This window comes from Xanthomonas bonasiae, assembly GCF_014836395.1.
GTDB lineage: Bacteria > Pseudomonadota > Gammaproteobacteria > Xanthomonadales > Xanthomonadaceae > Xanthomonas_A > Xanthomonas_A bonasiae.
Window position 1 is genome coordinate 247170 of sequence record NZ_JACSQX010000007.1, and the last position, 56115, is coordinate 303284.

Annotated in this window: 53 protein-coding genes (2 of these 53 running past the window's edge); 26 read left to right on the top strand and 27 right to left on the bottom strand. The window is 68.8% G+C overall.

Annotated features, from left to right (window positions below; translation table 11 throughout):
* Positions 1 to 191, top strand: partial view of a glycoside hydrolase family 127 protein gene (locus H9658_RS13320; protein ID WP_191825687.1) — the end only. The gene continues 1804 nt to the left of window position 1, outside the view; 191 of the gene's 1995 nt are visible here — the last part of the coding sequence; its start codon lies off the left edge, out of view; its stop codon occupies positions 189 to 191.
* Between the two features lie 25 nt (positions 192 to 216).
* Here the strand turns inward: H9658_RS13320 and H9658_RS13325 are convergent, their stop codons facing one another.
* Both H9658_RS13325 and gpmA read right to left on the bottom strand, forming a co-directional pair.
* Complete coding sequence (locus H9658_RS13325) at positions 217 to 477, bottom strand: SHOCT domain-containing protein (protein WP_179566081.1); 261 nt, start codon at positions 475 to 477, stop codon at positions 217 to 219.
* Between the two features lie 36 nt (positions 478 to 513).
* Positions 514 to 1263, bottom strand: a complete 750-nt coding sequence (gene gpmA, locus H9658_RS13330) for a 2,3-diphosphoglycerate-dependent phosphoglycerate mutase (RefSeq protein WP_179566083.1) — start codon at positions 1261 to 1263, stop codon at positions 514 to 516.
* A gap of 317 nt (positions 1264 to 1580) precedes the next feature.
* On the opposite strand from gpmA, the gene nfi reads away from it, so the two are divergent.
* Together nfi and H9658_RS13340 are read left to right on the top strand one after the other, a co-directional pair.
* Positions 1581 to 2291: a deoxyribonuclease V gene (gene nfi, locus H9658_RS13335; protein WP_191825688.1), complete on the top strand. Its 711-nt coding sequence runs from the start codon at positions 1581 to 1583 to the stop codon at positions 2289 to 2291.
* Between the two features lie 127 nt (positions 2292 to 2418).
* Positions 2419 to 3288, top strand: a complete 870-nt coding sequence (locus H9658_RS13340) for a pirin family protein (protein ID WP_191825689.1) — start codon at positions 2419 to 2421, stop codon at positions 3286 to 3288.
* 202 nt (positions 3289 to 3490) lie between these two features.
* Here the strand turns inward: H9658_RS13340 and H9658_RS13345 are convergent, their stop codons facing one another.
* Positions 3491 to 3766 carry a hypothetical protein gene (locus tag H9658_RS13345; RefSeq protein ID WP_179566091.1) on the bottom strand — a complete coding sequence of 92 codons (276 nt, stop codon included), beginning with the start codon at positions 3764 to 3766 and terminating at the stop codon, positions 3491 to 3493.
* A 374-nt stretch (positions 3767 to 4140) separates the two neighbouring features.
* On the opposite strand from H9658_RS13345, the gene H9658_RS13350 reads away from it, so the two are divergent.
* A complete protein-coding gene (locus H9658_RS13350; RefSeq protein WP_179566093.1) occupies positions 4141 to 4611 on the top strand; it encodes a hypothetical protein in 471 nt (156 codons plus the stop codon).
* A 120-nt stretch (positions 4612 to 4731) separates the two neighbouring features.
* Here the strand turns inward: H9658_RS13350 and H9658_RS13355 are convergent, their stop codons facing one another.
* The gene (locus H9658_RS13355; RefSeq protein WP_191825690.1) at positions 4732 to 5592 is read right to left on the bottom strand and encodes a pirin family protein; all 861 of its coding nucleotides are present in this window, start codon (positions 5590 to 5592) and stop codon (positions 4732 to 4734) included.
* A gap of 493 nt (positions 5593 to 6085) precedes the next feature.
* On the opposite strand from H9658_RS13355, the gene H9658_RS13360 reads away from it, so the two are divergent.
* Positions 6086 to 8158 carry a carbon starvation CstA family protein gene (locus tag H9658_RS13360; RefSeq protein WP_191825691.1) on the top strand — a complete coding sequence of 691 codons (2073 nt, stop codon included), beginning with the start codon at positions 6086 to 6088 and terminating at the stop codon, positions 8156 to 8158.
* A complete protein-coding gene (locus H9658_RS13365) occupies positions 8158 to 8382 on the top strand; it encodes a YbdD/YjiX family protein (RefSeq protein WP_064539465.1) in 225 nt (74 codons plus the stop codon). The genes H9658_RS13360 and H9658_RS13365 overlap by 1 nt, the downstream gene beginning before the upstream one ends.
* 347 nt (positions 8383 to 8729) lie before the next feature.
* Here the strand turns inward: H9658_RS13365 and H9658_RS13370 are convergent, their stop codons facing one another.
* Positions 8730 to 9416, bottom strand: coding sequence for an HAD family hydrolase (locus tag H9658_RS13370; protein ID WP_191825692.1), 687 nt, complete (start codon positions 9414 to 9416; stop codon positions 8730 to 8732).
* A 290-nt stretch (positions 9417 to 9706) separates the two neighbouring features.
* Here H9658_RS13370 and H9658_RS13375 point away from each other — a divergent pair, with 290 nt between their 5' ends.
* Together H9658_RS13375 and H9658_RS13380 are read left to right on the top strand one after the other, a co-directional pair.
* Positions 9707 to 10474: an ankyrin repeat domain-containing protein gene (locus H9658_RS13375; protein WP_191825693.1), complete on the top strand. Its 768-nt coding sequence runs from the start codon at positions 9707 to 9709 to the stop codon at positions 10472 to 10474.
* 34 nt (positions 10475 to 10508) lie between these two features.
* The gene (locus tag H9658_RS13380; protein ID WP_191825694.1) at positions 10509 to 11705 is read left to right on the top strand and encodes an XVIPCD domain-containing protein; all 1197 of its coding nucleotides are present in this window, start codon (positions 10509 to 10511) and stop codon (positions 11703 to 11705) included.
* A 100-nt stretch (positions 11706 to 11805) separates the two neighbouring features.
* Here H9658_RS13380 and H9658_RS13385 read toward each other — a convergent pair whose 3' ends face one another.
* The 3 genes from H9658_RS13385 to H9658_RS13395 form a co-directional block, all read right to left on the bottom strand.
* Positions 11806 to 13035, bottom strand: a complete 1230-nt coding sequence (locus tag H9658_RS13385; protein WP_191825695.1) for a DUF819 family protein — start codon at positions 13033 to 13035, stop codon at positions 11806 to 11808.
* Between the two features lie 167 nt (positions 13036 to 13202).
* The gene (locus H9658_RS13390; protein WP_191825696.1) at positions 13203 to 15272 is read right to left on the bottom strand and encodes a S9 family peptidase; all 2070 of its coding nucleotides are present in this window, start codon (positions 15270 to 15272) and stop codon (positions 13203 to 13205) included.
* Between the two features lie 205 nt (positions 15273 to 15477).
* The gene (locus H9658_RS13395) at positions 15478 to 17442 is read right to left on the bottom strand and encodes an OPT family oligopeptide transporter (protein WP_191825697.1); all 1965 of its coding nucleotides are present in this window, start codon (positions 17440 to 17442) and stop codon (positions 15478 to 15480) included.
* Between the two features lie 550 nt (positions 17443 to 17992).
* Here H9658_RS13395 and H9658_RS13400 point away from each other — a divergent pair.
* Together H9658_RS13400 and H9658_RS13405 are read left to right on the top strand one after the other, a co-directional pair.
* Entirely contained in the window at positions 17993 to 19759 is a 1767-nt protein-coding gene (locus tag H9658_RS13400) for a peptide MFS transporter (RefSeq protein ID WP_191825698.1), read from the top strand.
* Positions 19760 to 19904: 145 nt separating this feature from the next.
* Complete coding sequence (locus tag H9658_RS13405) at positions 19905 to 20327, top strand: hypothetical protein (RefSeq protein ID WP_191825699.1); 423 nt, start codon at positions 19905 to 19907, stop codon at positions 20325 to 20327.
* A 109-nt stretch (positions 20328 to 20436) separates the two neighbouring features.
* Here the strand turns inward: H9658_RS13405 and H9658_RS13410 are convergent, their stop codons facing one another.
* The 5 genes from H9658_RS13410 to H9658_RS13430 all read right to left on the bottom strand — a co-directional run bounded on the left by H9658_RS13410 (position 20437) and on the right by H9658_RS13430 (position 26424).
* Positions 20437 to 22371, bottom strand: a complete 1935-nt coding sequence (locus H9658_RS13410; RefSeq protein WP_225209951.1) for an alpha/beta hydrolase family protein — start codon at positions 22369 to 22371, stop codon at positions 20437 to 20439.
* Between the two features lie 170 nt (positions 22372 to 22541).
* Positions 22542 to 23537, bottom strand: coding sequence for an NAD-dependent epimerase/dehydratase family protein (locus H9658_RS13415; protein ID WP_191825701.1), 996 nt, complete (start codon positions 23535 to 23537; stop codon positions 22542 to 22544).
* Between the two features lie 62 nt (positions 23538 to 23599).
* Positions 23600 to 24691, bottom strand: a complete 1092-nt coding sequence (locus H9658_RS13420; protein ID WP_191825702.1) for a lipid A deacylase LpxR family protein — start codon at positions 24689 to 24691, stop codon at positions 23600 to 23602.
* Positions 24681 to 25475, bottom strand: coding sequence for a MipA/OmpV family protein (locus tag H9658_RS13425; RefSeq protein WP_191825703.1), 795 nt, complete (start codon positions 25473 to 25475; stop codon positions 24681 to 24683). The genes H9658_RS13420 and H9658_RS13425 overlap by 11 nt, the downstream gene beginning before the upstream one ends.
* Positions 25476 to 25761: 286 nt before the next feature.
* The gene (locus H9658_RS13430; protein ID WP_191825704.1) at positions 25762 to 26424 is read right to left on the bottom strand and encodes a DUF3313 domain-containing protein; all 663 of its coding nucleotides are present in this window, start codon (positions 26422 to 26424) and stop codon (positions 25762 to 25764) included.
* A 211-nt stretch (positions 26425 to 26635) separates the two neighbouring features.
* On the opposite strand from H9658_RS13430, the gene H9658_RS13435 reads away from it, so the two are divergent.
* Positions 26636 to 27316, top strand: coding sequence for a TetR/AcrR family transcriptional regulator (locus tag H9658_RS13435; protein ID WP_191825705.1), 681 nt, complete (start codon positions 26636 to 26638; stop codon positions 27314 to 27316).
* Between the two features lie 100 nt (positions 27317 to 27416).
* Here the strand turns inward: H9658_RS13435 and H9658_RS13440 are convergent, their stop codons facing one another.
* Positions 27417 to 28421 (bottom strand): LacI family DNA-binding transcriptional regulator, encoded by a 1005-nt coding sequence (locus tag H9658_RS13440; protein WP_191825706.1) that lies wholly within the window; start codon positions 28419 to 28421, stop codon positions 27417 to 27419.
* A gap of 96 nt (positions 28422 to 28517) precedes the next feature.
* Here H9658_RS13440 and H9658_RS13445 point away from each other — a divergent pair, with 96 nt between their 5' ends.
* From H9658_RS13445 to H9658_RS13465, 5 genes are read left to right on the top strand one after another with little or no spacing between them, the layout of a single operon-like run.
* Positions 28518 to 29570 carry a sugar phosphate isomerase/epimerase family protein gene (locus H9658_RS13445; RefSeq protein ID WP_191825707.1) on the top strand — a complete coding sequence of 351 codons (1053 nt, stop codon included), beginning with the start codon at positions 28518 to 28520 and terminating at the stop codon, positions 29568 to 29570.
* A 27-nt stretch (positions 29571 to 29597) separates the two neighbouring features.
* A complete protein-coding gene (locus H9658_RS13450; protein ID WP_191825708.1) occupies positions 29598 to 30815 on the top strand; it encodes a nucleoside permease in 1218 nt (405 codons plus the stop codon).
* A gap of 11 nt (positions 30816 to 30826) precedes the next feature.
* The gene (locus tag H9658_RS13455) at positions 30827 to 31951 is read left to right on the top strand and encodes a Gfo/Idh/MocA family protein (RefSeq protein WP_191825709.1); all 1125 of its coding nucleotides are present in this window, start codon (positions 30827 to 30829) and stop codon (positions 31949 to 31951) included.
* A gap of 19 nt (positions 31952 to 31970) precedes the next feature.
* Positions 31971 to 32825 (top strand): sugar phosphate isomerase/epimerase family protein, encoded by an 855-nt coding sequence (locus H9658_RS13460; protein ID WP_191825710.1) that lies wholly within the window; start codon positions 31971 to 31973, stop codon positions 32823 to 32825.
* An 18-nt stretch (positions 32826 to 32843) separates the two neighbouring features.
* Complete coding sequence (locus tag H9658_RS13465; protein ID WP_179566128.1) at positions 32844 to 33140, top strand: c-type cytochrome; 297 nt, start codon at positions 32844 to 32846, stop codon at positions 33138 to 33140.
* A 27-nt stretch (positions 33141 to 33167) separates the two neighbouring features.
* Here H9658_RS13465 and H9658_RS13470 read toward each other — a convergent pair whose 3' ends face one another.
* From H9658_RS13470 to H9658_RS13485, 4 genes are read right to left on the bottom strand one after another with little or no spacing between them, the layout of a single operon-like run.
* On the bottom strand, positions 33168 to 33911 hold the full coding sequence (locus H9658_RS13470; protein ID WP_179567925.1) for a 3-keto-disaccharide hydrolase: 744 nt from the start codon (positions 33909 to 33911) through the stop codon (positions 33168 to 33170).
* A 44-nt stretch (positions 33912 to 33955) separates the two neighbouring features.
* Positions 33956 to 34531 carry a gluconate 2-dehydrogenase subunit 3 family protein gene (locus H9658_RS13475; protein WP_191825711.1) on the bottom strand — a complete coding sequence of 192 codons (576 nt, stop codon included), beginning with the start codon at positions 34529 to 34531 and terminating at the stop codon, positions 33956 to 33958.
* Positions 34531 to 36216 carry a GMC oxidoreductase gene (locus H9658_RS13480; protein ID WP_191825712.1) on the bottom strand — a complete coding sequence of 562 codons (1686 nt, stop codon included), beginning with the start codon at positions 36214 to 36216 and terminating at the stop codon, positions 34531 to 34533. The genes H9658_RS13475 and H9658_RS13480 overlap by 1 nt, the downstream gene beginning before the upstream one ends.
* A 30-nt stretch (positions 36217 to 36246) precedes the next feature.
* Positions 36247 to 37149, bottom strand: a complete 903-nt coding sequence (locus H9658_RS13485) for a hydroxypyruvate isomerase family protein (RefSeq protein ID WP_191825713.1) — start codon at positions 37147 to 37149, stop codon at positions 36247 to 36249.
* Between the two features lie 751 nt (positions 37150 to 37900).
* Between H9658_RS13485 and H9658_RS23315 the strand changes: the two genes are divergently transcribed.
* Positions 37901 to 38185, top strand: a complete 285-nt coding sequence (locus H9658_RS23315) for a DUF6602 domain-containing protein (RefSeq protein WP_406848128.1) — start codon at positions 37901 to 37903, stop codon at positions 38183 to 38185.
* On the opposite strand, the gene H9658_RS13495 is transcribed toward H9658_RS23315, so the two are convergent.
* The gene (locus H9658_RS13495; RefSeq protein WP_179566137.1) at positions 38182 to 38697 is read right to left on the bottom strand and encodes a single-stranded DNA-binding protein; all 516 of its coding nucleotides are present in this window, start codon (positions 38695 to 38697) and stop codon (positions 38182 to 38184) included. The two genes, H9658_RS23315 and H9658_RS13495, sit on opposite strands and share 4 nt — an antisense overlap.
* A gap of 191 nt (positions 38698 to 38888) precedes the next feature.
* Between H9658_RS13495 and H9658_RS13500 the strand changes: the two genes are divergently transcribed.
* On the top strand, positions 38889 to 39887 hold the full coding sequence (locus H9658_RS13500; RefSeq protein WP_191825715.1) for a polyprenyl synthetase family protein: 999 nt from the start codon (positions 38889 to 38891) through the stop codon (positions 39885 to 39887).
* Between the two features lie 211 nt (positions 39888 to 40098).
* On the opposite strand, the gene H9658_RS13505 is transcribed toward H9658_RS13500, so the two are convergent.
* The 4 genes from H9658_RS13505 to H9658_RS13520 all read right to left on the bottom strand — a co-directional run bounded on the left by H9658_RS13505 (position 40099) and on the right by H9658_RS13520 (position 46443).
* Positions 40099 to 40893 carry a dienelactone hydrolase family protein gene (locus tag H9658_RS13505; RefSeq protein ID WP_191825716.1) on the bottom strand — a complete coding sequence of 265 codons (795 nt, stop codon included), beginning with the start codon at positions 40891 to 40893 and terminating at the stop codon, positions 40099 to 40101.
* Between the two features lie 89 nt (positions 40894 to 40982).
* A complete protein-coding gene (gene murD / locus H9658_RS13510) occupies positions 40983 to 42410 on the bottom strand; it encodes a UDP-N-acetylmuramoyl-L-alanine--D-glutamate ligase (RefSeq protein ID WP_191825717.1) in 1428 nt (475 codons plus the stop codon).
* Positions 42391 to 43746, bottom strand: coding sequence for a UDP-N-acetyl-alpha-D-muramoyl-L-alanyl-L-glutamate epimerase (gene murL / locus H9658_RS13515; protein WP_191825718.1), 1356 nt, complete (start codon positions 43744 to 43746; stop codon positions 42391 to 42393). Before murL ends, murD begins: the two co-directional genes overlap by 20 nt.
* A gap of 87 nt (positions 43747 to 43833) precedes the next feature.
* A complete protein-coding gene (locus tag H9658_RS13520) occupies positions 43834 to 46443 on the bottom strand; it encodes a bifunctional aspartate kinase/diaminopimelate decarboxylase (protein WP_191825719.1) in 2610 nt (869 codons plus the stop codon).
* Between the two features lie 174 nt (positions 46444 to 46617).
* Between H9658_RS13520 and H9658_RS13525 the strand changes: the two genes are divergently transcribed.
* Complete coding sequence (locus tag H9658_RS13525; protein ID WP_191825720.1) at positions 46618 to 47496, top strand: PhzF family phenazine biosynthesis protein; 879 nt, start codon at positions 46618 to 46620, stop codon at positions 47494 to 47496.
* 134 nt (positions 47497 to 47630) lie between these two features.
* Here H9658_RS13525 and H9658_RS13530 read toward each other — a convergent pair whose 3' ends face one another.
* Together H9658_RS13530 and H9658_RS13535 are read right to left on the bottom strand one after the other, a co-directional pair.
* Entirely contained in the window at positions 47631 to 48251 is a 621-nt protein-coding gene (locus tag H9658_RS13530) for a glycine zipper 2TM domain-containing protein (protein ID WP_179566151.1), read from the bottom strand.
* 252 nt (positions 48252 to 48503) lie between these two features.
* Complete coding sequence (locus H9658_RS13535) at positions 48504 to 48935, bottom strand: OsmC family protein (RefSeq protein ID WP_191825721.1); 432 nt, start codon at positions 48933 to 48935, stop codon at positions 48504 to 48506.
* Between the two features lie 661 nt (positions 48936 to 49596).
* On the opposite strand from H9658_RS13535, the gene H9658_RS13540 reads away from it, so the two are divergent.
* The 5 genes from H9658_RS13540 to H9658_RS13560 all read left to right on the top strand — a co-directional run bounded on the left by H9658_RS13540 (position 49597) and on the right by H9658_RS13560 (position 52704).
* Positions 49597 to 49995 (top strand): HU family DNA-binding protein, encoded by a 399-nt coding sequence (locus H9658_RS13540; protein ID WP_145708001.1) that lies wholly within the window; start codon positions 49597 to 49599, stop codon positions 49993 to 49995.
* Positions 49996 to 50146: 151 nt separating this feature from the next.
* A complete protein-coding gene (locus tag H9658_RS13545; RefSeq protein WP_179566155.1) occupies positions 50147 to 50845 on the top strand; it encodes a tellurite resistance TerB family protein in 699 nt (232 codons plus the stop codon).
* Positions 50846 to 50849: 4 nt separating this feature from the next.
* Positions 50850 to 51413: a M23 family metallopeptidase gene (locus tag H9658_RS13550; RefSeq protein WP_191825722.1), complete on the top strand. Its 564-nt coding sequence runs from the start codon at positions 50850 to 50852 to the stop codon at positions 51411 to 51413.
* Positions 51414 to 51691: 278 nt separating this feature from the next.
* A complete protein-coding gene (locus H9658_RS13555; protein ID WP_191825723.1) occupies positions 51692 to 51991 on the top strand; it encodes a DUF3861 family protein in 300 nt (99 codons plus the stop codon).
* 116 nt (positions 51992 to 52107) lie between these two features.
* A complete protein-coding gene (locus tag H9658_RS13560) occupies positions 52108 to 52704 on the top strand; it encodes a DUF1439 domain-containing protein (RefSeq protein WP_179566165.1) in 597 nt (198 codons plus the stop codon).
* A 348-nt stretch (positions 52705 to 53052) separates the two neighbouring features.
* On the opposite strand, the gene H9658_RS13565 is transcribed toward H9658_RS13560, so the two are convergent.
* Positions 53053 to 53598, bottom strand: coding sequence for a type 1 glutamine amidotransferase domain-containing protein (locus H9658_RS13565; RefSeq protein WP_191825724.1), 546 nt, complete (start codon positions 53596 to 53598; stop codon positions 53053 to 53055).
* 91 nt (positions 53599 to 53689) lie between these two features.
* Complete coding sequence (locus H9658_RS13570) at positions 53690 to 54157, bottom strand: SET domain-containing protein (RefSeq protein ID WP_191825725.1); 468 nt, start codon at positions 54155 to 54157, stop codon at positions 53690 to 53692.
* Positions 54158 to 54358: 201 nt separating this feature from the next.
* Here H9658_RS13570 and H9658_RS13575 point away from each other — a divergent pair, with 201 nt between their 5' ends.
* Positions 54359 to 54817, top strand: a complete 459-nt coding sequence (locus tag H9658_RS13575) for an SUF system Fe-S cluster assembly regulator (protein ID WP_179566171.1) — start codon at positions 54359 to 54361, stop codon at positions 54815 to 54817.
* A 15-nt stretch (positions 54818 to 54832) separates the two neighbouring features.
* Positions 54833 to 56115, top strand: the 5' portion of a protein-coding gene (sufB, locus tag H9658_RS13580; RefSeq protein ID WP_191825726.1) for a Fe-S cluster assembly protein SufB. Its footprint extends 160 nt past the window's final position; 1283 of the gene's 1443 nt are visible here — the first part of the coding sequence; it begins with the start codon at positions 54833 to 54835; its stop codon lies beyond the right edge, outside the window.

The window sequence follows — 56115 nt, forward strand, 5'->3', positions numbered from 1 at the left end:
TGCTGCAGGCCGAAGGCGAACGCCTGCACGGCCACGACGATGCGCAGGCCGACACCTCGCCGCTGTACCGCTACGACGCGCCGCCGCCGTCGCGACAGGCGCAGACCCTGACCTTCGTGCCCTACTTCGCCTGGGCCAACCGCGACGAAGGCGAGATGCGGGTGTGGGTGGACGCGAGCGGCGACGACTGAGCCCGCGCACCGCCGCGCGGCGCGCTCACAACTCGGCGAGGATCTGCTGGCGCCGGCGTTCGTACTCCGCCTGGTCGATCAGGCCCTGCGCGCGCAATGCTTCGAGCGCGCGCAGCCGCGCCTCCACCGATGCCGCCGGTGGCAACGGCGGCGGCGAAGCAGCGCGCTGGGATGCTTGCGCACGCTGGTCGCGACGCATGGCCAGCCATACCGCCGCAAAGACCAACACCGGCAGCGCCAGTACGACGAACAGAATCACGAAGTGCCAGATGCTGAATCCACCCATCCCATCCTCCTTGATGCGGCGCGTGCCGCGTGGGTGTTACTTCGCCTTGCCCTGGTTGGCCACCGCTTCGGCCGCCTTCTTCGCCGCTTCCGGATCGCCGAGATAGCGGTAGGACTGCACCTTCAACTCATCGTCCAGCTCGAACAGCAGCGGGATGCCGGTGGGGATGTTGAGTTCCAGGATTTCTTCGCGCGAGACGCCGTTCAAATACTTGTACAGCGCGCGCAACGAGTTGCCGTGCGCGGTGACCAGCACGGTCTGCCCGGCCTTCAGCTGCGGCGCGATCGCGTCGTGCCAGTACGGCAGCACGCGCTCGAGCGTGGTCGCCAGCGACTCGGTGGCCGGCAACGCGTTGCGGTCGAGCGTAGCGTAGCGGCGGTCGTGCAGCGGATGGCCCGGATCGTCGGCCTCCATCGGCGGCGGCGGGATGTCGTAGGAACGGCGCCAGATCTTGACCTGCTCCTCGCCGTGCTTGGCCGCGGTCTCGGCCTTGTCCAGGCCCTGCAGGCCGCCGTAGTGGCGTTCGTTGAGGCGCCAGCTCTTGTGCACCGGCAGCCAGTCCTGGTCCAGTTCCTTCAGCGCGCCCTGCAGGGTGTGGATGGCGCGCTTGAGCACCGAGGTGTGCGCCACGTCGAACTGCAGCCCCTCCTCGCGCAGCAGGCGACCGGCGGCGGCGGCTTCCTGGCGGCCTTGCTCGGTGAGATCCACGTCCACCCAGCCGGTGAAGCGGTTATCCAGGTTCCACTGGCTCTGGCCATGGCGCAACAGTACGAGTTTGCGGGTCACTGCGACGGTCTCCGTTGGGGGATGCGTGGGTCGTGCGGCCCTGGATTGTAGCCGGTGGCTGGGAATGGGGAGTCGGGAATGGGGAATGGAAACGGCTTGGCGTTCCGGCGCGCTTTGCCGTCTGGCGATCTGTCGCGGCTGAAGCCGCTCCTACAAAGGGCACGCCGGGCTGACGCTGCGCTGGAACGCAAGCGGATCGGCGCTGATCACTCGTCGCCAGACATCGATCGGCAACCTGCTTCAACGATTCCCCATTCCCGTTCCCCATTCCCAGCTCCTCCACGCCACAGCCACGAGCGCGGCGCGATCATCGCCACATGGACACTTCTTCGCACAGCGTCTTCGGCGACTGGGACGGCAGCATCGTGCAGGCGCGGGCGCTGCAGGCCACGCTGGCCAAGCAGGTGCGGCTGCACGACGAAGTGCCGGACCCGCCGCGCTGGCTGGCCGGATTCGACGTCGGCTTCGAGGACGAGGGCCGCATCACCCGCGCCGCCGCCGTGCTCATCGACGCCGACACCCTGCAGCCGCAGCAGGCCGAGATCGCCCGCGTACCGACCTCGATGCCCTACGTGCCGGGACTGCTGAGCTTCCGCGAACTGCCGGCGCTGCTGGCCGCGCTGGCCCTGTTGCGGCAGCGTCCGGACCTGGTGTTCGTCGACGGCCAGGGCATCGCCCATCCGCGCCGGCTCGGCATCGCCGCGCACTTCGGCGTGGTCACCGGCCTGCCCAGCATCGGCGTGGCCAAGAAACTGCTGGCCGGGCGCTATGACGAACCCGGGCCGCAGGCCGGCGACCGCAGCCCCATCGTGCACCGCGGCGATACCGTCGGCTGGGCGCTGCGCAGCAAGCCGCGCTGCAATCCGCTGATCGTCTCGCCTGGCCACCGCGTCGCGGTGGACAGTGCGCTGGACTGGACCCAACGCTACCTGCGCGGCTACCGGCTGCCGGAGCCGACCCGCCTGGCCGACCGGCTGGCCTCGCGCCGCGGCGAGGTCGCGATCCCGACACAGCCGGGACTCCTGTAGCCCCAGCGCGAAGCGCGCACGCCGCGGCGGCCCGGCGCACCGCGGAACATTGCGTTTTGCCAGCGCCCGGGCGCCCTGCCGCGGCGGCATGCGAAGCTTGCATCCCCGTTCGCCGCGAGTGCCTGCCATGCCCACCCTGATCGCTCCCCGCGTCCACGACATCGGCGGTTTCGAAGTGCGCCGTTCGGTGCCCAGCCTGCAGGCGCGCAGCGTCGGCCCGTTCGTGTTCATCGACCACATGGGCCCGGCGATCTTCGAACCCGGCCACGGCGTGGACGTGCGCCCGCATCCGCATATCGGCCTGGCCACGGTGACCTTCCTGTGGTCCGGCGAGATCGGCCACCGCGACACGCTCGGCTCGGACCAGGTGATCCGCGCCGGCGACGTCAACTGGATGACCGCCGGCCGCGGCATCGCCCATTCCGAGCGCACGCCTACATCGCTGCGCGCGCAGCCGCATCCGCTGCACGGCATGCAGACCTGGGTAGCGCTGCCGAAATCGGCCGAGGAAACCGCGCCGGCGTTCTACCACCATGCCGCCGCCAGCCTGCCGCAGCAGCGCCGCGACGGGGTGTGGCTGCGGGTGATCGCCGGCCGCGCCTACGGCGAGGAATCGCCGGTCAAGGTGTTCGCCGACACGCTCAACGTGGCGCTGGACCTGGACGCGGACGCGGAGATCGACCTGGACACGGGCCACGTGCAGCGCTCGCTGTACGTGCTGGAAGGCGAGGCGCAGCTGGACGGCGTGGACATCCCCGCGCGCCACCTGGTGCTGCCCGAAGCCGGCGCGCGCGGACGCTTGCGCGCCAAGACCCCGCTGAAGGCGATGCTGATGGGCGGCGAGCCGCTGGACGGGCCGCGCCACCTGTGGTGGAACTTCGTGTCCAGTTCCACCGAGCGCATCGAGCAGGCCAAGCGGGACTGGCGCGAGGGCCGCTTCGGGCTGATCCCCGGCGACGACCAGGAATTCATCCCGCTGCCCGAACCGGGCAAGTAAGGCGGCCGGCGCGACCGGCGTGATTCGGGCGCGGCGCCGCGCATCGCGGCATGTCGACCAGGACGCCGCGACCCGAGGGAGCGACGCCGGGCGGCCTGGTGTCGCCCGTCGCAGCGGGCACCATCGGTCAGGCCCGTCGCGACCGATGAGCGAGGCCACCCGGAGGCGCTTTCCCACTGCGTCAAAAGCGGATCGAGAAACGCTAGCGCGCCGCAGCGGCCGCCACGCGGCCCTTTGCCGGCACCGCGTCGTCGGCCAAGTCCACCGCAAGCTGCTGCAGCTGTTGCGCCAGGGCCTTGTTACTAACGCCGTCGCTGGCCTCAAGCAGGGTGTAGACCGCCTGCAGCTGGCGCAGGCCCTTGGGCGGCACCTTGATCACCTTGCCGCCGACGATGACGAAACCGCCGCCACCGACGGCGACGCCGGGCGACAGGTAGCTGGCGACGATGACGAATCTGCGCGGATCGATGCTGGGCATGGGCTGTACTCCTTTACAGGGATGGAAGGACGACACCGCAATGCGCCTGCTGGCGCGGCGGCATCCCCTGCTTCAACGCGGCGCGGGCGCCGCAGCGGCCACCGCCCACTGACTGCATTCAGGCGAGCGCCGCCCCACGCCGGTGCCGGCGCGCGGGTTTTCGACCCGCATTCCAATTGTCAAGTGCCGCTCGCTGGGCTATGGTTCGGGCAGCGGCGGGGAAATGGCGGCCGCACACCGGGACACGCATTGCGTAGGGGTATGCACTGCACGCGGATCCCGCAAAGGAATGAGGGTGACGTGCCGTGCGCCTGCGTCGGCGTGCGCTGAAGATCGATACCGTCGCAACGCGGCGGTGCATGGGGACATCGCGAATGAGGGTTGCAAACTGGCTCACCGGCCTGTCGGTCCTGCCTGCCGTGCTGGCGGCGGCCACGGCCATGGCGCAACAGGCGCAGAACTGTCCGCAACTGCCGCCGCAGTCCAACCTGCAGTGGAGCGAGCGCAGCGACAAGGGCTTCATCGTGTGCCGCGCGACAGCTGCCGACGGCCGCCAGGTGCTCGGCATGATGCTGACCTCGCGCGACCCGAACATCCCGCTGGCGCGCAACCTGCGCGAAGAGAAAGGCAGCATCGCCGGCGAGAGCGTGCATTGGTACCGGCCGGATCTGGGGGGAGTCGATGCGCCGGGCCTGGCCTCGCGCCGGGTCACCGTGGTCGAACTGGGCAAGGACCACTACGCCCAGGTCTGGATCGATGCCGGCGACGTGCAGGAGCTGCAATCGCTGCAGTCGCTGGTGCAGGGACTGGACATGCGTCCGACCAGCGTGGCGCTGGATCGCTGAGTCTGGCGACGCCCCTGTAGGAGCGGCTTCAGCCGCGACAGAATCCCTCCGGGTAGAACCTGTCGCGGCTGAAGCCGCTCCTACAGGGTTTCATGGCGTGCCGATCGCCATCCCAGGCCGCTAGAACCGCCCTTCCTGGAAATCGACGAAGGCCTGCATCAGTTCTTCGCGCGTGTTCATCACGAACGGCCCGTGCCGCGCCACCGGCTCGCGCAACGGCCGGCCGGCGACCAGGATCAGCCGCGCGCCCGCCGCGCCCGCCCGCAACTGCAGCAGGTCGCCGCCGCCGAGCACGGCCAGGGTCTGCGCCGGCAGCTCACGCGCGGCCTCGCCCTCGCCCAGCAGCGCGGCACCCTCGTAGGCGTAGGCGAACGCGTTGTGCCCGGCCGGCAACAGGTGGTCCCAGCGCGCGTCGGCGTCCAGTGCGACGTCCAGATACAGCGGATCGGTGGCTGGCTGCGCGATCGGCCCGTGCACGTCGCCGACCTGCCCGGCGATCACCTTGACCGTCACTCCCGGCGCCGGCTGCGCCAGCGGGATGCGCTCGGGTGCGAATTCCTGGTAGCGCGGCGCGGTCATTTTGTCGCGTGCCGGCAGGTTCACCCACAGCTGGAAGCCGCGCATGCGCCCGGACTCCTGCTCCGGCATCTCCGAATGCACCAGGCCGCGGCCGGCGGTCATCCACTGCACGCTGCCCGGGGTCAGCAGGCCTTCGTTGCCGTGGTTGTCCTTGTGCCGCATGCGCCCGTCGAGCATGTAGGTGACGGTCTCGAAGCCGCGGTGCGGATGGCTGGGGAAACCGCCGATGTAGTCCTCGGCGCGGTCGGTGCCGAATTCGTCGAGCAGCAGGAACGGGTCCAGCTCGGGCAGTTCGCCGCCGCCGATGACGCGGGTCAGCCTGACCCCGTCGCCGTCGGCGGTGGCGCGGCCACGGATGGTGCGCGCGATGCGCGCGGGCGCGGCGGTGAGGGTGTCGGTCATGGCGGGCGATCTCCTGGTGAAGCACCGTATATGGGCGCGCCGCCGCCGGCGGCCAATCGCGATCGGCGCAACCCATCGTTCCATCGTAGGGGCGCCGGCCGGCCGTGCGCCGGGTGCACCGGCCGCACCGGAAGTGTCGGCGTGGCGCGTTGGGGCGCGATGCGGATGCCGATGCCGATGCCGATGCCGGTGCGCGTGCCGGCCATAACCGCTCTTGTGGGAGGGACTTCAGTCCCGACTGCAGCCAAGCCCGCAGATCCGCAGCCGCGCTCTTGCACCCGATGCTCCGCGCGATGCCTAGCGATCAGGCAAAGTCCGTCTCGACCCACCGCCTTCCCCATCGCCACGGCCAGGCATGCGTCCCCGCGACCCGCGCGATCATCGAATACGGCACCGACTACGACCAAAGTACTAGGGCCATCGCCTGCCCCGGCATTGACCCCCCAGGCCATCGGGGCGACCCTTGCGGGAATCTTGTGGGGGAGCGATCTGCATGAAAGGGTTTTCCAAACTGGCCTGGGCCGCGCTCGCGGTGCTGGCGGCGTTCTGCCTGGGCACCATCGCCCTGCGCCGCGGCGAACACATCAACGCGCTGTGGATCGTGGTCGCCGCGGTCTCGATCTACCTGATCGCGTATCGCTTCTACAGCCTGTTCATCGCCACCAAGGTGATGCAGCTGGACCCCACGCGGGCCACGCCCGCCGTGCTCAACAACGACGGCCTGGACTACGTGCCGACCAACAAGCACGTGCTGTTCGGCCACCACTTCGCCGCCATCGCCGGCGCCGGGCCGCTGGTCGGCCCGGTGCTCGCCGCGCAGATGGGCTACCTGCCCGGCCTGCTGTGGCTGGTGGTCGGGGTGGTGTTCGCCGGCGCGGTGCAGGACTTCGTGGTGCTGTTCCTGTCCAGCCGCCGCAACGGCCGCTCGCTCGGCGACCTGGTGCGCGAGGAGATGGGCCAGGTGCCCGGCACCATCGCCCTGTTCGGCGCGTTCCTGATCATGATCATCATCCTGGCGGTGCTGGCGATGGTGGTGGTCAAGGCGCTGGCGGAGAGTCCCTGGGGCATGTTCACGGTGATCGCGACGATGCCGATCGCGATCATGATGGGCGTGTACATGCGCTACATCCGCCCCGGCAAGATCGGCGAGATCTCGGTGGTGGGGCTGATCCTGCTGCTGGCCGCGATCTGGTTCGGCGGCAAGGTCGCCGCCGATCCGACCTGGGGCCCGGCCTTCACCTTCACCGACGTGCAGATCACCTGGATGCTGATCGGCTACGGCTTCGTCGCCTCGGTGCTGCCGGTGTGGCTGCTGCTGGCGCCGCGCGACTACCTGTCCACCTTCCTCAAGATCGGCACCATCATCGCCCTGGCCATCGGCATTCTGGTGGTCATGCCAGACCTGAAGATGCCGGCGCTGACCCAGTACGCGCACAACGGCATGGGCCCGGTGTGGACCGGCGGCATCTTCCCGTTCCTGTTCATCACCATCGCCTGCGGCGCGGTGTCCGGCTTCCATGCGCTGATCTCCTCCGGCACCACCCCCAAGCTGCTCGCCAACGAAGGCCACATGCGCTACATCGGCTACGGCGGCATGCTGATGGAATCGTTCGTCGCGGTGATGGCGCTGGTCGCCGCCTCGATCATCGAGCCGGGCGTGTATTTCGCGATGAACGCGCCGGCCTCGATGGTCGGCAGCGACGTCGTCGCGGTCGCGGCCAAGGTCAGCGAATGGGGCTTCGCGATCACTCCTGAAGTGCTCGAAGCCACTGCCCGCGACATCGGCGAGACCACCATCCTGGCCCGCGCCGGCGGCGCGCCGACCCTGGCGGTGGGCATCGCGCAGATCCTGCACCAGCTGTTGCCGGGCGAGGACATGATGGCGTTCTGGTACCACTTCGCGATCCTGTTCGAGGCGCTGTTCATCCTCACCGCGGTCGACGCCGGCACCCGCGCCGGGCGCTTCATGCTGCAGGACCTGCTCGGCAACTTCGTGCCGGCGCTGAAGCGGACCGAATCGTGGGGCGCCAACATCGTCGCCACCGGCGGCTGCGTGGCGCTGTGGGGATACCTGCTCTACACCGGGGTCAAGGATCCGTACGGCGGCATCCGCACGCTGTGGCCGCTGTTCGGCATCTCCAACCAGATGCTCGCCGGCATCGCGCTGATGCTGGGCACGGTGGTGCTGTTCAAGATGAAGCGCGACCGCTACGCCTGGGTCACCATCGTGCCGGCGCTGTGGCTGCTGATCTGCACCACCTACGCCGGGCTGATCAAGATCTTCGACCCCAACCCGGCGCAGGGCTTCCTGGCGCAGGCGCACAAGTTCCAGGAGGCGATCGCCAGCGGCACCATCACCGCACCGGCCAAGACGGTGCCGCAGATGCAGCAGATCGTCACCAACGCCTACGTCAACACCGGGCTGACCGCGCTGTTCCTGTTCGTGGTGTTCTCGATCCTGATCTACTCGGTCAAGACCATCCTCGCCGCGCGCCGCAACCCGCAGCGCAGCGACAAGGAAACCGCGTACGTGGCGCTGCAGCCGCACCAGATGGCGGACGTGTGATGAGCAACGACCTGGTTCCGGTCGGGCAATACCAGGCGCACCGCCGGCTGTGGCGGCGCCTGGTGCAGACCGCGCGGCTGTGCTGCGGCATTCCCGACTACGACAACTACGTGCGCCACGTGCTGGAGAAACATCCCGACCGGCAACCGATGGACTACAAGACCTTCTTCCGCGAGCGCCAGGAAGCGCGCTATGGCGGCAAGAGCGGGTTTCGTTGTTGTTGAACAGCCGGGATTCGGGATTGGGGATGACCAGCCATTCGGCTGTGGAAAGCCGGGATTGGCAATGGCGGGAGCGCGGTGCCTGAGAGCATCGCGGCTGCGGGGCATGTCATGCCACTTCGGTGCGCGAGCGTACGCTCAGACCTGCTTTGAACACACGCCACCCCATGTAGGAGCGGCTTCAGCCGCGACAGGCAGCCCGGAGAAGACACACACCACGGATGGCGCGATGCTGTCCGGAGACGCTCTTTCCGTCCGCCACGCTCCGCGGCAAGGCCACAGCGAGCGGACAGCCCCGACTCCGCGTTTGTGCGTCGCCGCCACCCGGCAGCGCGGCCTCTCGATCGACACTACGCCGCCGCCGCGCGCACCAATTCGGCGTAGACCTGCGGCAACTGCCGCATGTGCTGCATCACCGCGGCCACGCCGAGGTGACGCAGGGTGTCGGCGTGGCCTGGCGGGATGTGCGCTGCGCCGGTGAAACCGATCACGGTCATGCCCGCGGCCAGCGCCGCGCTGGCGCCGGTGACGCTGTCCTCGATCACCAGGCACCGCGGCGGCGCCGCGCCCAGCGTTTGCGCTGCCAGCAGGTAGACATCCGGCGCCGGCTTCGGCCGCGCCACCATGTCGGCGCTGAAGACGTGGCCGTTCACCCGCTCGGTCAGCCCGGCACGCGCCACCGACGCCATCACGCTGTGGCGCAGGCTGTTGGAGGCGACCGCCAGCGGCAGCGGCAACGCCAGCAGCGCCTCGCGGACGCCGTCGATCGGTTGCACCTCGGCGGCGATCAACGCTTCCGAACGTTCCCGGATTTCCTCGAACAGGCCCGGCGGCAGGGTCACCGCGAAATGCCGCTGCACCCGCTCCACGATCTCGTGCGCGGTCTGGCCGAAACTGCCGGCGAGGTAGGCCTCCAGCTCGGCCCGCGGCACGTAGGCGCCCAGCGCGTCGAACATGACCCGGTCGGCCAGCACCTCGCTGTCGACGAGCACGCCGTCGCAATCGCTGATCAGCAGGTCGAAGGGGGTCGCGGTCATCGCAAGGGCCTCGGCGGAAAACCCGCATTATGCCAAGTTGCGCATGTACGCCACCTGCGTGCGGCAGCGCCGGCGGGTGCATTGCGCCGCAATCGGGCCATTCTCCGCTCCCGGCGCAAACATTCGTCCGGGTCGATATGCGCTCCACCGCGCATGCCACGCCATGCACAGCGCGCCAGCGCTGTAACAAAACCTTACCGAACCGGCGCCGGACAGCTGCTAGCATCGGTCACGGTGGCAAGGAACGTCGCCACCGGCAACAGGAACGCGAACAGGAAAAGGAGCCCTCCATGCGCAAGCAGTTCCCCGTCCTGATCGCGCTTGCGACCTCGATGTCCATCTCGGTCTCATGCGCCGCCCCGCCCGGCGCCAAGGAGCACTCTGCCATGTCAGCCACGCTGCAGGATCACTCGGTCGCGTTCCGCGATCCCCACCTCGCCGACATCGCCGCCGCCGTCGCGCGCGGCGATGCGGCCCGTATCGCCGCGCTCGCGCCGGGCGTGGACCTGTCCGCGCACGGCGACCAGAACGTCACCCTGCTCGAATACGCGATCTGGAACGAACAGCCGCGCGCGCTCAGTGCCTTGCTGGACGCTGGCGCGAATCCGGCCGAACCGGGCATGGACCAGGAAACCGTGGTGCACATGGCCGCGATGGCCAAGGACCCGCAATACCTGAAGATCCTGCTGCAGCATGGCGCGCCGGTGGATCCGGTCAGCGCGCGCGGCAACTGGACGCCGCTGTTCCGCGCGCTGCAGAGCAAGCGCGACGAACAGATCCAGCTGCTGCTGCAGGCCGGCGCCGATCCGCACCGGGTCGATGCCAGCGGCAACTCGCTGCTGCACCTGGCCGCACAGAGCAGCGCCGGCAACCCGTGGGTGCTGAAACTGCTGCAGGCCGGGGTCGATCCGGGCCTGCGCAACGCGCAGCAGAAGACCTTCCAGGCGTATTTCTTCACCACGCCCGAGCGCCTGCTCAACAGCACCGCGCAGCAGACCCGCGCCGCGGTACGCGACTGGTTGAGCGCCCACGACATCCCCCTGGAAGCGGCCCGCTGAGGCGGCTGTTCGCAGCACACGCAAGGAGCCGCGCATGAGCCAGAACGATCTTTCCAATACCGACGCGTCCGCCCCGTTCGCCGAAGCCGTTCGCGGCCAGCAGCCGCAGGCGGTGGACACGCAACTTCCCACCTTGCTGCAGGATCTCTACGGCACGGCCGCCCAGCGCCGCGCCGGCGGCGCGGAAAGCTTCGCGGCGCTGCCCGACGGCTGGACCCGCCTGGACGATGGCGCCGTGCAGCGCGCCGGCATCGATCCGGGCATGCTGCACGATGCCAAGAGCGGCTTCGATGCCGCGTTCTACCGCAACGAACAGGGCAACGTGGTGCTGGCGTTCTGCGGCACCGACGAAGGCAAGGACTGGAAGCACAACATCGGCCAGGGCCTGGGCTTCGCCGACGCGCAGTACGCCTCGGCGATCCAGCTCGGCAGCCAGGCCAAGCAGGCGTTCGGCCAGGACCTGATGATCTCCGGGCATTCGCTCGGCGGCGGCCTGGCCGCGGCCTCGGCGATGGTCAACGACGTGCCGGCGGTCACCTACAACGCCGCCGGGGTCAACGACCGTACGCTGGAGCGCGAAGGCCTGGACGCGTCCGCCGCCAAGGACTACGCCGCCGATGGATTGATCCGCGGCTACCACGTCAAGAACGAACTGCTGACCCACCTGCAGGAAGACAGCATCCCGCTGAAATGGGCGATGCCCGACGCCGCCGGCCACCAGATCCAGTTGCCGGACCCGGATCCGCTGTCGTTCGGCCAGCGCCTGGTGCCGGGGATGATGCTCAAGCATCGGCTGGACCTGCACGGCATCGATTCGGTGATCAAGGCGCAGGAACTGGAATCGCAGAGCCACGCGCAGACCCAGGAACGCGCGCTGCCCACCGGCAGCCGCCTGTTCAACGACGCGGTGGTGCAACTGGACGGGCAGCGCGAGCGGCTCGGCCTGCGCGACGACGCGCAGTTCCTCAACACCGCCGCCAGCGTCGCCGCGCATGCCGGACAGGACGGCCTCAAACAGATCGACCAGCTGGTGCCCAGCCGCGACGGCGACCGCCTGTTCGCGGTGCAGGGCCGCGCCGACGACCCAGCGCATCTGCGCAGCCAGGTGCAGACCGCGGCGGCGGCCAGCGAACCGGCGCAGGCCAACGTCGGCCAGCTGCAGCAACAGAATCTGCAGGCGAACGTGCCGCAGCAGGAAGAGCAGCAGCGCCGGGTCGCGCTGCAGCAGTAGGCCGCCGCAAATCCCCTGTACGAGCGGCTTCAGCCGCGACAGAACGTATCGGTAAAGCCCGTCGCGGCTGAAGCCGCTCCTACAGGGTCATGCCGGTGCGCTACCCCGCGCCCGCCATCGCGCGCAAGGTGATCCCGACCAGGTATGCCAGGTAGGTGCCGGTGGCATAGCCCATCGTGCCCAGCAGCACGCCGACCGGCGCCAGCGCCGGATGGAACGCGGCCGCCACCACCGGTGCCGAGGCCGGGCCGCCGACGTTGCTCTGCGAGCCGATCGCGAAATAGAAAAACGGCACCCGCAGCAATTTGCCCAGCGCCAGCAACAGCAGGATGTGCACGCACAGCCAGATCAGCCCGAGCAGGAAGATCCACGGGCGGTCGAACAGCGCCAGCAGGTCCATCTGCATGCCGATGCAGGCGATCAGGAAATACAGCAGCAGCGAGCCGATACGCGAGGCGCCGGCGCCTTCCAGGGTGCGTGCGCGGGTGAAGCTGAGCAGCAGGCCGATCGTGGTCGACAGCACCACCACCCACACGAACGGCGCGCCGAGGCTGAACTGCTTGGCCCAGGCGACGTTGGCCGCGAACCACGCCGCGGTCGGCACCGCGATCGCATGCGCCAGGCCGACCGCACCGAACGCGAGGCCGACGATCAGCATCAGGTCGGTCAGGCTGGCGACGCGTTCGTGCTGCGCCTGGAACTGCGCGATACGCTGCTTGAGATCGTCGATGCCGCTGGTGTCGGCACCGCTGCGCGCATCGATCGCCGCCGCGCGCGGGGCGAGGAAGATCAGCAAGGCCATCCACACGTAACCGACGCCGACATCGACCACCGCGAACTGGCCGAAGGTGGTGGCATCGACGTTGAACACTTCGCGCATCGCCAGCATGTTGGCGCCGCCGCCGATCCAGCTGCCGGCCAATGCGGCCATGCCGGCCCAGGTATCGCCGGCCACCGTGGCCGGATGCAGCCACTTCATCAGCTGGAACGCGACCACCGCGCCGAGCATGATGCTGAAGGAGGCGCCCAGGTACATCGCCACCAGCTTCGGCCCCAGGCGCAGGATGCCTTTCAGGTCGACGGTGAGCGTCAGCAGCACCAGCGCCGCCGGCAGCAGCACGTCGCGCGCGACCGGGTCGTACAGGCGGTTGTGCTGCCCGTCGATCAACCCGACGGTGTTGTAGATGCCGGGAATCAGGTAGCACAGCAGCAGCGCCGGCACGACGCTGTAGAAGCGCTTCCAGAATCCATGCGGCCGCGCGGCGGTCCAGAACACCGCCCCGAGCGTGGCGGCGATCAGGCCGAAGATGACGATGTCGTTGTGGATCATTGGGAAGCCGGGAATGGGGACAGGGGAATCGGGACTCGTAAGAGCAAAGCCGGACGGCGCGAACGCGAGCGCCGCACCATCGATCGACGCAGCGGATGGAATAGATCACTCATCCGTGCGACCCGTCCCGAGTCCCGAGTCCAAATCCCGAATCCCGAATCCTGGCCTCACTGCCCGATATGCTGCTTCAACCAGCCATTGACCGTGTCGTGCCACAGGATGCTGTTCTGCGGCTTCAGCACCCAGTGATTTTCGTCCGGGAAGTACAGGAACTTGGAGTCGATGCCCTTGCGCTGCAGCGCGCTGAACGCGGCCAGGCCCTGCTCCACCGGGATGCGGAAATCCTGCTGGCCGTGGATCACCAGCATCGGCACCTTCCACTTGTCCACGTGCAGCACCGGGTTGAACTTCTCGTAGCCGGCCGGGTTCTGCCACGGCGTGCCGCCGTTCTCCCACTCGCTGAACCACAGTTCCTCGGTGGCGTAGCCCATGGTGCGGTTGTCGAACACGCCGTCGTGGTCGACCAGGCACTTCCACGGCTGGTTCCAGTTGCCGGCCATCCAGTACACCATGTAGCCGCCGTAGCTGGCGCCGAGCGCGCAGGCCTTGTCGCCATCGAGGAATTTGTACTGCTGCTGCGCCGCGGCCCAGCCCTTCTGCAGGTCTTCCAGCGGGCGGTCGCCCCAGTGCTGGCTGATCGCATCGGTGAACGCCTGGCCGTAGCCGGTGGAGCCGTGGAAATCGATCATCACCACCGCGTAGCCCTGGCCGGCATAGGTCTGCGGATTCCAGCGGTTGCTCCAGCCGTTGCCGAAGCTGCCCTGCGGGCCGCCGTGGATCAGGAACGCGACCGGATAGGTCTTGCCGGGCTGGTAGTTGTACGGCTTGACCACGTAACCGTGCACGGTCTCGTCGTTCCAGCCCTTGAACTGGAACTGCTCGTAGTCGCCGAAGGCCACGTCCGGCAGCTGTTCGCCGGCGCTGGCGGTGATCGCGCGCGGATGCTGGCCGTCGGCGTCGGCGACGAACACCTGGTCGCCGCTCTTGAGGCTGTTGCGGGTGAACGCGAGCGTGTTGCCGGCCAGCACCGGCGCGCCGACGCTGCCGCCATCGGCCACGGTGCGGACCTTGCCGCTGGCGGTATCCACCGCGAACAGCGGATGCTGGCCGAGGTCGTCGGCGGTGGTGTACACGGTGGCGCCGTCGGCCGAGGGCACGATCTCGCCGGCCGAGCGGTCCCACTGCGGCGCGATCTCGCGGGTCTTGCCGCTGGCCACGTCCATCGCCATCAGGCCGAAGCGGTCGGCTTCGAAACCGGGGCGCTTCATGGCGCGGTAGTACAGGGTCTTGCCGTCGGCGGAGAACACCGGGCCGGCGTCCCAGGCCGGGTTGGCCGCGGTCAGGTTGACCGGCGCGGCCTTGCCCGCCGCATCCAGCCGGTACAGGTCGAAGTTGGTCGACCACGGCTCCTCGCGCCCGGCCACGCGCACGCTGGCCACCAGCGACTGCCCGTCCGGCGCCCAGGTGTAGTCCTCGCTGCCGCCGAACGGCTTGGACGGAATGTCGCCGGCCAGGGTCACGCTGATCGCCGAGGCGCCGACCACCGGCTTGGCCTTGGCGTCGCCGGGCAGCGGCGCCACGAACAGGCTGTTGCGGCGGCCATCGTTCCAGGTGTCCCAGTGGCGCACGAACAACTGGTCGAACACCACGCCGCTGGCCTTGGCGCTCTTCTTCGCGTCCAGGCGCTTCTGCGTGCAACCCAGGTCGGAACCGCAGTCCTGGAACACGCCGGCGCTGAAGGCAGCGCGGTCGCCCTGCGGGGCGACGCGGTAGCTGTCCACGTCCAGCGCGAAGTCGGTGAGCTGGCGCGGCGCGCCGCCGGCCAGCGGCAGCGCGTACAGCTGCTGGCGGCCGGACTTGGCGCTGAGGAAGTACACGGTCTTGCCGTCGGCCGACAGTTCCGGCGAATTGACGTTCCAGCCGTCCGGGGTCAGCCGCTTCGGCGGCGCCGCATCGCGGGTGCGCAGATTGCGCAGCCACAGCCCGGTACTGGCCTTGTCGCTGGCCTTGTCCACCTGCCGCTTGGCGAAGATCACCGTGCCGCCGTCGGGCGTCAGCAGCGGCGAGGACACCCGGTCCAGCGCCACCATGTCGCGGACATCGAAACCGCGGGTCGCCGCCAGCGCAGGCAGCGCGGTCAGCAGGCACAGGGGCAGCAAGGCGTAGCGCAAGGTCATCGGGCGTCTCCGGAACACGGCAAAACGTCGATGGTAGGCGCGCGGGTGGACGTGGTGCAAAGGCATGAAGTCATGGAGGGCCGGGATTCGGGATTGGGGATTGGGGATTCGCGGGAGCGGACTGCGTGTTGCGCTTGTGGGCGATCGCCACAAACACGAAGCCCGGCGCAGGCCGGGCTTCGTGTCTTGCTGAGGGTGCTGATGCTTACACCGACGGCGGCAGCGGTGCGGTCGGCTCGCCCTTCTTGCCGGTGCGGTACAGCAGCCAGCCGACGAAGGCGAGCAGGACCAGGCCGTACCACTGGTTGAGATGGAAGCCGGCAGGCAGCGCCAGCACGTCGGCGTGGCCGGAGACCACGATCGGCACCGCGATGGCGATGCCCATCAGCGCCTCGCCGGTGATCAGGCCGGCGGCGAACAGCGTGCCCGGACGGTGCACGCGGTCGCGGCCTTCCTCGTCGTCGGCGCGGATCTTGTGGAAGCGCTCGACCAGGTAGGTGATCAGCCCGCCGAGGAAGATCGGCACCATCAGTTCCAGCGGCAGGTAGATGCCGATCGCCGCGGCCAACACCGGCACGCGGAAACGCTTGCCGGTGCGCTTGAGCCATTCGTCCAGGGCGATGATCGCCGCGCCGACGCCAGCGCCGATGGCGATCATCGTCCACGGCAGTTCGCCGCCGAACAGCCCCTTGGCCACCGAGGCCATCAGCGTCGCCTGCGGCGCGGCCAACGAGTTCGGATGCTCCGGCGTCGCCGCGCCAATGCCGTAGGCCTGGGCCAACAGGTTCAGCACCGGGGCCATGATCAGCGCGCAGGAGAATGCGCCGATGGCCAGCATCAACTGCTGCTTCCACGGCGTGGCGCCGACCAGGTAACCGGCCTTCAGATCCTGCAGGTTGTCGCCGCCCACCGCTGCAGCGCAGCACACCACTGCGCCGATCATGATCGCGGCGACCGCGCCGATCGGCGAGTCGCGCCCGAGCAGCAGCACCAGTACCGCCGAGGCGAACAGGATGGTGGAGATGGTGATGCCCGACACCGGATTGTTCGACGAGCCGATCAGCCCGGCCAGGTAGCCGGACACCGACACGAACAGGAAGCCGGCGACGATCATGATCAAGGTCATCGGGATGCTGACGTGCCACTGGCCGACGATCGCCTGATACAGGCCCAGCAGCGGCAGCGTGCACAGCAGCAAGGCGACCAGCATCCACTTCATCGGCAGGTCGCGGTCGGTCTCGGCCACCACCGTGCCGGCGGTGCTCTTGCGCGCGGCGGCGAACCCGCTCTTGACCCCGGACAGCAGCGACTTGCGCAGCGAGAACAGCGTCCACACGCCGCCGATCAGCATCGCGCCCACGCCCAGGTAGCGCACCTTGGCCGCCCAGATGGCGAATGCGGCCTCGGCCGCCGGCGCGGTGGCCAGGCTCTGCGCCAGCGCCGGATCGGAGCCCATGAAGAACTGCTGGTACAGCGGAATGGCGATGTGCCAGGACAGGATCGAGCCGGACAGCACCACGATGCCGACGTTGAGCCCGACGATGTAGCCGACCCCGAGCAGCGCCGGCGACAGGTTGGTGCCGACGTAGCCGACCAGCTTGCTGCTGCCCAGGTAGGTGGCCTGCGCCCAGGTGTCGGGAATCACTTTCAGGCCGCTGGCCGCGGCCAGCTTGACCAGTCCGCCGATGGTCGCCGACAGCGCCAGGATCTTCAGTCCCGGCCCGGGATTCTCGCCGGCCTTGAGCACTTCGGCCGCGGCCTTGCCCTCGGGGAACGGCAGCGGATCCTCGACGATCATCGAGCGCCGCAGCGGCACCGAGAACAGCACCCCGAGCAGGCCGCCCATGCCGGCGATGCCGAGCACCCACCAGTACTTGAAGTCCGGCCAGTAGCCCATGATCACCAGCGCCGGGATGGTGAAGATCACCCCCGCCGCGATCGACGAACCGGCCGAGGCGCCGGTCTGCACGATGTTGTTCTCCAGGATGGTGCCGCCGCCGAGCAGGCGCAGCACGCCCATCGACACTACCGCCGCCGGAATCGCGGTGGCGATGGTCAGGCCGGCGAACAGCCCCAGGTAGGCGTTGGCGGCCGACAGCACGACGGCCAGCACGATCGACAGCACGACCGCGCGGAAAGTGAGCTGACGCGGCGCAGCAGCGTTGTTCATGGTTACCCCTGAAACGACAAAAACGTTTTCCACGCTAGCGTCTGGGGCTGGGCAAGTCCAGCATCCCGGCGCCCAGCTTGTGGCACATGCCTGGGAGGCGGGGATTTGGGATTGGGGATTGGGGATTCGCAAATGCAGCGGCGCCCCGGCGGCCGATGGTCAGCCCCTCTCCCACCGGGAGAGGGGTTGGGGTGAGGGTACGGGGCGAAGCCTCGCGCTGTTTCGATCCCATGAGGTTGCGCCCGCACCCTCATCCGCCCCTACGGGGCACCTTCCCCCGAAAAGGGGGCCATGGTCCCGGTGGGAGAAGGAACCGCGATCGCCCCTTTCCCATCGGGAGAGGGGTTGGGGTGAGGGTCCGGGCGAAGCCTCGCACTGCTTCGCCCCCATGAGGCTGCGCCCGCCCCCTCATCCGCCCCGGCGGGGCACCTTCCCCCCCCCAAAAGAGCCATGGTCCCGAAGGAGGAAATATCGCCACGCTGCGGCGACTCAACCAAGCGCCGCCGGCACGCCTATACTCCGCCGCTGCCCTTCCCGCCCAAGGCCAGCCGTGTCCGTCACCGCCCTCCCCGCCCGCGACGCGCGCGACGATTTCCTCGGCCACCCCAAGGGCGTCTACGTCTGTTTCTTCACCGAGATGTGGGAGCGCTTCTCCTTCTACGGGATGAAGGCGCTGTTGCTGCTGTACCTGACCAAGTACCACCTGTTCGGCGACAAGGCCGGGCTCGACCTGCTCGGCGCCTATGGCGGGCTGGTGTACTGCGTGCCGGTGATCGGCGGCCTGCTCGCCGACCGCTGGCTGGGCATGCGCAAGGCGGTGGTGTTCGGCGGCATCCTGCTGGTGCTCGGCCACGTCGGCATGGCCTTCGAAGGCCACGCCGCCACGCGGGTCGGTGGCGAAGTGGTCCGCGATACCGCGTCGCTGGGCGTGACCTACCTGTCGCTGGCGCTGATCATCATGGGCGTGGGCTTCCTCAAGCCCAACATCTCCACCATCGTCGGCAAGCTGTACGCCCAGGACGATCCGCGCCGCGACTCCGGCTTCTCGTTGTTCTATGCCGGCATCAACCTCGGCGCGCTGTTCGCCTCGCTGGTGTGCGGCTTCCTCGGCGAAGCCTACGGCTGGCGCTACGGTTTCGGCGCCGCCGGGATCGGCATGCTGCTCGGCCTGGGCATGTTCCTGTGGGGCCAGAAATACCTGCACGGCCATGCCGAGCCGGCGCAACCGGCGCTGCTGCGCCAGCGCGTGGCCGGACTGCCGCGCGAATGGGCGATCTATCTGGTCGCGGTGCTCGGCGTGCTGCCGGTCGCCTGGCTGATGTGGGCCGCGGCCAATGGCGCCTTCAGCCTGGGCGGCGAGATCTCGCTGGCCTTGCTGCTGATGCTGGTGGTGCTCGGCGGCGTGCTGCTGTGGTTCGCCTGGTTCACCGGCACCCAGTGCACGCCGGTGCAGCGCCAGCAGATGATCGCGCTGATGGTGCTGATCGCGATGGCGCTGGTGTACTTCACCCTGTACGAGCAGACCTACGGTTCCTGGGTCACCTTCACCGACCGGCTGATGACCAAGGACATCGTGCCGTCGCTGGTGATCCGCACTGGCACGCCGCTGCCGTGGTCGATCGCCTCGTTGCTGCTGGCGCCGCTGGGCTTCGTCGCCGCGGCGTCGCTGTCCGACCGCAACCCGACCTCGGCCGCGCCGCGCCTGCTGTTCGTCGCGGTCAGCGTGCTGATGCTGCTGCTCCTGGTCCGCGACTGCCTGGTGCTGCCGCAGACCGCCGGTTCGCTGACCTACCTGGGGGCGCTGTTCCTGGTGCTGCTGGCGCCGCTGTTCGCCGCGCTGTGGGCGTGGCTGGAACGGCGCGGCCTGGAGCCGTCCAAGCCGGCCAAATCGGCGATGGGCCTGCTGCTGGCCGGGGTGTCGTTCGTGCCGCTGGCGCTGGCCGCGCAGCAGGTCGGCGCCAGCGGGCAGATGGCCAGCGTGTGGTGGCTGGTGCTGGCCTACCTGGTGCTGGAAGCCGGCGAGATGTGCCTGTCGCCGGTCGGGCTGTCGGCGGTGACCCAACTCGCAGTGCCGCGCGTGGTCAGCCTGATGATGGGCACCTGGTTCCTGGCCACGGCCTTCTCCGAAGCGCTGGCCGCGCTGTTCGGCAAGCTCGCCGCGATCGACGTGCCCGAAGGCGAAGCGCTGAACATCGCCGACGCCGCCGCCAAGTACGCGCACCTGTTCTGGCTGATGCTGTGGATCGGCGTGGGTTGCGCGGTACTGGCCTTCCTGGCCGCGCCGCTGCTGCGGCGGATGATGCACGGGGTGCGCTGAGCGCATCCCGGCGCGGGCACAGCACGGTGCCGGCGTTTCACAAACGCGGCCGCGCGCACGTCCTGCAGATTGCAGGCACCGCCTGCGCAGGCGCCGGGCACCGAGCCGGGCGCCTGGACCCCATCCGTCGCAAGGGAGCGCTGCAATGAAGAGTACGAAGTGGAAGATTTTCGCCGCACGGGCGATGGCCTGTCTGACCCTGTGCATGGGCACCACGGCGGCGCAGGCCGCCTGCCCGTCTCCGTTCCGCCTGAGCGGCAACATCGATCAGCAATGGAAACAGGTGACCAATTCGGCCTGGAACAAGATGCTGCCGCAGCAGTGGACCGACAACGGCTTCCATTTCTACAGCCGCGTGCGCGATCGCGGCCCTGCCGACGGCATCAACACGCCGTCGGACCTGGAATCGGAAATCCTGAAGAAGGTGCGCGAGGAACCGGAAGGCACGCCCAATCGCTGGCAGATCGTGCTGCCCATCCTCAACTCGAAGGGCGCCAACCTGCGCGTGATCTACGACTACGATGGCGGCAAGACCTCCAAGTGCCAGCTGGTGACGCTGAGCTACTGAGGGCTCGCGCCATCCGCGGCCCGACCATGAGGGTCGGGCCGCGGGTTGGTCTTCGTCGCTTGGGGTGTCCGCGCGCCGAGTGCGTCGACGGCGCGGATACCGGCAGCCGCTAGCGCGCAGGCGCAGGTGCAGCCTGCGCACCGCCAAGCGAGCGGCTCAGGAACGCCAGCAGCCTGGTGTAGAACTCACGGCGGTGTTCTTCGGTGTAGAAGCCGTGGCCCTCGGTCGGGACGTACAGCGTCTCCACCGGCACCCCGGCCTTCTTCAGCGCCGCTTCCATCTTCTTCGAATGCTGGATGGGCGCGCGCTCGTCTTCGCCGCCGGCCGCCAGGAACACCGGCACCTTGATCTTGTCGGCGAGATTGACCGGCGACACCGCGGCCAGTTCGGCGCTCGATCCTACCCATTCGCGAAGAAACGTCTTGCCGGAGTCCCGCTCCTGGGTGTCGCCTCTGACGTACAGCATCGGCAAATCGTAGACGCCGACATAGCCAGCCGCACAGCGGTACAGCGCCGGCTCCTTGGCCACGCCCATCAGCGACGCATAGGCACCGTAGCTGGCACCGTACATGCAGATGCGCGCAGGATCGGCGATGCCCTGGGCGATGGCCCAACGCGTGGCGTCGGTCACGTCGTCCTGCATCGCACCGCCCCATTCCCCGCCACCGGCCTGGTGGAAGGCGCGTCCGTAGTTGCCCGAACCGCGGTAGTTGACCTGCAGCACCGCGTAACCGGCGCTGGCCAGGATCTGCGCATCCTGATCGAACAGGCCATTGTCGAACTCGCCGAACGGGCCGCCATGCGGCATCACCACCATCGGCACCTTGCCGGACGCGGCCGCCGCAGGCAGGGTCACGAAGCCGTGCAACGGCAGGCCATCGCGCGCCTGCAACGCGATCGGCCGCACCTCGGCCAGCTTCGGCGGCTGCAACGCGGCACGGCTGGCGAATGCGAAATCCGCCTTCTTCGCCACGGTGTCGAACAGGTAGAACTCGCCGGGATTGCGCCCGGACTGCACCTGCACCAGGTTGAGCCGGCCATCGCGGGTGCTGGAGGTCACGTAGACCGCCTGCCCCGGGAACGCCGCCTCCAGCGAGCGCTGGGTCTTGGCCTCAGGGGAAGTCGGGTCGAAGAACAGGCTGCGCGGCTTGTCGGCCAACACCTGGATCCCCACCGGGATACGGGTGCCATGGCGATACATGACCCGGTACGGATCGGCCAGGGCATCGCGCGCCACCACCTTGCGCTCGTTGCTGTCCACGTTCCAGGCCACGATCGCGTCGCTGTCCTTGTCCTGCTGGACCCGCAGGTACGCGGTACGCCCATCTTCGGAAAAGCCGATCGGCGCTTCCGCATGATGGGTGAGGTTCTCGTCGTTGATCAGCCGCCAGTCACCGCCTTGCGCATCGCGGTAGAACAGCTTGTTGACTCTGTCCGCATCGGCACCCCAGGCAAAACGCACCTTGCCTTGCTCGTCGCTGTGGAAATCGGCACCGCGCACCTTCGGCGACCCCGTCAGCAGACGACGGCGGCCGCTGTAGACGTCGAGAACTTCGGCGCGGCTGTACGGATCCTGGGTGACGCTGAACGGTCGCGCTTGGATGATGACGTTGCGGTCGTCGCCGGGCAGCCGGCCGACCCACTCCGCGATGACCTTCTCCACCTTCTTGGTCTGGATCAGCGTGCCCGGCCCATTGCCGGTGACGCGCTGGCCCACCAGCAGTTCCGCCGCACCGCCGTCCGCATTGATCGCGAACAGCTCCCCAGTCCCCCACGGCTCATCCCGCGCGCCCATTTTCTGGGCCATGCTGAACAGCACACGCGTGTCGTTGACCCACTCGAAGTCGGAGACATGGGTGTTCTTCTCCATCGAGAAACTGCCGACGATCTTGTTGTCGGAGCGGCGCATCACCGCCAGCGCGGTGCGGTCCGCCAGCGGCACGGTGGCCGCGTAATACTCGCCGGTCGGCGACAGCTTCAGCTCGACGACCTGTTCCTTCATCAGGAACGGCGCCAGATCCACCTGCGCCTGCGCGCTCCCCATTCCGATCCCCATCCCCAGCAAACAGCACAACGCGACTGCCCCCAGTCTCCCGCTCATCCCTATCCCCTGTATCCATGTGTTGGTTTGGCTTGCGGGCGAAGTGTAATACGGCGCGCACGTAGCGGAAGCGGTCGCCGCCGGACATGACAGGAAAATGGCCGAGTGCAACGCTATACCTGCCCCGCCAGGATCAGGCTCCTGGCCGCGTCGATCAGGCTGTCGCGCGCAGGACGCGGCGACCAGCCGAGCACCCGCGTCGCCTTGGACGTGTCGTAGTCGCGGCAACGGCACAACTCCGGAGCGAGGCGCTGCACGCCGGTGTCGAACAGCCGGTCCAGGCACGCGCTCAGGCCGGACGCCACGCGCGTGGGCATGCGTGCGGCGTATTGCGGGAAACGCGCGCGCAGCAAGGTCACGATCTCATCGACCTGCATATGCTCGCCGACAGCCAGGAAGCGCTGATCGGCGGCGTCCGGATGCCGCATCGCGCGCAGGTGCAGCGCGGCCAGATCGCGCGCGTCGGCCACGTCGAACCCCAGCCGCGGCAGCCGCCGCACGCGGCCGTTGAGCAGGCACGCGAGCAGCTGCGCCGAGGCCGGGGTGTCGGCGCCCAGCAGCGGCCCATGCACCGAACCGGCCAGCAGCGTGGTCAGCTGCATGCGGCTGCGGTGGCGTTCGACGAACGCCCACGCATCGCGCTCGGCGAGGATCCGCATCTGCGTTCGCGCGTCCAGCCGCACCGTTTCCATCCGGGTCCAGCAACTCTCGTCGGCACGGCGCGTCGCTCCGCACGGCGGCAGCGCCGCCAGCGCCGGCGCGGTCATCACCACGCGTTGCACGCCGGCGCGGTCGGCCGCGTGCAGCACGCGCCACGTCGCCTGCTGCGCGCGCTGCACCAGCTCCGTGCGCCGCGGCGTGCCGGCCACGAGCGGCGCGGCGTTATGCAGCACGAACGCGCAGCCGGCGATCGCGCGCTCCCAGCCGGCGTCGCACTGGACATCGGCGGCGACGATGTCGAAGCGGCCGGCGGCGTTCGCGTGTAGCGCGATCGCGCCGCGGATCTCCGCTTCCCAGCGCGGATCGGCCACCGCCGCACGCACCCGGTAGCCGTCGCGCAACAGTGCGACGACGATCCAGCGTCCCAGGTAGCCGAAACCGTCGGTCACCAGCACGCACTCCTGGTGCCGCCCGCGCATCCTGGTCGCGTCATCGCAGAGCGTGGCCATGGCTAGAACGCGCGGCTGATACTGAGGCTGCCGAACACCGCCGGCTCGCGCTGCTGGTCGAACTCGCGCGTGCGCCTGTACTGCGCCAGCGTCGCCTGCCAACGGCCGCGCCGCAGCACCGCGCCGGCGGCGAGATCGCCCACCCACAGGCGCGGATCGATGCGCTGCCCGGACTGCCCTTGCAGCGTCAGGTCGTGGGCCATCCAGCGCGCGTCGATGCCGACGAACAGATGCCAGGCCCATGGCCGCGCGGCCCATACGGCCGCGGCCATCGCACTGTGTCCGCCGGCCGGGCGCAACGGATCGCTGCCAAAATCATCCGGCAAGCGGCGGCCCCAGCGCCATTCGAATCCGGCGTTGGCATAACGGGCGAAATTGCCGACGCTGGCGCCGACATGGCCGACGCCGTCCCAACCCCACCCGTCGCCAGGCGCCGATCCCGGCCAGCGCTGCAGCCGTTCGTGCACCAGCTGCAGCACCGGCCGATCGCGCAACTGCCGGTCCCAGCCCTGGAAGCGCTGCAGCCCGAACACGCCGTGCACCGCGTCCTGCACCTCGCGCCCGCGCGCCGACGGACCGACCATGCCGATGCGCAACTGCGTGCTGCGCAGGCTGCGCGCATCGCCGAGGTTGTAGCCAAGACCGAGCATCGCCACCGCCGCATACGGACGATCGTCGAGGATCGGATCGGCGCGCTTGCCGTCGGTCGGCGTGAACAGGCCCTGGCCGAGGCTGACCGTCAGCTGCTGGCGGGTGAAGCGGCCGGGGAACCACTGCTCGGTGCGCGCGTTGAGCCAGCGCGCGACGCGGGCGCGGCAGGGATCGGCCGCGGCGCCGACCAGATCCGGCAGAACCACGCTGGCCACCGCACCGTTGGTATAGCCCTGGTCCTGTTGCGCCAGGCCGAGAAAATCGTTGTCCAGGCGCAGATCGAACAGCGCCGGGCGGCGTTGCGCCGCAGGCGTCGCGCATGCCTGCGCCGCAGCCGGGTCCGGCACGGCCAAGGCCGCGGCCAGCCACAGCCAACAGCTGCCACCGCGCTGTCGCCGACGATCCAGCGCATGCGCCGAGCGCGGCGCGCGCTCAGAACACATGCACATAGCCGAGCACGATGCGCGACTGCAGCGCGCTGCCGACCAGCGGGCTGTCGCGGATCTGCGCACCGAGGCGATCCACGCCCACATCGAGGAACAACGAGTCGCGGTGCGCGACGCGGTAGGCCGCGCGCAGACCGGCCTCGACATTGATGCTGGCGCCGGGGCGATACGGCAGCCGCTGCGCACGCGCTTCCTGCGGCCGCACGCCGTAGTAATAGTCCACGTAGCGGCGATCCAGCCATGCCGCACCCAGCCGCGGAATCAGTTCGAACAGGCCGCGATCGAAGACATGCTCGACCGAAAGGCCGACGCGCTGCCCGCGGCTGTAACCGGACACGTCGTGCATCCACTCCAGCGCGGTGTCGGCGAAACCGGTGCGCCACGTGCCCGAGCCGCCCAGCCACAGCCGATCCTTGCGCTGCTGCATGCCGTCCAGGGACGGCGAATCGGATGCGTCGTAGCCGTCGTGGGACAGCCGCGTGGTCAACGACAACGCCACCGGCCCCAGCGACGGCAGATTCAGGCTGAGCGAAGGCCCGTACACGCTCCACCACTTGCTCTCGTAGACCAGCAAGGGCAGCGCGATCAGGTCCGGCTCGACCCCGCGGTACGGCTTGTGCACCGTCAGTGCGGCCATGCCCAGGCCCCAGCGCGAGCCGCGTGCCGGCGCGGCGTCGTCGTCGACCGTGGCGGCCCAGGCTGCGCGGATCGGCAGCACCAGCAACGCGACCAGGACGACCGCCACGACCGCGCCGCGCCAGAACAGCGACGTCGCCGGCATACGCCGACGCGGCGGGATATCGGGAAGATCGTACAGCGCCTGCAATCCCGGACGCAGGCTATGCGGAAGGCGTGGCGGAGTGGGTCGACGCGGGCGCATGGGGGTGTCCTGATCGGAGAGAAGCGGAACGGAAAGCAGCTGTGCGCGAGGCGGCGCAATGTGCGGCGACGCGGTGGATGCAGCCGCAACCGCAACGACATCCAGGCGTGTGCGCGGCGGCCGGCACTGCATGGGCGCGATGGCGTTGGCGACACGGCGGCGTGGCCTGTCGCCTGCCGCGACGGCACTAGTTCAACCGTGCGACCAGATCCTCGGCGCCCTTGCGGATCCCCGCCTTCGCCGCGCCCAGGCCGCCGATGCTGGCCTTGACGTTCATCGCGTTCGGATACTGCTTGGACACGTAGGCGCCGAGCAGGCGGTTGGTGCTGGCGTCGTAGATCTCCACCGCGTAGCTGACCGAACCGGACAAGGCGCCTTCCTTGCCGCGGATCGACTGCACCACGTTGTACGGGCCGCCAGCCAGATCGAACTTGGTCACGGTGCCGGCCACCTGCGGCGTCGTCTTGGCGCCGGTCAGGGTCACCGCCACGCGCAGCGAACCCGGCCGCGGCCGGTCCAGCAGCGCAAAGCGCGCCTGCAGCGCTTCGCCGAACGTGGCACGCATGAAGTTCGCCAGCTCCGCCTTGTCCTGCTCGGTCACCTTTTCGTCGAACTGGCTGTCCGGCCCCCGATAGATCGCCACCGGCTCGATCACCGCGCTGTCGTAGTCGCGCCAGTCGGCGCCGGCCGCGTAGTCGTACGGAACCCGGCCGGAGCGGTCGCCGAGGTTCGGCCGCAACTGCTGCGACGAAGCAAGCCCGCTGTAGACGACCGGGCGCGTGCTGGCGCAACCGACTGCACCCAGGCAGATCGCCAACGCCAGCGGGCAGAGCAAGGAAGAACGTTTCATGGGAGAGCCCTTTTCGTGGATTCGACGGGACAGCCGCTTCGCGCGGTGGTGCACGGAACATCGCAGTGCGGCATCGCCGCGACCGACGCCGCCGATCGCTGGCCGAGGCATCGCCGCCTCGAAATGAAACCGTACTGTACGGTTTATTATTAGAAGCGAATTTCCCCGCTGTCAAGAAAAATGTACAGTTGGGTTCACTTTAGGAGGCGCAATGAAGGTTCGAACCGAGGCCCGACGCGAGGCCATCGTCGAGGCGGCGACGAAACTGTTCCAGGAACTGGGCTACGAGCGCGCTTCGATGAACGAACTGGCCAAGCGGCTGGGCGGCTCCAAGGCCACCCTGTACGGCTATTTCGCGTCCAAGGAGGAACTATTCAGCGCGGTGGTGCGCGCCGCCGCGACTGCGCATCTATCCGACGCGATCCGGCGCCTGCAGGCGCCCCTGGCCGGCGAGACCGACCTGCAGTCGATGCTGCTGCACTTCGGCGAATGCATGCTGCAGGTGGTGACCAACGATGCGCTCGCCATCGCGGTCTACCGCATGGTGGTGGCCGAGGCCGGCCGCTCCGAGGTCGGGCAGCTGTTCTACCAGGCCGGCCCCAGCGAATCGGTGGTGGCGGTGGCCGCGGTGCTGGAAGCGGCGATGGCGCGCGGCGAGCTGCGCAACAGCGACCCGACCATCGCCGCCCTGCACTTCCTGGCGCTGCTGACCGCCGAAGTGGAAGTGCGCATCTACCAGCGCGATCCGCCGCCGCTGGCGCCAGCGCTGGTGCGCAAGATGACGCAACGCGCCGTCGAGCAGTTCCTGCTCGGCGCCGCGCCGCGACAGGCGACCGGCACGGGCGCGCGCGCAGCCGGCAAGGCGGCGGCGCGCAAGCGCGGGCGCGCCTGAGAGCGATCGTGCGCCATCGCAATACTCGCGCCGAGCTACGTTTCGCGATGCCCCTCTCTCGGGAGCTGCGCCAGCAGCCCGGTCGCCCCCCTGCCGTCACCTACCCCCGCGGCACACCAGTGGACCCGCGCAACATCAAGCTGAAATCCAGGGTCTGCTGAAGCGGCACGTCCACGTTTTCGATGATGGCCAGCAGCAGGTTGACCGCGCGGACACCGATCTCGCGCATGGGTTGCCGGATGGTCGTCAATGGCGGCGTGAGATAACTGGACGACGCCAGGTCGTCGAAGCCGACGATGGACAGGTCGTCCGGCACGCCGATGCCCAGGTCGCGGCAGGCCGCCAGGGCGCCCAGCGCCATCTGGTCGCTGAAGCAGAAGATCGCGGTCGGCATGGGCGCGCGAGCCAATAGCGCCATCGCGGCCGCATGTCCGGATTCCACGGAGAAGTCGCCCGGCACGACGGTCAGGTTGCGCAGGCGGCCGCGCGCCTTGCCGCAGGCCCGGACCCCTTCCAGTCGTTGCTGGTGCAGGGGATTGTCGGGCGGGCCGCCCACCACGGCGATCCGCTCGTGCCCCAGTCCATACAGGTGTTCCATCACGGTGCGCGCGGCGGCCGCGTTGTCGATGTGGACGCTGGGAATACCCAGCGCCGGGTCGAACTCGCACCCGTTGACCACCGGCGCGGCGGCACCCAGCTGCTTGACGATCGCGCGCGCCGTCGGCGGGAGGCGGTGCCCCAGCACGATCAGGCCGTCCGCCTCGTTGCGCCGGAGCATCTGCGCGTAGCGCTCCTCGCGATCGGGCTGGTGCTGGGTATCGCCCAGCAGGACGGCGTAGCCGACGGCCTGCGCCGCGTCCTCCGCGCCCTGCAGGATCTGGGCGAAGAAGGGATTGGCGATGTCCGGAACGGTGACCAGGAGCTTGCCGCTGCGCTGGGTCTTGAGCGTCCTGGCGACCGTGTTGGGGACATAGCCCAGCGCGGCGGCGGCCTGCTCGATGCGCGTGCGCGTGGCCGGCAGGACTTTTTCCGGCCGGGAAAGCGCTCGCGACACCGTGCCGGCGGAGACGCCGACCTGCCTTGCGATGTCGTAAATGGTTGCCATGACGTCAGTTCTTCTTTCTTCTGTGCAGTGCACAACGGGTCTTGCGGAAGGCCCATGCTAGGATAAATGCAATCGATTGCATCAGGGCGAATCACGGTGAAAACGCTCAAGGGTCCGGCGCTGTTCCTGGCGCAGTTCATCGGCGACACTCCTCCCTTCGATCGCCTGGACACGCTGGCCGGGTGGGCCGCGGGCCTGGGGTATTCTGGCGTACAAGTACCGACCAGCGCGCCCCACCTGTTCGATCTGGCCCAGGCCGCGCAGAGCCAGGCGTACTGCGACGACGTCGCCGGCATGCTGGCCGGACACGGCCTGCAGATCACCGAGCTGTCCACCCACCTGCAGGGGCAGCTGGTCGCCGTCCACCCCGCCTACGACCACCTGTTCGACGGATTCGCACCGCCGGACAAGCGCGGCGATCCCGCTGCCCGCCAGGCCTGGGCGGTGGAGCAGCTGCTGTTGGCCGCCAAGGCCAGCCAGCGCCTGGGGCTGGCGGCGCATGCCACGTTCTCCGGTGCACTGGCCTGGCCGTACTTCTATCCCTGGCCGCAACGCCCACCCGGCCTGGTGGAAGAGGCCTTCGCCGAACTCGGCCGCCGCTGGCGTCCCATCCTGGATGCCTTCGACGCCTGCGGCGTGGACCTGTGCTTCGAGATCCACCCGGGCGAGGACCTGCACGACGGCGCGACCTTCGAGCGCTTCCTCGAGGTGGTCGACCACCACCCGCGCGCCCGGATCCTGTACGACCCCAGCCACCTGCTGCTGCAGCAGATGGACTACCTGGGCTTCATCGACCGGTATCACGCGCGCATCGGCATCTTCCACGTCAAGGACGCGGAGTATCGCGCCAGTGCGCGCAGCGGCGTCTATGGCGGCTACCAGGACTGGATCGATCGTCCGGGACGGTTCCGTTCGCTCGGCGACGGCCAGATCGACTTCAAGGCGATCTTCTCGAAGTTCGCGCAATACGATTTCCCGGGCTGGGCGGTGCTGGAGTGGGAGTGCTGCCTGAAGCATCCGGAAGACGGCGCACGGGAGGGTGCCGCGTTCATCCGCGAGCACATCATCCGCGTGACCGAACGCGCCTTCGACGACTTTGCCGACAGCGGCGCCGATCCGGAATCGCTGCGCCGCATGCTGGGGACCTGAGCCATTACCGCCCTGGGAGGGGAAGCCATGACGCACACCATGTCGCGCTTGGGCGCGATGATGTTTCTGCAGTTCTTCATCTGGGGGGCATGGTTCGTGACCCTGGGCACGTACCTGGTGCAGGGCCCCCTGCAGGCCAGCGCGAGCCAGGTGGCGACGGCCTTCCTCAGCCAGTCCATCGGCGCCATCGTGGCGCCGTTCCTGGTCGGCCTGATCGCCGATCGCTACTTCGCGGCGCAGCGCATCCTCGCGGTGCTGCACCTGGCCGGCGCGGTGCTCATGTGGCTGGCGTCCACGGCGACGAGCTTCGGCATGTTCTCCGCCTGCGTCATGGGCTACATGCTGCTGTTCATGCCGACGCTGGCGCTGGCCAACAGCGTGGCGATGCGGCACATGCAATCGCCCGAAAAGCAGTTTCCGCTGGTGCGGGTGGCCGGCAGCGTCGGCTGGGTCGTGGCGGGCGTGCTGATCGGCTGGCTGGGCTGGGAACAGGCGCACCGGCTCGAGCTGACGTTCCGGATGGCGGCGATGGCGTCGCTGGCCCTGGGCCTGTATGCCTTCACCCTGCCGCACACGCCGCCGCTGGCGCAACAGCGCGACGCCGGGCTGGGGCAGATCCTCGGACTGGACTCGCTGCGGCTGCTGAAGTCGCGCTCCTACCTGGTGTTCTTCCTGGCATCCATCGCCATCTGCATCCCGCTGGCGTTCTACTACAACTTCACCAACCCGTATCTCAACGATCTGGGCGTGCGCGGCGCGGCCGGCCTGCAATCGCTGGGCCAGGTGTCCGAAGTCCTGCTGATGCTGGCGATGCCGTTCCTGTTCGTGCGGCTTGGCGTCAAAACCATGCTGGCGGTGGGCATGGCAGCATGGGTGGTGCGCTACGCCCTGTTCGCCTTTGGCGATGCGGGCGGCGGCTTCTCCCTGCTGGTGATCGGCATCGTGCTGCACGGCATCTGCTACGACTTCTTCTTCGTCACCGGCCAGATCTACACCGATGCGCACGCCGGCCCCGCCGCGCGCAGCAGCGCGCAGGGATTCATCACCCTGGCCACGTACGGCGTGGGCATGTTGATCGGCACGTTCCTGTCCGGCGCGGTGGTGGAGCACTACACCACGGCGGCGGGCCCGGACTGGCAGCAGATCTGGCTGTTCCCGGCAGGAGTGGCGCTGGTCGTGCTGGTCGCCTTCCTGTTGCTGTTCCGCGACCGCCCGGTCGCCGCCGCTGTGCCCTCCACGCGCTGAGACCCCATCCGATGAGCAAGCTTGGAATCGCCATTGTCGGCACGGGCATGATCGGCGCCGTGCACCGTCGCGCGGCGCTGCTGGCCGGTGCCGACGTCCGCGGCGTCTCCGCCTCTTCCCCGCAACGCGCACGCGACGTGGCGCAGTCGTGGGATGTGCCGCGCGCCTACCGCGACATCGAGGACGTGGTCGCCGATCCGCAGGTGCAGGTCGTGCACGTGTGCACGCCCAACCATCTGCATCGCGCCATGGCGCAGGCGGCGCTGGAAGCCGGCAAGCACGTGATCTGCGAGAAGCCGCTGGCCACGACGTTGCAGGACGCCCAGGCCTTGGCGGCATTGGCCGCCGCGACCGGGCTGGTCGCCACGGTGCCCTTCGTCTACCGCTACCACCCGGTGGTCAGCGAGGCGCGCGCACGCATCGCGCAGGGCGAACTGGGGCCGCTGCGCCTGATCCACGGCAGCTACCTGCAGGACTGGCTGCTGGACCCCGCCAGCAACAACTGGCGCGTGGACCCGGCACTGGGCGGCGCATCGCGCGTGTTCGCCGACATCGGCTCGCACTGGTGCGACCTGGTGGAATGGGTCGGCGGCGAGCGTTTCGTCGAGGTCAGCGCGGCGTTCGCCACCGTGATCGCCGAGCGCGGCGCCCTCACCGGGCAGAGCTTCACCACGCCGGCGGCGGGCGGCGCGATGCAAGCGGTCTCAAGCGAGGACGTGGCCGCGGCGATGTTCAGGACCGGCGCGGGCACGCTGGCGTCGTTGACGGTCAGCCAGGTCTCGGCGGGACGCCGCAATCGCCTCTGGTTCGAGATCGATGGCGCCAGGGCCAGCGTGGCGTTCGACCAGGAGGACGCCGAACGGCTGTGGATCGGCCGGCCCGACCAGCGCGAGGAAATCTTCGTGCGCGGACCGGGCGCCGGCAGCGCCGAACAGCGCCGGCTGTCGACGTTGCCGGCCGGGCACGCGCAGGGCTACGGCGATTGTTTCGAGGCGTTCGTCGCCGACACCTATCGCGCCATCGAAGGCGAACGGCCGGAAGGCCTGCCCACCTTCGAAGACGGCGTGCGCTCGGCGCTGATCGTCGATCGCGTCATCACATCGGCCAGGACGCGCGCCTGGACATCCATCGGTTGAATCCCGGGAGGACTTCTTGATGAACACACCTATACGCAGGACCGCGACCCTCGCACTGCTGCTCCTCGTCGCCCTGCCCGCCTTCGCACGCGACGCCGCCGGCCCGCAAGCACCCATCGCGGTGCAGATGTACACGCTGCGCGACGCCGGCTCGCTCGACCAACAGTTGAAGATCGTCCACGACGCGGGCGTGGGCGCGGTGGAAACGGTCGGCACGCAGAACGTCAGCGCGGTGGAACTCAAGCAGCTGCTGGACAGGTACGCGATCAAGGCGATCTCGTCCCACGTGCAACTGGCCGATCTGCGCAAGGATCTAGACGGCGTGGTGGCCTTCAACCGGTCGATCGGCAACACGACGCTGGTGGTGCCTTACCTGGCCGAGAAGGATCGGCCAACCGATGCCGCGGGCTGGACCGCATTGGGCCGGGAACTGGGCCAGATCGCGAAGCGGGCGCGGGCCAAGGGCATGCGCCTGGCCTACCACAACCACGACTTCGAGCTGGTCGACTTCGATGGCAAGACGGGCCTGGAACTGCTGTTCGCCGCGGCCGGCCCCGATCTGCAGACCGAGCTGGACCTGGCCTGGGTCGCGCGCGCGGGCTACGACCCGGCGGCGATGCTGGGCAAGTTCAAGGGCCGCATGTTCGCGGTACACGCCAAGGACAACGCGCCGAAAGGCCAGGCCGAAGACGAGGGCGGCTTCGCCGCCGTGGGCCGGGGCGTGCTGGACTGGAACGCGATCCTGCCTGCCGCGGCGGGTGCCGGCGTGCGCTGGTACATCATCGAGCACGACCATCCGCGCGATCCGGCCACGGTCATCCAGACCGGTGCCGACTATCTGCGCGAACACCTGCCCGCCAGCACGCATCGCTAGCACGCAAAGGAGCCTTGCTTGAAAACGATCCTGACAGTGGCCGCGGCTTTACTGGGAGCGACGCTTGCGAGCACGGCGTGGTCCAAGGATGACCCTGCGGCCGGCGCGCAGCTCTACGCAACCAACTGCACGGCCTGCCACGGCGCCGATCGCGCGGGCGTCCCGGGCGCGTTCCCCGCGCTCACCGACGTGGGCAAGCGGCTGGACTCGGCGCAGATCAAGGAGAAGATCAGCAAGGGCGGCGGGTTGATGCCGCCGTTTCCGCAGCTGTCCCAACAGGACGTGGACAACATCGCCAGCTTCCTGGCCCAGTAGGAGGCCGGCGCCGGCGGCGCGCCGGCGCTACAGCTCGCGCACCCAGATGTTGCGGTAGCTGACCTTGGAATCGTGCTCCTGCAGGGAGATCGGCGCGCACGCATGTGGCGAGTACGACGGCGCGCCGATGTATTCGGTCTTGCCCGAAAGGACGGTGTCGTCCTGCACCAGCACGCCGTTATGCAGGACGGTGATGCGGGCAGGTGACGTGAGCCCGCCCCCCTGCGAGAAGCGGGGCGCCTTCCAGATGATGTCGTAGGCCTGCCACTGGCCCGGCGCACGCGAAGCGTTCACCAGCGGAATGGCCTGCTTGTAGATCGCGCCGGCCTGGCCGTTGGCATAGGTCGGGTTGTTGTAGCTGTCGAGCACCTGCAGCTCGTACAGTTCCTGCAGGAAGATGCCGCTGTTCCCCCGCTGCTGGCCGTCGAAGCCCCGGGTCGCGGTGGGCGTGCGCCACTCGACATGCAGTTGGATGTCGCAGAAGCGCTGCTTGGTCCGGATGCCCTTGCTGCCCGGAACCACGGTCAGCGCGCCGTCGGCGACGCTCCAGGGCACGCGTCCGCCCTGCTCCGACTCCCAGGCCGAGAGATCCTTGCCATCGAACAGCACGATCGCGTCGGAGGGCGCGCGGCCCGGGGGCGTGGCCACGATCGCCGGCACGGGCTTCCACACCTCGGTCTTGGCCGGATCGCGCGACAGGTCGCCGCCGGCCTGCGCGAACGCAGGCGCCGCGGCCAGCAGGCAGGCCGCCGTCAGGAAGGGTCTGGTCATCTTGTCCCCTGGAAAGTGGTGCATGGGCGAATCGTTGCGGTCCATCAGTTGGTCGCCCAGGCGGGCGTACCGGGGGCATAGGCCAGATCGCCGTCGTAGCGACCCGGCACGGCGACGTAGCGCAGCACGTCGGTCGCGGCGAGCTTCGAGGTGAAGAAGCTGAAGATGGCCAGCTGCTTGAGCATCGTGAAGTAATGCGGCATCGCGTCCGCCACTTTGGCGGTGCCGGTGTCGGTCATGGCGACGACGTGTTTCCTGGCTTCTGCGTCCAGGGTGCGCAGCAGCTCGGTGCGGGCCTGCGGCGTGAGCGCTACGAATCGGCCGCCGGCGCGTTTGTCGATCCCGACCAGGCCGGCGCGGAACGCCGCCTGCTGCTGGGCGGTGTAGCAATCGGTGACGAATTGCGCCATGAACAGGCCCACGCCCGCGTCCTTCGCCCCCGGCGTTCTGGTCCGCGGCAGGATGGTCTCGGCGATCTCGTCCAGCGTGCCGACATCGGCCGCGGAGAAGGCGTTGTTCGCCCCCTCGGCCGGCGCCTGTGCATGGACGAGCGCGGGCAGGCCGATCATGGCCGCGCCCGTGGCGGCGACGATCATCTTCAGCAGTTCGCGGCGTTCCATCACAGGTTCCCCGCTTTCAGCTCGCGCACGGCATGGTCCGCTGCCCGTGCCGTCAGCGCCATGTAGGTCAGCGAGGGATTCACGCAGGCGCTGGAGGTCATGCAGGCGCCGTCGGTCACGTAGACGTTCGGCGCGTCCCAGACCTGGTTGTGCTGGTTCAGCACGGAGTTGCTGCGGTCGCGGCCCATGCGCGCGGTCCCCATTTCGTGGATGCCCTTGCCCGGGGCGTAGTCGTCGTCGTGCATCTGCACGTCCTTGACGCCGGCGGCCTCCAGCATCTCCGCGGCATCGGCGGCCATGTCCTTGCGCATGGCCTTTTCGTTCGCGCGCAGGGACACGTCCATCGCCAGCACCGGCAACCCCCATTTGTCCTTGCGCTGCGGGTCCAGGCGGATCGTATTGTCGTGGTGCGGCAGCATTTCGCCGAATCCGGTCATGCCGATGCGCCAGTCCCCAGGCAGGGTCAGCGCGTCCTTCAGGTCGGCGCCGATGTTCAGCTCGGCGATCTCGCGCGACCACCCGGTGCGGCTGGCGCCGCCCTGGTAGCCGAACCCGCGCAGGTAGCCACGCCTGTCCGCGGCGACGTTGCGGAAACGCGGAATGTAGAAGCCGCAGGGACGCCGGCCGAAGTAGTACTTGTCGTCGTAGCCCTCGACCCGGCCGGCGGCACCGGCGCCGAAATGATGGTCCATCACGTTGTGCCCAAGCTCGCCGGACGAAGAGCCCAGCCCGCCTTCCCAGACATCGGTGGCCGAGTTCATCAGCAGCCAGGTCGAGTTGAAGGAGGAGGCGTTGAGGAAGATCACGTTGGCCGTGTACTGGTAGGTCTGTCCGCTCTCGGCATCGATGATCTCCACGCCCCGCGCACGCTTGCGGTCCTTGTCGTAGAGCACTTCCTTGACGATCGAGAACGGCCGCAAGGTCAGGTTGCCCGTCTTCATCGCCGCCGGCAGCGTCGCCGACTGGGTCGAGAAATAGGCGCCGTAGGGACAGCCCAGGATGCACTTGTTGCGATACTGGCAGTTGACGCGGCCCTGCTCGACCTTGGGCTCGGTGATGTTGGCGGTGCGCGAGTGGATCAGGTGCCTGGTCCCGCCAAAGGCCTTCTTGATCCGCGCGGCTACGTCCTTCTCGACGATGTTCAACGGGACCGGCGGCAGGAACTCGCCGTCGGGCAACACGTCCAGGCCCTCGCGCGTGCCGGCGATGCCGGCGAACTTCTCCACGTAGTCGTACCAGGGCGCGATGTCGGCGTAACGGATCGGCCAATCGGTGGCGATGCCGTCCTTGAGGTTCGCCTGGAAATCCAGGTCCGACAGGCGATAGCTCTGCCGTCCCCACAGCAGCGAGCGACCGCCCACGTGATAGCCGCGATACCAGTCGAATCGCTTGATCTCGGTGTAGGGCGATTCCTTTTCGTTGGCCCACATGCCCTGCAGGTTCTCGACCAGGCCGTAGTCGCGCATCAGCACCGGATAGTCGGCCTTCATCGCCTGGGTCGGCCGGTTGCGGTGCGGGAAATCCCACGCCTCCTTCATCGCGTTGACGTAGTCCTTGACGTGCTCGATGTTGCGTCCGCGTTCCAGCATCAGCACCTTGAGGCCTTTCTCGGTCAGCTCCTTCGCCGCCCAACCGCCACTGATTCCCGAGCCGACGACGATGGCGTCGTAGTGATTGTCTGCCATGGGTTCTACTTCACCTTGGTGGATAGCGTTTCAGACGTCGCAGAGGCGGATCGCCTCGCGCAGCGAGCCGACGGGATCCGGCGCCGCAGGCATGAATTCCTGCGCCAGATAGCCGTCGAAACCGGTATCGCGGATCGCGCGACAGATGGCGGGATAGTGGAGCTCCTGCTGGTCTCCGATCTCGTGCCGGCCAGGCACGCCCGCGGTGTGGTAATGCTTGAAGCACGCGTGATGCTTGCCGATGGTGGCGATGATGTCGCCCTCCATGATCTGCATGTGGTAGATGTCGTACAGCAGGCCGAAATGATCCGAGCCGATCCGCCGGCACAGCTCGACGCCCCAGGCGGAGTGGTCGCACAGGTAGTCGGGATGATCGACCCTGGAGTTCAGCAGCTCCATCACCAGCACGACGCCGCGCTTCTCGGCATGCCCGAGGATGCGCTTGAGTCCCGCTTCGGCGTGGGCCATGCCTTCCTGGGGATCCATGCCGTTGCGATTGCCGGAAAAACAGATGAGGTTGCGATAGCCGGCATCGGCCACCAGATCGATGTGCCGCGTATAGCGCTCGACCAGCTGGTCGTGGAACTGGCTGCCGGCGAAGCCCTTGTCCAGGCCCATCTCCGCGCCGTTGCACATCGCGCTGTACACGCCATTGGCCTTCAGCGTGGGCCAATCCGCCGGGCCGACCAGATCGATCGCGGCAAAACCGATGCTCTTCACCGTCTGGCAAAGCTGGGCGACCGACTGCTGCGGAAACGTCCAGCGGGCGACGGAATGCTTCAGGTTGCCCTTGAGCGGCGCGGCAGCGGCAGCGGCAAACGCAGGCAGCATGCCCGCAGCGCCCAGGCCAAGGCTTCCGGCGACAGCAACGCGCAGCGCATCTCGCCTCGTGAACCCCGGGGCTGCCGCCGGTCCGATCGAATGGATGGACATCCACTTCCGGCCTCCCAACCGGTATCAAACATTGAGGATTCGCCGCAATGCAATCGATTGCACCATAAAGTAGGCAATCGTTTTTTTGCAAGACGCAGTGCACGAAAACCCATGCTGCAAAGCACAACGCCCGTCGCGCCGGTCGCTGTATGACGGCGATGGAATTTCGGGCGGCGCACGGAGGGGACTACCGGAGGTGCAGCGGAAAGGGGCTGGCATCCCGTGACCATGGCCCGCTACGCAGGCGAAGCACGGCGAAAAACCAGTGAAACCGTGATTCCCGCTTGAGGTTGTGGCAGTGGACTGCCTGGATGGCGGCTGGGGCCGGTTCGACGATGCGTTCCAGGGCCTGTTCGCCACACTGGCTACCTGCATTCACGCCACTTGACTTGTTCCGGCCGGGCTGTGCCCGCCCGTGAGCGACAGCATGGATTCGGCACGAGAGACCGCGCCAGATCGTTGCTCGAGGCGGCCGCTCACGAAGCCACGCCGGCGATCAATCGGTTCCGCGAAGGCAAGAACAGCGAGGCACTCGCCGCTTGCGCGCACGCTTCGGCCCCAATTCTCCAAATCGTGAGAAGAACCATGCCTATGACCACCCAATCGGTCGATAACGTCAGGCTTCGACGCCTTCGTTGGGGGTACGGGACGAACCAGCGCTGAAGATGCGCCGCGCCTCTCAGTCGGCCAATCATCGTGGCACGCAAGCCAGTGTCAACGAGACCACTGGATCGAGGTCTTCCGTGCTTGCTTGCCCGATCGCGACAAGGTCGAGACGGGCTTTGTGACTGACAGCGCCGGCGGCCGCAGCGAACAGATCGATATCGTCATCTTCGATCGACATTTCACGCCGATATCGCTCGGCCGACAGCGGCATCGCTCCGTCCCCGCTACAGCGGTATACGCCGTATGCGAATCCGAGCCGCACTTCGACAAGAACTGCTTCGCGTCTGCGGGCCAGCAGCATCGAGAAAAAGAAAAGCCCCGCAAAACGGGGCTCTTCCTGGATCTATTTCTAAGGGACTATGTGTCTTAGAACGGGATATCGTCGTCCGCGAAATCGTCCATCGGCGCGGACTGCTGCGGTGCCGGCTGCTGGCGGCGCGGCGCGTAGTCCTGCCCGCCGCCGCCCTGGCTCGGGCGCTCCTGGCGCGGCGGTGCCGAACGCTGCGGGCGATCGCCGCCCATGCCGGCACCACCACCGCCGCCGCCTTCGCGACCGCCCAGCATCTGCATCTCGTCGGCGACGATGTCGGTGGAGTACTTCTCCACGCCGTCCTGGCCGGTGTACTTGTCGTAGCGGATCGAGCCTTCGACGTAGACCGAGCTGCCCTTGCGCAGGTACTCGCCGGCGATCTCGCCGAGCTTGCCGAAGAACACCACGCGGTGCCATTCGGTGCGCTCCTGCTGGTTGCCGTCCTTGTCCTTGCGCACGCTGGTGGTGGCCAGGCTGATCCGGGTGATCGCCATGCCGGCCTGGGTGTACTTGGTGTCGGGGTCGTTGCCGAGGTTGCCGACGAGGATGACTTTATTGATGCCGCGGGCCATGGAATTCTTCCGTTCGGGGTGGTGAACCCGCTCGGGCGCGGGCATGTCGGATAGGGTTGCCCGTTCGGGAACGGGCGAGGACAGTGAATTATACCGGGCTGGCGGCGGATATCAGCCCGACCCCGGTTCAGGCGTAAGACTTGCCCGCACCGGGGGGCCTATAATCCCTGCATTCCCCCTAGTCCGACCGCATGAGCCTCGCCGAAGACCTCCGCCCCGCCCTGGGGCTGCCTCAGATCCAGGCGCTGGCCGCGCCCGACATGAGCGCCGCCGATGCCCTGATCCGCCGCCGTCTGGCTTCGGACGTGGTGCTGATCAACCAGATCGCCGAGCACATCGTTTCCGCCGGCGGCAAGCGCCTGCGGCCGATGCTGGTGATGCTGGCCGGGCGCGCCTGCGGCGACGGCGGGCCGATGCACCACCAGCTGGCGGTGATCGTCGAGTTCATCCACACCTCGACCCTGCTGCACGACGACGTGGTCGACGAATCGGACCTGCGCCGCGGCCGCAGCACCGCCAATGCGCTGTGGGGCAATGCGCCCAGCGTGCTGGTCGGCGATTTCCTGTACTCGCGCAGCTTCCAGCTGATGGTCGAACTGGACAGCATGGCGGTGATGCGGCTGCTCGCCGACACCACCAACCGCATCGCCGAGGGCGAGGTGCTGCAGCTGTTGCACGTGCACAACCCGGATACCGACGAGGCCGCCTACCTGCGCGTGATCGAGCGCAAGACCGCGGTGCTGTTCGCCGCCGGCACCCGGCTCGGGGCGATGGCCTCGGGCGCGTCCGAAGAGGTGCAGCAGCGCCTGTACGACTACGGCATGCACCTGGGCTATGCGTTCCAGATCGCCGACGACGTGCTCGACTACACCGCCGACGCCGCCGACCTGGGCAAGAACCTGGGCGACGACCTGGCCGAAGGCAAGGCCACCCTGCCGCTGATCCACGCGATGGCGCACGCCGACGACGCCACCCGCCAGCGCCTGCGCCATATCGTCGAACAAGGCGATGCCGACGCCATGCCGGAAGTGCTGGCGGCGATCCAGGCCAGCGGCGGGCTCGACTACAGCCGGCGCCGCGCCGCCGAATACGCCGCCGCCGCCGAACGCGCGCTGGACGGCCTGCCGGAAAGCGAGGCGGTGGCCGCGCTGCGCGGGTTGGCGCGTTACGCGGTCGAACGCAGGCATTGATCCGGCGCGCTGCGCGCGCCGGACGGGATTGGGGATTGGGAATTGGGGATTCGCAGAAGCGGCGATGCGGCTCCTGCGAATCCCCATGGTTCCGAAACGCGTGCTCCGCAGTCGAACTTAAGCGCTGATCCGACGCGCGCGCGTGCCCTGACAGGGTTGGGATTCGTAAAGCGCAGACCTGCCGCTTTTGCGAATCCCGAATCCCTATTCCCTAATCCCATCGCTCATCAAAGAAATCGTGCAGCATGCGATAGGCACGCTTGGCCGCGCGCGGATTGTATTGGCAGCCCGGCGGGCTGTTGGCGTCGGCCTCGGCGAAGCAATGCACCGCGCCGCTGAAGTTGACGAACTGCCAGTCGGCGCCGGCACCGTTCATTTCCTGCTCGAAGGCGGCGATATCGTCGCGGCTCACGCTCTTGTCGTCGGCGCCGTTGAGCACCAGCAGCGGCGTCCTGGCGCTGCCTGCGGCGGCCGGCGACGGCGTGGCCAGGCCGCCGTGCAGGCTGACCACGCCCGCCAGCGGCGCACCGGCGCGGACCAGTTCCAGCACCGTGGTGCCGCCGAAGCAGAAGCCGACCGCGCCGATCCGTGCAGCGTCCAGCGGCGCCTTGCCGGCTTGCGCCTTCAGCACCTCGACCGCCTTCGATGCACGCGCGCGCAACGTCGCCGGATCCTTCTTCAGCGCCCCGGCGAACTGTCCGGCCTCGGCATCGTTGGCCGGACGCTTGCCCTTGCCGTAGACGTCGGCCAGCAGCACCACGTAGTCATCGCCGGCGAGCTGCTTGGCCTTTTCGATCGCCGACGCGTTGACCCCGCGCCAGTTCGGCACCATCACCAGGCCCGGGCGCTTGTCGTTGTCTTCATCGTCGTAGACCAGCACGCCGCTGAAGCTGTCCTTGCCGACCTTCCATTCCACCGGCTTGGCCTGCATCGCGGCCAGCGCCGGCAACGGCAGCGCCAAGGCCAGGCCCAGCAGGCCGATCCACCGCATCGAACGAGTGCGCATCGCGTCTCTCCCATCGGAACCAGCCGGCAGTCTAAGCGCAGCGGCGGTCATGCGGCGTGCGCGCCAGCTCAATGCGCGAAGCCCCCAGATCAGGCGATGCCCAGCCCCGGGATCGCGCTGATCGCCTCCGGATCGAACCCGGCCAGTTCGGCGAAATGGCGGCCGCGCGCGACGTAGTCGCGGTAGGCGCCGAAGCTGGGCGCGCCCGGCGACAGCAGCACCACGCCGCCGCCCTCGCCCAGCGCTTCGCGCGCCAACGCCACGGCGGCCGGCAGGTCCGCGGCCGCGTGCAGGCCGAAGCCGCCGGCCGCGGCCAACGGCGCCAGCAGCGCGTGGATGCGCGGACCGTTGCCGCCCATGGTGACGATCTCCAGTGGCGCGCCGTGGCCCATCGCCTCCGCGAACGCCTGCCAGTCCAGGCCGCGATCGTGGCCGCCGACCAACAGCGCGATGCGGCGCCCGCGAAAGCACTCCAGCGCCGCCAGCGTGGCGTGCGGCGTGGTGCTGATCGAATCGTTGACGTAGGCGACGCCGTCGCGCTCGCCCAAGGTCTGCAGCCGGTTCGGCAACGGCCGGAAATCCGCCGCGGCCGGCGCCAGCGCCGCCGCGTCCAGGCCCAGCGCCTCGATCGCCGCCAGCACCGCGCACAGGTTGCCGCGGTTGTGCCGGCCCGGGAGCGGGGCCCGCGCGCTGTCGAACACCGCCACTTCGCCGCGATGCACGACATCGCCGCGCATGTGCCAGCCGTCTTCGCGATTGAACCAGCGCACCTCGCTGTCGGGCAGCGCCAGCGCCGCCAGCTGCGGATCGGCGGCGTTGAGCAGCGCGATGCGCGGCCGCGCCTGGGTCACCAGCGCCAGCTTGTCCTCGACGTAACGCGCCTGGCTGCCATGCCAGTCCAGATGTTCCGGGAACAGGTTCAGCACCAGCGCCAATTGCGGCCGCGCACCGCTGCGCGCCACGTCGCCGGTCTGGTAGCTGGACAGTTCGATCGCCCAGTAGTCGGGCGGCTGCGGCGGCGCCAGCACTTCCAGCAGCGGCAGGCCGATGTTGCCGACCAGGCCGGTGCGATGGCCGCCGGCGCGCAGCAGGTGCGCCAGCAATGCGGTGCTGGTGCTCTTGCCCTTGGTGCCGGTGATGCAGACGCTGCCCGGCACCACGCCGTCGGCGTCCGCACGTTCGGCGAACCACAGCGCGGTACCGCCGATGAAGCGCGTGCCGTGCGCGGCGGCGGCCTGCGCCTCGGGCCGATACGGGCTGATCCCGGGCGACTTGATGACCACGTCGAACGCAGCCAGCCGCTCGGCACTGACCTCGGTTTCCACACGTAGCGCCGGATCGCCGAGCGCGACGAGTGCCGGCGCTTCGTCGGCCGAGCAGAATACAGTCAGCGGCTGCAGCGAATCCCCAATTCCGAATCCCGAATCCCGATCGCGCAAAGCGCGATATGCCGCCCGGCCCTCGCGGCCCCAGCCCCACAGCGCGACGCGCAGACCGTCAAGCTGCGAAATTCGCACGCACGCGTTCCCACAGCTCGGCCGGAATGCGGTGCTGCGTGTCCAGCGCCAGCAGCGGCTCCACGCGCAGGTCGCCGGCGTCCAGCTGCGGCTGGATCTCGCGGATGAACCGCGCCACCAGCGCGTCCTCCTTCCATTCCGCGCGCGCCGCCAGCGTGGCCATCGCCGCGCGCGATTCGCGGCCCTCGCCGACGCATTCGAACGGCTTGTGGTCCTGGAATTCCAGCAGCGCATCGAAACCCGGCGCCTGCGCCGCATCGTCGAGCAGGTTGCGGCCGAAGATCCGCACCAGCCGCGTCTTCGGCATGAACGGGGCCAACGCCAGGAACACGAAATGGCACTTCGGGCACACCCCGCACCAGCGGTGCGCCGGGCGCTCGCCGAGGATGTGGAAATTGCGGTTGCAGCTGGAGAAATGCGCGTCGTAGTGGTCGGTCTTGGCGAACTGCCGCGCCACCGCCAGTTCCGACAGCGGGCGCAGCAGCGAGTAATAGCGCAGGTCCGCGGCCACGTAGCGCTGCACGTGCGCGCCGAACGCCTGCTCGAACGCCCAGCCCTTCGACCACTGGTGGTTGACCTCGCCGGTGCCGGCGATCTGGCTGCCGTAGCTGGCCGAGTGCTCGTTGGAAAACACCACCTGGCCCGCGTCCTGCAGCAGCGCGGCGAACACCAGGATCGCCGAGTTCACCGCGGTCACCGGGATATGCCCGTTCCACGCACCCTGCCGGTTCAGTTCGAACAGCTCCGGCGCCAGCGCGCGGCCGATGTTCAAGGTCGGCAGCGCGGTGCGCTCGGCGCAGGCGCGGATCAGCTGCGAGCCGCCGATCCAGGCCACGGTCTGCTCCACGCCGGCCGCGCGCAACGCCTCTATGCTGACCAGCGAATCCTTGCCGCCGCCGATCGCGACCAGCGCATGCGCGCGCAGGCCCAGTGCCGGAGCCCCCTGCTCGTCTGCCGCCGTCGCCGGAAAGCGGATCCGCTGGCGCAGATCCAGCCCGTTGCGATAGGCGAACTCGCCCAGGCCGTGCAGATACACGCTGTCCAGCAGCGCCGCAGTCTCGGCGTCGATCGCGTAGTCGTCGATTTCGATCCGCGGCGGCACCGCGGCCTTGTAGTAGCTGACCCCGGCGATCAGGTGCAGCAGGCGCAGCGCGTGCTGCACGGCCTGCGCGCGCGCCGCGTCCAGCACGAACGGCGCGCCGGGCACGGTGATCGTCTCCACCAGCTCCGGGCCCTGGTCGAAGGCATAGACCAGGCGCGCGACGCCGCTGTCGGCGTCGAACGCGCAGCGCACGAAGCGGAAGGTGGTGATCTGCTGTTTGTCGAAAGCGGTCATGGCGTATCCGGAATCGGGCTGAGCGGCATTCGCGCCGAAGCGCGGCATGCCGCTCGCGCTGCGCGCGGCGGCGCAAGAAAGCGGGTCTCAGACGGCAGGCGCATCGATCACGTCCTCCCGCGGCAGCTCGCGTTGGTTGTAGGTGCTGGCCATCGCGTAGCCGTAGGCGCCGGCATCGGCGATCAGCATCACGTCGTCGGCCGCGGTGGCGGCAGGCAGGCGGCGGCGCTTGCCGAACACGTCGCTGGATTCGCAGATCGGGCCGACCACGTCGAACACCGCATCGGGCTCACGCTCGAGCCGGCTCAGGTTGGCCACGTCGTGCCAGGCGTCGTACAACGCCGGGCGCACCAGCGCGTTCATGCCCGCATCCAGGCCGACGCGGCGGATGCCGTCCTTCTCGATCACCTGAGTGGCGCGGGTCAGCAGCACGCCGCATTCGGCGACCAGATAGCGGCCCGGCTCGACCGCCAGGCGGAACGCCGGGTGCACCGCCTTGACCTCGGCCAGGCCCTGCGCCCAGGCATCGAGATCGAACGGCTCGTCGTCGGCGCTGTACGCGATCGGCAGGCCGCCGCCGATGTCGATGACCTCCACGCTGCCGATGCGGCGCGCGAAGCCGGCCAGTTCGTCGCACATGCGCCGCCAGTGCTGCGCCGTCTCCACGCCGCTGCCCAGGTGCGCATGCACGCCGACGATGCGGATGTCCAGCGTGCGCGCGACCTCGACGAATTCGTCCACCCGCGTCGCCGACAGGCCGAACTTGGACGCCTTGCCGCCGGTGTTGACCTTCTCGTGGTGGCCGTCGCCATGGCCCAGGTCGATGCGCAGCCACAGGCTGCGGCCGCGGAACAGTTCCGGCCAGCGCTGCAGCAGCTCGACGTTGTCCACGGTGACGGTCACGCCCAGCGCGAACGCGGCTTCGTACTCGGCCTTGGGCGCGAAGCTGGGGGTGAACAGCACCCGCCGCGGCGACAGCTCCGGCAAGGTGTCGAACACCCGGCGCAGTTCGCCGTGCGACACGCATTCCAGGCCGAAATCCTCGGCAACCAGCGCCTCGAGAATCGCCGGATGCGAATTGGCCTTGATCGCGTAGTAGCGCTGGTCGATCGGCGCGATCGCCTTGAGCGCGCGGGCGCGCTCGCGCAGCGTCGGCAGATGGTAGACATAGCGCGGCGTGCCGGCGTCGGCCAGGCGCAGCAGGTGCTCGCGCTCGGCATGCCACCACGGCGTCGGCCGCGCGCGCACGCTGCCGGTGATCTCGCGCCAGCGCGGGCCGAACACCTCGGTCTCCTCCACCGGCATCGCGCCGCTGTCGATCAGCTCGGCGTGCAGGATCGGCAACAGGCCGTCGGCATCGGCCTCGTCGATGACGAAGGTCAGGTTCAGGTCGTTGGACGACTGCGAGATCATGTGCACACGCTCCTTGCCGAACGTGGCCCACACGTCCGAGAGCTTGTGCAGCAGCGAGCGCATGCCGCGTCCGACCAGGGTGATCGCCGCGCACGGCACGATGATCTTGACCCGGCAGATCTCCGCCAGGTCGGCCGACAGCGCCGCCAGCACGTCGGTGTTGACCAGGTTCTCGCTCGGGTCCAGCGACACGGTGACGTTGGTCTCGGCCGAACCGATCAGATCCACCGACAGCCCATGCTTGGCGAAGCGCGCGAACACGTCGGCCAGGAAGCCGACCTGCTGCCACATGCCGATGCCTTCCATCGACACCAGCACGATGCCGTTGCGGCGGCTGATCGCCTTGACCCCGGGCACGGTGCGCGCATTGCCGTCGATGCTGGTGCCGGGCAGCTCGGGGCGCTCGGTGTCCAGGATCGCCATCGGCACGCCGCCGTCGCGGCACGGCTTGATCGAGCGCGGATGCAGCACCTTGGCGCCGGTGGTGGCGATTTCCTGCGCTTCGTAATAGTCCAGCCGGGTCAGCAGGCGCGCATCGGGCACTTCGCGCGGATTGGCGCTGAACATGCCCGGCACATCGGTCCAGATCTCCACCCGGCTGGCGCCGAGCAGCGCGCCGAAGTACGCCGCCGAGGTGTCCGAGCCGCCGCGGCCGAGGATCGCGGTGCCGCCGTCCTGGTGCCGCGAAATGAAGCCCTGGGTGATCAGCATCCGCGCCGGCTGGGCGACGAAACGTTCGCGCCAGGCCGTGTCGGACTGCCACTGGCACGACACCGACAGCCGCTTGGACCACTCGCTCTGGTTCGGCTGCGGCGGCAGCGCGTCCAGCCACTGGCGCGCGTCCATCCAGCCGAAATCCAGGCCGCTGGCGCGCAGGTAGGCCGCGCCCAGCGTCGAGGACAGCAACTCGCCCTGGCCCAGCACCTCGGCCTGCCAATCCAGCGTGCGGCTCGCCGCGCGCGGGTCGTCGAGCAATCCGCGCAGCGCCGCCAGGCGCGCGCCGAGCACGCTGTCCGCATCCAGTTCCAGTTCGCCCAGGAACTCGCGGTGGCGCTGCTCCAGCGCGGCCACGCGCTGCGCGCTGTCGGCGCTGCCGTCGGCGATCGCGGTCAACTCGTTGGTCACCCCCGACAGCGCCGACACCACCACCAGCACCCGCGCCCCGGTCTCGTCGGCGCGTTTTTTCGCCAGCTTCCCGATCGTGTCCCAGCGATGACGACGCGACACCGAGGTGCCGCCGAACTTGAGGACGATCCAACGATCGACGTGGGGGGAAGAGGACATTTCGTTGTGGGGTCTGGTGGAGGGAAAGAGGCCCGGAACGCCGGGCGGAACCTGCGATTCTATGCCAAGCGCAGCGCTCCTGGCGCTTGCCGGCCAAGCCCGCGATGCGCCGGCCCTGCATCGGGCGCGCGCCGCGGTTGCTAAGCTGCGCGCCCCCGCCTTCGAGTGCCCGCCATGACCACGCGCCGTTTCCTGCAACTGGATGTGTTCTCCCCGCGCCCCGGCGCCGGCAATCCGCTGGCGGTGGTGCTGGATGCGCAAGGCCTGGATGCGGCGGCGATGCAGGCGATCGCGCGCTGGACGCGGCTGCCGGAGACCACCTTCGTGTTCCCGGCCACGCAGCCGGGCGCCAGCTACGGCATCCGCATGTTCAGTCCGCAGAAGGAAGTGCCGTTCGCCGGCCATCCCAGCGTCGGCACCGCGCATGCGGTGCTGGAGGCGGGCATCGCCGTGCCCAAGGACGGCGTGCTGGTCCAGGAAGGCATCGCCGGGCTGCTGCCGTTGCGCGTGGATGCGGACGGTGGCGTGCGCAACATCGCCATCCGCACCCCGCGCGCGCAGGTCGCGGAGATCGCCGACGCCGCCGATCCGCGCCTGGCGGCTGCGCTGGCCGGCTGGACGCTGGGCGCGCAACCGCCGGTGCGCATGGACGGCGGCCGCTGCTGGTGGCTGGTCGAAATCGCCGACGAGGCCGCGTTGCGCGGCCTGGCGCCGGACTGGGAAGCGATCGCCGCGCTGGCCGAAAGCACCGCCAGCATGGGTGTGTTCGCCTATGCGCGGGCCGACGACCAGGCGTATCAGCTGGCAGTGCGTGCGTTCGTCGGCAATGGCCGCCGGTTCGAGGATGCCGCATCCGGCGCCGCCAACGCCGTACTCGCCGCGTGGCTGGATCACCGCGACGCCCTGCCCGGCCGCGACGGCCGCTACGTGGTCAGCCAGGGCCGCGAGGTCGGCCACGATGCCTTGCTGACCCTGAGCGTGGACAGCGCCGGCGAGGTCTGGTCGGGCGGCCAGGTACAGACGGTGATCGACGGGCGCATCGACTGGCGCTGAGCGGGCAGATCGATAACGCTTGCCTGCAGCGGCAGGAGTGGGCGGCAGGGCCGCCTGACGAATCGTCGTCGACCGCCAGCCGTGGCGCTGGCGGCCGATGCCCCTTGGACGCCTCAGCGAGGCGCCCGCATCGTTCAGTCGGGCAACACGTCCACGCGCACCCGGATGCGGTCGCCCGGACGCTCCGCGCTGCGCGTGTGGTAGTAGCGGCCGCCGTATTCGTAGGTCACGTCGTAGCCGTCCACCCGGTCGTAGCTCTCGCTGCGATAGGCCACCGGTTCGCACACGCTGACCGAGCCGGTCTGCACGGTGGTGCGGGTATTGCTGTCGTAGATCGAGCGCCCGGCCAGGCCGCCGACCATGGTGCCGACCGCGGTGCCGACGAAGCGCCCGCTGCCGCCGCCGACGCGGCTGCCCAGCAGCGCACCGGCGATGCCGCCGACCACCGTGGCCGCGCTGCGCCCGCCGTCGGTGCCGCGGTAGCCGTCGCTGTAGTAGCCATTGCCGCGGTAGCCGTTTTCGACATATTCGCCCGAGGCCGGGCGCTCGTAGCAGCGCTCGGTGGTCTCGCGCGGGCCGCGTACCGGCACGATGATCGGGTCGGCACGGACCACACGGGCGTATTCGTAGCTGCCGCTGCTCGGATAGCCGCGATCGCGATAGCCATCGTAGCGGCCGTAGTCCTGCGCAGTGGCGGAGCCGACCACGCCCACGGCGAGCGCGGCGGTCAGAAGACGGGTCGAGAGCTTGTTCATGTCGAAGATTCCAGGCGCGTGGATCGCGCACCTGCATGCTCGGTCCGCGCCGGTGAAACGAGACTGAATTGGGCCCGGTGGACGGCGACTGTTTAGCGCCGCGACAGCTGTTGCCGCAACGGGGGCTTGCGCGTATCGCGACTGGAACCGCTCCCATGCAACGGCAAACGGCCAGGCCGCGCGAGCCGTAGCCGGCATGGCCTGACCGTCGTTTCGGGGAAAAGGCCTGGCGGCACGCGCCAGGCCCAACACTCAGCCCAGTTCGGCTTCCAGGCTGATCGGCACCGCGCTCAGCGCCTTGGACACCGGGCAGTTCTGCTTGGCGTCGTCGGCCAGCGCACGGAACTGCGCCGCCTCGATGTTCGGGACCACGGCCTTGACCTTGAGCCGGATCTGCGACAACTGCGGACCGCCTTCCATCGACAGATCGACCTCGGAGCGCGTGTCCAGCGAGGTCGGCGGGAAGCCCGCCTCGCTGAGCTTGGCCGACAGCGCCATGGTGAAGCAGCCGGCATGCGCGGCGGCGATCAGCTCTTCAGGGTTGGTGCCCTTCTCGTCGCCGAAGCGGCTGCTGAAGGCGTAGCGGGTGTTCTCCAGCAGACCGCTCTGCGGCGTGCTCAGCTGGCCCTTGCCGTTCTTGAGATCGCCTTCCCAATGCGCGGTGGCGTGACGCGAAATGCCCATGCGGTACTCCCGTGGTGAATGAGGCAGGCACGATAGAGCAGCGGGCGTTACGGCCTTGTGCGGCGCAGTACCCGCCGTGGGCGGTGCACATCCGGGCACCGCTGGCGGCGTTGTTGGCGGAGCGCAGCGATGCTCCGCAAGCGATGGCGATCGCTCGCCCGCAGGCGCCGCCGGTCGCCCAGCTCGGCGAACTCGTCGATAGCCGACACCGCGACCAACTCGCCAGGTGGCACGCCCTCTGCGCAGCAACGGCCAGCGCGCGGCGCAACCCGGCGCCTCCACGCACGGCAGCGACCGCGCCGCCTCCGGAGGGTGCGCGCCCAGCCGTGCACATCGGAAGCAGACGGCGACGCGGCGAGTGGGATCGCTGTCCACTGGGCCGGGCAGCCGCCTGCGCACTGGATTCCAGCATTGCCAATGGCCGCGGCGAGGCGGCGGCGATGCCGCTCGCGGCTCGGCATGAACGCTGCGCCTAGCGGCAGCGCGCTGCCGTTTTCCCGGTCCAAATCCGCCCTTGCGGCGAAAAAAAACCCGGCATGGGGCTTTTTCCGCGTCTTTTTGCGGTTTGCCTATTGGCGCGGCGTAGCACATGCCCTACATTTCGCCATGCCGACGGGGTCGGCGCGACCCAACCACCTATCGTTTACGGAATCAGGACATCATGGCAAAGACCGCGAAAAAGGCTGCCCCGAAAAAGGCAGCGAAGAAAGTAGCCACCAAGACCGCCGCCAAGCCGGCCGCTCCCAAGCCGATCAAGGAAGCGCTGAGCAAGTCCGCGCTGGTCGCCCACATCGTCGAAGCCAGCGGCGTCGTCGCCAAGGACGTGCGCGCGGTGATGGCCTCGCTCGAGCACGCCGTGGCCGGCTCGGTCAGCAAGAAGGGCGCCGGTTCGTTCACCCTGCCGGGCCTGCTCAAGATCACCGCCGTCAGCGTGCCGGCCAAGCCGAAGCGCAAGGGCATCAACCCGTTCACCAAGGAAGAGCAGTGGTTCGCCGCCAAGCCGGCCACCACCAAGCTGAAGGTGCGCCCGCTGAAGAAGCTCAAGGACGCCGCGCTCTGAGCAGCGTCGCCTGATCCAGGCAAGCACACCGGACGAGACGGCCTGCGCCGTCTCGTTTTTTTTGCGCGCTCGCCGCCGCCCGCAGCGGGATTGACAGCCCGCTAAGGCGACGCCGGCTATACCGGTGCTTCAATTCGAAAGGAACGCGTGCATGAAGCTACAGGGCTTTCTCGACCAACTGCTGCAATCGGCGCAGGGCGCCGCCGGCCAGGCCATGGCCAAGACCGGCACGTCCGCCTCGGCGGGATCGCCCGCCAGGAGCGGCGGCCTCGGCGGCATGCTCAACGCCGACTTCGGCAAGGGCGCCCTGAGCGGCGGCGCGCTCGGCCTGCTGCTGGGCAAGAACCGCACCACGCGCAAGCTGGCGACCTATGGCGGCCTGGCCGCGATCGGGGTGATGGCCTACCGCGCCTACGGCGACTACAAGCGCCAGCAACTCGGTGCCGCCGCGCCGGAAGAACCGCAGACCCTGGACCGGTTGCCGCCGCTGGAAGTGGAACAGCACAGCCAGGCGATCCTGCGCGCGCTGGTCGCCGCGGCCAAGGCCGACGGCCATATCGACACCCGCGAACGCGAACTGATCGAAGGCGAGTTCACCCGCCTCGACGGCGACGAGGACGTGCAGCGCTGGCTGCACGCGGAACTGGAGAAGCCGCTGGACCCGGCCGAAGTGGCGAAAGCCGCGACGACGCCGGAAATCGCCTCGGAGATGTATCTGGCCAGCCTGCTCGCCGCCGACGAACAGAGCTTCATGGAACGCAGCTACCTGGACGAACTGGCGCGCCAGCTCGGCATCGACGACGCGCTGAAGCAGCAGTTGCAGAAGCAGGCCGGCACGCAGGCTGGCTGAGGCGATGCCGGCAGCGGCGCCCTCGCCTGCGCGGACGCTGCGCCGTTGGCTGCTGCGCTCGACCGCGCTGGCCTGCACGGCGCTCGCGCTGGCCTGGGCCTGGCAGCAGCCGTGGGCGCTGCGTGCGCGGGCCGGTTGGGAACTGGCGCGGCAGCCGCCACCGACCGCGCTGCGCATGCCGGTGCAAGGCGTGGACCCGCGCCGCGTGGCCGCCACCTTCGGCGCGCCGCGCGGTCGCGATCGCCAGCACGCCGGCGTGGACATCTTCGCCCAGCGCGGCACGCCGGTGCTATCGGCCACGCGTGGCATCGTGGTCGCGGTCGCCGAGCGCGGCCTCGGCGGCCGCCAGGTGTGGGTGATGGGTCCGGCCCGACAACGCCATTACTACGCGCATCTGCAGAACTGGGCGCCGGACCTGCAGGTCGGCGACCTGGTCGAGGCTGGCGATCCGCTCGGCACGGTCGGCGACAGCGGCAACGCGCGCGGCACGCCGCCGCATCTGCACTACGGCGTCTATGCCGAGGGCGGTGCCTACGATCCGCTGCCGCTGCTGCGTGCGGCGCGCTGAACGGTCGCGAAGAGGCGTGCCATCGTGTCCAAGGATCTACACCGGGTCCGGCTGGCTGTTCTGCGAGGGAAATGGCAACGCGCCTCTGACGGCCGGATCCACGCCGCGTAGCGCCGATCAGCGGCCGCCATGGCCCAACCCGCACGGCCGTCGCCTGCGGCACGACCGGCGTCCGATGCTTGATGACGCGCCCTGGAACAGAGCGTCGCGGCCATCCCTCTCGTGATAGTGGCGGACGGCGCCTATCTTGGGTCGACCGACCCGCCGTGCGCACGCCCATGACCGCCTCCCAACGCTACCGCATCACCGTCACGCCGATCGAGGCCGACGGGCTGCAATGCCAAGGCCGCTGCGCCATCGAGTTCGAGGCCCGCTGCCGGCAGGACTGGATGCGCCTGCTCGAAGCCGCGCAGCGTCATCCCGGCCTGCATGGCGACGAGCGCGCCGCGCTGACCGTCGGCACGCAACTGCTGCGCGGACTCAGCGAGCGCAGCGACAGCGAGGCGCAGGCCTTGCTGGCACCGCTGCGTCCGGCGCTGGATGCGATCCTGGCGCGGCTGGCGCCGACCGCCGCGTGACCAGCCGGCCCACGCGTTTCCGCAGGCCTGACCGCTCCACCACCCTCCTCCGCTAATCGCGCATTCACCGGCTGCGGTTATGTTGAACCCCTGATTCCGCCAAGGCACCACATCCCATGAAGCTCCGCCTGCTGACCTTGCGCGCCGCCGCGCTGCTGACCCTCGTTGCCGCGACCCAGCTGCAGGCCGAGCCGATGATCCAGGGCAAACAGGTCAGCGTCGGCGCTGCCGATGTGCAGCAGTATCTGGATGGCAGCTTCCCGCAGACGCACAAGGCGCTCGGCGGGCTGGTGAAGATGACCATCCGCGATCCCAAGCTGTCGCTGCCGCCGGGCGACCGGCTGAAGATGCAGTTCGACCTGAGCATGGCCACCGGCGGCGGCGCGCCGACCCCGCTGGGCACGGTGCTGCTGACCAGCGGGCTGCGCTACGAACAGCAGACCCAGGGCTTCCACCTGCAATCGCCGACCATCGACGATTTCCGCCCGGCCGCCAACGGCGGCAAGCTCGACGCCAACACCCGCGAGTTGCTCAACGTCTGGCTGGGCGACTACGCGCGCAAGGAACCGATCTACAAGCTGGATCCGGCGCTAGGCGCGGTGATGGGCAACGTGCAGATCGAATCGGCGGCGGTGGAGAACGGCAAGCTGGTGGTGCACTTCAACCAGGACATCGGCAAGCTGGTGCCGGCCGGCGCGCTGTCGGGGCAGTGAGGCTGCGCTGCGGCGGGTGAGGCGGTGACGCTGCGCGCCGCGGATCAGGGCGAGGGAGAAACCGCGTATTGGCTTCGGTGCGAGTCGCGCGCGACGTCTTGGACGCGACGATTGGCAGGGAGCTCTGCAGGAACCTAACCGGTTGGACAACGTAGGGCGTCTGATGCCGTCTGTCGCGGCTGAAGCCGCTCCTACAGTGCACTTGGTGGACCACTGCTTTTCTGTAGGAGCGGCTTCAGCCGCGACACTGCTCTCGGCCCGAACGCGATCCGACTGTGGCATTCCCCAGTCGGGGCTGCAGAAAAACGGCGGCCCGCAGGCCGCCGTTTGTCGTTGTGGGCGTCGAACTCAGCCCAGCGCCTTGGCCACCGCCGCGGCGAACGCGGGAATGTCGTCCGGCTTGCGGCTGGTGATCAGGTTGCCGTCCACCACCACGTCCGCATCCTGCCAGCGCCCGCCGGCATTGCTCAGGTCGGTCTTCACCGACGGCCACGAGGTCACCTGCTTGTCGCGCACCAGGCCGCTTTCGGCCAGCAGCCAGGGGCCGTGGCAGATCGCCGCGACCGGCTTGCCGGCGCCGGCGAAGGACTGGATGAAACGGATCGCGGTGGCTTCGGTGCGCAGGTTGTCCGGATTGATCACTCCGCCCGGCAGCACCAGCGCGTCGTAGTCGCCGGCATCGGCCTGGGCCAGGCGCTTGTCGACCGGCACGCTGTCGCCCCAGTCCTTCTTGTTCCAGCCGCGGATGCTGGAGGCGTCGCCGGGCGCGATCACATCGACCTGCGCGCCCCACGATTCCAGCAGGCGCTTGGGCTCCTGCAACTCGGACTGTTCGAAGCCGTCGGTAGCCAGGACCGCGACGCGCTTGCCGGACAGGGAAGATGCTGTGCTCATGGGAAACTCCTCTACAGGGGGAGCGTCACCGTAGGAGCGCCGCGGTTGCAGCGTCGTGAGCCGCGCGTCTAGGCCACGTGCAGGTGCGCACTCAGCGCTTGGGCTGCAGCATGGTCCCGGTGCAGTTCCTGGATCCGCAGCGGCACTCCCAGATCTTCTTCAGCCGCGGCGTATGCCGTTCGCCCAGGGTGATGCCGTAGTTGTAGGTCAGTTCCTCGCCCGGCTTGATGGCGCGCAACGTCTCGATCACCACCTTGTCCTGGCGCCGGTCGTCGCCTTCGGCCTCGATGATCACCGCCTCGCAGTTGGGCGCGCAGCTGTGGTTGATCCAGCGCGCGTCGTTGCCTTCGTAGTTGGCGTCGATCACGTAGTCGTCGCTGAGGGTGAACAGGAAGGTGTGCCCGGTCTCGACATCGCCGGCCTCGTCGCGGTCCACTTCGGCATGGGTGCGGCGGCGGCCCTTGTACTCGATGACCCGCTCGCCTTTCTTGAGCGGCAGCACGGCGAACACGCCATTGCCATGGATGCGGGACTTGCGGGCGGCGATCTTGCGGGGCATGCGGCGGTCCGGAACGGGAAAGCGCTGATTCTGGCGCACATCGGCGGCGATCCCAAGCCCTTCCGATCGCGCCAGGCAGCAGCACCGGGGCTGTAGGCGGCAGCGATCGCAGCGATCGCGAAAAACATGAACGGGCGGCTTGGACGCCGGCGCCGCGAAAGCGTACAATTTCGGTCCGCATTGAATTCCGGCCGTTGCCCCATGCTCCGCGTCACCAAGTTGACCGATTACGCCACCGTCGTGCTGACCGTGCTCGCCGCGCGTCCCGGCGAGGTGCTGAGCGCGACCGAACTGGCCGAGCAGTCCGGGCTGGAGCCGCCCACCGTCAGCAAGCTGCTCAAGCCGCTGGCCCAGGCCGGGCTGGTCGAGGGCCTGCGCGGCGTGCACGGCGGCTACCGGCTGGCGCGCCCGGCCGACGCCATCACCCTGATCCAGATCGTCGAGGCAATGGAAGGCCCGCTGGCGATCACCGAATGCAGCCACCAGGAAAGCCAGTGCAGCATCGCGCAGAAATGCGGCGTGCGTTCCAACTGGCGGCTGATCAACGACGTGGTCGCCGATGCGCTGCGCGGCGTGACCCTGGCGCAGATGCTGCACCCGCTTCCCTCTTCCGGCGAAACCAGACGGCGTCCGATCGCCGTGCGTTTCGCGACCACCTGACTGTAGGCAGCCCCCATGGCCACCGAAAACGCTGAAATCCTGGAACGGCTGGGACGTCGCTACGACGCCGGCTTCATTACCGACATCGAATCCGACGCGTTCCTGCCCGGCTTGAACGAAGACGTCGTGCGCGCCCTGTCCGTCAAGAAAGACGAGCCGGAGTGGATGACCGAGTGGCGCCTGGCCGCCTACCGGCACTGGCTGAAGATGCCGATGCCGCACTGGGCCAAGCTCAACATCGCGCCGATCGATTTCCAGGCGCTGAGCTACTACTCCGCGCCCAAGGGCCCCAAGTACGCCTCGCTGGACGACGTGCCCAAGGAACTGCTGGACACCTACGACAAGCTCGGCGTGCCGCTGCACGAGCGCGCCAAGCTGGCCGGTGTGGCGGTGGACGCGGTGTTCGACTCGGTCTCGGTCGGCACCACCTTCCGCAAGGAACTGGCCGAGAAGGGCGTGATCTTCTGCTCGATGTCCGAGGCGATCAAGGAACATCCGGAGATCGTCAAGCAGTACCTGGGCAGCGTGGTGCCGGTCGGCGACAACTACTTCGCCGCGCTCAATTCGGCGGTGTTCTCCGACGGCAGCTTCGTGTTCATTCCCAAGGGCGTGCGCTGCCCGATGGAACTGAGCACCTACTTCCGCATCAACGCCGGCCACACCGGCCAGTTCGAGCGCACCTTGATCGTGTGCGAGGACAAGGCCTACGTGTCCTACCTGGAAGGCTGCACCGCGCCGATGCGCGACGAGAACCAGCTGCATGCGGCGGTGGTCGAGCTGGTGGTGCTGGAAGACGCCGAGATTAAGTATTCGACCGTGCAGAACTGGTACCCGGGCGACGAGAACGGCGTCGGCGGCATCTACAACTTCGTGACCAAGCGCGGCGAATGCCGTGGCGCGCGCAGCAAGATCACCTGGACCCAGGTCGAGACCGGTTCGGCGATCACCTGGAAGTATCCCTCCTGCGTGCTGCTCGGCGACGACTCGGTCGGCGAGTTCCACTCGGTGGCGCTGACCCATCACCGCCAGCAGGCCGATACCGGCACCAAGATGATCCACATCGGCAAGCGCACCAAGAGCAAGATCGTCAGCAAGGGCATCAGCGCCGGCCGCGGCCAGAACACCTACCGCGGCCTGGTCAAGGTGGAGCGCAGCGCCGAGGGCGCGCGCAACTACACCCAGTGCGATTCGCTGCTGATCGGCAAGCAGTGCGGCGCGCACACCTTCCCGTACATCGAGGTCAAGCATCCCACCGCCACGGTCGAGCACGAGGCCACCACCTCCAAGATCAGCGACGA

Bases quoted from the DNA above. Each gene is read 5' to 3' on its own strand.
- H9658_RS13390 (WP_191825696.1), bottom strand. From the start codon at position 15,272: ATGACCTTGCGCTACGCCTTGCTGCCCCTGTGCCTGCTGACCGCGCTG.
- nfi (WP_191825688.1), top strand. From the start codon at position 1,581: ATGGACACTTCTTCGCACAGCGTCTTCGGCGACTGGGACGGCAGCATC.
- H9658_RS13385 (WP_191825695.1), bottom strand. From the start codon at position 13,035: ATGATCCACAACGACATCGTCATCTTCGGCCTGATCGCCGCCACGCTC.
- H9658_RS13425 (WP_191825703.1), bottom strand. From the start codon at position 25,475: ATGCCGGCGACGTCGCTGTTCTGGCGCGGCGCGGTCGTGGCGGTCGTC.
- H9658_RS13355 (WP_191825690.1), bottom strand. From the start codon at position 5,592: ATGACCGACACCCTCACCGCCGCGCCCGCGCGCATCGCGCGCACCATC.
- H9658_RS13575 (WP_179566171.1), top strand. From the start codon at position 54,359: ATGCTCCGCGTCACCAAGTTGACCGATTACGCCACCGTCGTGCTGACC.
- H9658_RS13460 (WP_191825710.1), top strand. From the start codon at position 31,971: ATGAACACACCTATACGCAGGACCGCGACCCTCGCACTGCTGCTCCTC.
- H9658_RS13480 (WP_191825712.1), bottom strand. From the start codon at position 36,216: ATGGCAGACAATCACTACGACGCCATCGTCGTCGGCTCGGGAATCAGT.
- H9658_RS13550 (WP_191825722.1), top strand. From the start codon at position 50,850: ATGCCGGCAGCGGCGCCCTCGCCTGCGCGGACGCTGCGCCGTTGGCTG.
- H9658_RS13370 (WP_191825692.1), bottom strand. From the start codon at position 9,416: ATGACCGCGACCCCCTTCGACCTGCTGATCAGCGATTGCGACGGCGTG.
- H9658_RS13380 (WP_191825694.1), top strand. From the start codon at position 10,509: ATGAGCCAGAACGATCTTTCCAATACCGACGCGTCCGCCCCGTTCGCC.
- H9658_RS13505 (WP_191825716.1), bottom strand. From the start codon at position 40,893: ATGCGCACTCGTTCGATGCGGTGGATCGGCCTGCTGGGCCTGGCCTTG.
- H9658_RS13440 (WP_191825706.1), bottom strand. From the start codon at position 28,421: ATGGCAACCATTTACGACATCGCAAGGCAGGTCGGCGTCTCCGCCGGC.
- H9658_RS13410 (WP_225209951.1), bottom strand. From the start codon at position 22,371: ATGGGGAGCGCGCAGGCGCAGGTGGATCTGGCGCCGTTCCTGATGAAG.
- H9658_RS13570 (WP_191825725.1), bottom strand. From the start codon at position 54,157: ATGCCCCGCAAGATCGCCGCCCGCAAGTCCCGCATCCATGGCAATGGC.
- H9658_RS13555 (WP_191825723.1), top strand. From the start codon at position 51,692: ATGACCGCCTCCCAACGCTACCGCATCACCGTCACGCCGATCGAGGCC.
- H9658_RS13475 (WP_191825711.1), bottom strand. From the start codon at position 34,531: ATGGAACGCCGCGAACTGCTGAAGATGATCGTCGCCGCCACGGGCGCG.
- H9658_RS13350 (WP_179566093.1), top strand. From the start codon at position 4,141: ATGAGGGTTGCAAACTGGCTCACCGGCCTGTCGGTCCTGCCTGCCGTG.
- H9658_RS13485 (WP_191825713.1), bottom strand. From the start codon at position 37,149: ATGTCCATCCATTCGATCGGACCGGCGGCAGCCCCGGGGTTCACGAGG.
- H9658_RS13530 (WP_179566151.1), bottom strand. From the start codon at position 48,251: ATGAACAAGCTCTCGACCCGTCTTCTGACCGCCGCGCTCGCCGTGGGC.
- H9658_RS13500 (WP_191825715.1), top strand. From the start codon at position 38,889: ATGAGCCTCGCCGAAGACCTCCGCCCCGCCCTGGGGCTGCCTCAGATC.
- H9658_RS13395 (WP_191825697.1), bottom strand. From the start codon at position 17,442: ATGAACAACGCTGCTGCGCCGCGTCAGCTCACTTTCCGCGCGGTCGTG.
- H9658_RS13525 (WP_191825720.1), top strand. From the start codon at position 46,618: ATGACCACGCGCCGTTTCCTGCAACTGGATGTGTTCTCCCCGCGCCCC.
- H9658_RS13360 (WP_191825691.1), top strand. From the start codon at position 6,086: ATGAAAGGGTTTTCCAAACTGGCCTGGGCCGCGCTCGCGGTGCTGGCG.
- H9658_RS13545 (WP_179566155.1), top strand. From the start codon at position 50,147: ATGAAGCTACAGGGCTTTCTCGACCAACTGCTGCAATCGGCGCAGGGC.
- murL (WP_191825718.1), bottom strand. From the start codon at position 43,746: ATGACCGCTTTCGACAAACAGCAGATCACCACCTTCCGCTTCGTGCGC.
- H9658_RS13565 (WP_191825724.1), bottom strand. From the start codon at position 53,598: ATGAGCACAGCATCTTCCCTGTCCGGCAAGCGCGTCGCGGTCCTGGCT.
- H9658_RS13325 (WP_179566081.1), bottom strand. From the start codon at position 477: ATGGGTGGATTCAGCATCTGGCACTTCGTGATTCTGTTCGTCGTACTG.
- H9658_RS13470 (WP_179567925.1), bottom strand. From the start codon at position 33,911: ATGACCAGACCCTTCCTGACGGCGGCCTGCCTGCTGGCCGCGGCGCCT.
- H9658_RS13345 (WP_179566091.1), bottom strand. From the start codon at position 3,766: ATGCCCAGCATCGATCCGCGCAGATTCGTCATCGTCGCCAGCTACCTG.
- H9658_RS13365 (WP_064539465.1), top strand. From the start codon at position 8,158: ATGAGCAACGACCTGGTTCCGGTCGGGCAATACCAGGCGCACCGCCGG.
- H9658_RS13495 (WP_179566137.1), bottom strand. From the start codon at position 38,697: ATGGCCCGCGGCATCAATAAAGTCATCCTCGTCGGCAACCTCGGCAAC.
- H9658_RS13535 (WP_191825721.1), bottom strand. From the start codon at position 48,935: ATGGGCATTTCGCGTCACGCCACCGCGCATTGGGAAGGCGATCTCAAG.
- H9658_RS13560 (WP_179566165.1), top strand. From the start codon at position 52,108: ATGAAGCTCCGCCTGCTGACCTTGCGCGCCGCCGCGCTGCTGACCCTC.
- H9658_RS13430 (WP_191825704.1), bottom strand. From the start codon at position 26,424: ATGAAACGTTCTTCCTTGCTCTGCCCGCTGGCGTTGGCGATCTGCCTG.
- H9658_RS13420 (WP_191825702.1), bottom strand. From the start codon at position 24,691: ATGTGTTCTGAGCGCGCGCCGCGCTCGGCGCATGCGCTGGATCGTCGG.
- H9658_RS13375 (WP_191825693.1), top strand. From the start codon at position 9,707: ATGCGCAAGCAGTTCCCCGTCCTGATCGCGCTTGCGACCTCGATGTCC.
- H9658_RS13340 (WP_191825689.1), top strand. From the start codon at position 2,419: ATGCCCACCCTGATCGCTCCCCGCGTCCACGACATCGGCGGTTTCGAA.
- H9658_RS13455 (WP_191825709.1), top strand. From the start codon at position 30,827: ATGAGCAAGCTTGGAATCGCCATTGTCGGCACGGGCATGATCGGCGCC.
- H9658_RS13520 (WP_191825719.1), bottom strand. From the start codon at position 46,443: ATGTCCTCTTCCCCCCACGTCGATCGTTGGATCGTCCTCAAGTTCGGC.
- H9658_RS13435 (WP_191825705.1), top strand. From the start codon at position 26,636: ATGAAGGTTCGAACCGAGGCCCGACGCGAGGCCATCGTCGAGGCGGCG.
- H9658_RS13450 (WP_191825708.1), top strand. From the start codon at position 29,598: ATGACGCACACCATGTCGCGCTTGGGCGCGATGATGTTTCTGCAGTTC.
- H9658_RS13405 (WP_191825699.1), top strand. From the start codon at position 19,905: ATGAAGAGTACGAAGTGGAAGATTTTCGCCGCACGGGCGATGGCCTGT.
- H9658_RS13540 (WP_145708001.1), top strand. From the start codon at position 49,597: ATGGCAAAGACCGCGAAAAAGGCTGCCCCGAAAAAGGCAGCGAAGAAA.